The sequence below is a fragment of the Thalassospira sp. UBA4513 genome (genome assembly GCF_002388495.1).
Classification (GTDB): Bacteria; Pseudomonadota; Alphaproteobacteria; order Rhodospirillales; family Thalassospiraceae; genus Thalassospira; species Thalassospira tepidiphila.
In genome coordinates this window covers 384-57657 of record NZ_DGMR01000002.1, presented here as the reverse complement: position 1 = coordinate 57657, position 57274 = coordinate 384, and the positions used below count along the sequence as shown (strand labels likewise).

Below are 57274 nucleotides of genomic sequence, written 5' to 3'. Positions count from 1 at the left end.
CAATATCCGGAAGAACGCGAAAAGGCCTATATGGACTTCATCAAGTCCGAACTGGCCCCGCGCTATGCCGAGTTTATCGGGGCGGAAATCCAAAAGGCGTATCTGGAAAGCTATTCCGATTACGGTCAGAACCTGTTTGATCGTTACGTTGCCTATGCCGATGCCTGGATCGAGGATCAGGACTTCAAGGATCCCGATACCGGTCAGCTTCTGGACCGCAAGATCATTGATCAGGAACTGTCGAAAATCGAAAAACCGGCGGGTATCGCCAATCCCAAGGATTTCCGTAACGAGGTCGTTAAGTTCGCCCTGCGTGCACGTGCCAATAACAAGGGAAAGAACCCGTCCTGGACGTCCTATGAGAAACTGCGCGATGTGATCGAGAAACGCATGTTCAGTCAGGTCGAGGACCTGCTGCCGGTGATTTCGTTCGGCTCGAAGAAAGACAGCGAGACCGAGAAGAAACACAACGAGTTCGTCAAACGCATGATCGATCGCAAATATACCGAACGCCAGACGCGTCGTCTGGTCGAATGGTACATGCGCGTCAATAAGGCCGGTTAAGCTCCCCCCTGTCTTTCCCGGCCCAACCGGGCGGCTTCGTCCCTTGTCCGCCCGGTTACCTCTTCGCCGCAGGATGTGGCCACGGCCCGTTTTATCCGGGTCACATCCTGCGGAACTTCAAGGCGCAAGCGACCTGCACAACGCGCTTTTGAACCGTGCAAGGATGTGACTGCCCATGCTTTATATCGTTGACCGCCGCAAGAACCCGACCGGCAAAAGCCTTGGCAACCGGCAACGTTTCATGCGTCGCGCAAAGGCCCAGATCAAAAAGGCGGTTGAAAGCACCATCCGGTCGCGTGGCATTACCGACATCTCCAGCGGCGACCAGATCACCATTCCCGGCAAAACGTTAAAGGAGCCGGGCTTTCACCACATGGGACGTGGTGGCAACCGCAATTATGTCCTGCCCGGCAACAAGAAATTCGTTCAGGGTGATCGCATTGCCCGCCCGCAAGGCGGCGATAGTGGTTCTGGCGGATCACAAGCCAGCCCCGATGGCGAGGGCGAAGACGAATTCCAGTTCACCCTGACCCGCGACGAGTTCCTTGATATCTTCTTTGAAGATCTTGAACTGCCGGACCTTTTGAAAAAAAGCCTGAAGCAAACCACCGCATTTCGAAATGCGCGTGCGGGCTTTTCGGTTGAAGGCACGCCATCAAACCTTAGCCTTGTGCGCACCATGCGCAATTCACTGGCCCGGCGCATCGGGCTGCGTCGCCCGAAAACGGCCGAAGTCCGCGAACTTGAAGAAAAGATCTCAGCCCTTCAGGCCAAGGCGGAAAAACGCCCGAATGGCAAACTGACCAAAACTGACGAGGATACGCTTCATACCCTGCTGGCTGATCTTGAAGAAGCCAAACGGCGGATGAAGGCGATCCCGTTCATTGATCCGATTGATACCCGGTTTAACCAGTTTCAACAGATCCCCGATCCCAATACACAGGCAGTGATGTTCTGTTTGATGGATGTGTCGGGATCGATGTCCGAACAGATGAAGGAACTGGCCAAGCGGTTCTTCATGTTGCTTCACCTGTTCCTGCACCGCAAATACGAACATGTCGAGGTGGTTTTTATCCGCCATACATCGCGCGCAGCCGAGGTGGACGAGGAAACCTTTTTCTATTCACGTGAAACCGGCGGCACGATTGTTTCCACCGCACTCGAGGAAATGAAAAAGGTGCTGGTGGATCGTTATCCCACTGATCAATGGAACATCTATGCCGCACAGGCTTCCGATGGCGACAACTATTCCAATGACGGGGCAAAGTGCACCGCCCTTCTGGCCCAGGATCTTTTGCCCAAGTGCCAGTATTACGCCTATATCGAAATCACTGACGAGCGCGAGGCCGAGATTTTTGCCGCCGCCGAAGGCGAAACCGCCCTTTGGAAATCCTACGCCCCGCTTGCCAGAGACAATCCGCGCTTTGCGCTTAAACGGGTAACCAAGGCAGCTGACATCTTCCCGGTATTCCGGGAACTGTTTGCCAAAAACCGTGCGGAGGCAGGCCGATGAGCTCCAAGACCAAATCCGCAGACAAATTGCTTTTCACCAGTGCCGACTGGGACTTCGAGACGTTAAAAGCCACCTATGACGCGATTGAGGATATCGCGCTGAATGAGCTTAAGCTTGATGTCTATCCCAATCAGGTCGAGGTGATCACGTCCGAGCAGATGCTGGATGCCTATTCATCGATCGGCATGCCGTTGATGTATCACCACTGGTCGTTTGGCAAACGCTTCGTGCGCGATGATGTCATGTATCGCAAGGGTTATCAGGGGCTGGCCTATGAGATCGTGATCAATTCCAACCCGTGCATTTCCTATGTGATGGAAGAAAACACCATCGTCATGCAGGCGCTGGTGATCGCGCATGCGGCGTTTGGCCATAACCATTTCTTCAAGAACAACTATCTGTTCAAGCAATGGACGGATGCCGACGGCATTCTGGATTATCTGCAATTTGCCAAAAGCTATATCGCCAAGTGTGAAGATCGATACGGCTTTGACGCGGTTGAACGCATTCTCGATGCGGCGCACGCCCTGATGGATCAGGGGGTGAACCGTTATTCCCGGCCGGAAAAACCCAACTTGGCGGCCGAGTTAAAGCGTGAACGTGAACGCGCCAAGTATGAAGACGAGACCTACAACGATCTGTGGCGCACCCTGCCCCAGCCTGATCAGGGTGATCAGGACATGGACGAGCTTAAACGCAAGATGCGGGTCGAGGAACGCCGCGCCCAATTCGGCTTGCCGGAAGAAAACCTGCTTTATTTCCTCGAAAAGAATGCCCCGACATTGCAAGCGTGGGAGCGTGAGATTTTGCGCATTGTGCGCAATATCGGGCAGTATTTCTATCCGCAGAAACAGACCAAGATGATGAATGAAGGCTGCGCGTGCTATGTGCATTACGCCATCATGAATAGTCTGTATGACAAGGGCGTGATTTCCGAAGGCGCTATGATGGAATTCATCGATTACCATTCGCGCGTCGTGTTTCAGGCCGAATATGACGATCAACGCTATTCGGGTTTCAACCCCTATGCGCTTGGCTTTGCGATGATGCAGGACATCCACCGCATCTGCGTGGATCCGACCGAGGAAGACCATAAATGGTTCCCCGATATTGCCGGGAACAATGAGCCGGTCGAGACCCTTAAGGAAGCGTGGGCGCATTACCGGGATGAAAGCTTTATCCTGCAATTCCTGTCGCCCAAGGTCATGCGCGATATGCGGATGTTCATGATCGATGATCTCAGTTCATCACCACACCTCGAAGTCGCGGCCATCCATGATGATAATGGGTATCGCAAGGTGCGCCGGTCCTTGGCCCGCATGCATGACATTTCTGTGCGCGAGCCCGACATGCAGGTGGTCGATGTCGATATCCGTGGCAACCGTCAGCTTTACATTCAGCATACCGAACATGAAGGCATCCGCCTTGAAAAGTCGGAAGCGGAAATGACGCTGGGCTATATCGGGCAGCTGTGGGGCTATGGCGTTACCTTGCAGGCCGTCGACTATGAAAGCGGCGAAATCCTGCATGAGGTGAATTACACACCGGATGATCTGGTCGGCAACTAGCCACGACCTTCCGACACAAAACAAAACCTTTGAAATCCGCGCCCCAAATGGGTGCGGATTTTTTATTTCGTGTTTGGAAAAAGCCGAACCGATCAGGCGAGGGATAATGATTTCATTAAGTTGCCTGTTATTCCCTCCGCCCGGACTTCCGTCTTCATCGAACCATCATGCATTATCGAGCAACTCCGAATTGATAGATCGGTCAATTGCGGTACAATAGCATCACGGGAGTTTGAAAGAATAATCGTTCCAAATCAGGCGTCTGTGACGGTTGGCACATCGCTTTGGCGGCCAAGCTTTTATCTTTCCGATGTAATCAGCCCCACCCTAATGGGGTACAAGAATAATACTGAGCATCTGCCGCGCCGGGGGACCGCATTCCGGCACGTTGAGGGAGACCACATTATGATCACGCGTCGCGGACTCTTGAAAGGGTCGGCTGCAGCGACCGTTGCTGCAGGCATTGCGCCAATGCCCTGGCTTGTTTCGCCATCGAATGCGATGGAAACAATCGCAAGCCAATCCCCCATCGGCATCACAGACGATTTGCCCAACCCGATGGAAATCCATTCGGTTGATGGGCGCCTGAAAGCCGATTTCTTCATGGATGCCAGCGACTATTCGCTGCCAAGCGGGCCGGCCAAGCTTCGCATTTTCAACGCATCCATTCCCGGCCCGACCATTCGCATGAAACCCGGCGACACATTGGAACTGGCATTTGAAAACCGCATGCCGCCCAACAAGGATGCCGGCGAGGACGTGGTCACGAATGTGCCCAACCGGTTTAACACCACCAATGTCCATTATCACGGCTTCCATGTCAGCCCGCGCGGCAACAGCGATAACGTCTATTTGCAGATAGAACCGGGGCAGAGCTTTAACTATGTCGTGAAGTTGCCGGTTGATCACCCGGCGGGCAATTACTGGTATCACCCGCATCGCCACGGATCGGTTTCGGCACAGGTCGCATCGGGTGCGGCAGGCATGGCGATCATTGGTGGCACGCTTGACGAAGTACCAGAAATCGCTGCTGCACTTGAACGCGTTCTTGTGCTTCAGGCACCGATCCCGGGCATTGACGGATTGCTTGAAAGTGAAAAGCCGATCTGGCCGCTGGATGCCTAACGCGACTTCCTTGTGAATGGTCAATACCGCCCGAAAATCTATATCCGCGAGGGCGAAGTTCAGCATTGGCGATTACTGAACGCGGGCGACGCGCAGTTCATTCCGTTGCGCGCAGATGGCATGGAAATGCATCTGATTGGTCTGGATGGCAACCCGTTGCCCAAGGCCGAGGAAACCGAAGAATTCCTGCTGGCACCGGGCAACCGCGCGAACCTTTTGATCAAGGGTGTTAAAACCGGCACCTATGCGTTGCGCCGCCCAGCCTTCATGCAGGGCAAGGCCAGCCTGCCCGAAGAACATCTTGCCGATATCATCGTGATTGCGGCCGATGATCCGCGTGTTGGCAAGGATGTCAAATTCGGCAAATCAATTCCGACGGGGGATTTGCCCAAGAACGAGATTCTGACCGACATCACCGATGACGAAGTCACCAACAGGCGCAAGTTCGTTCTGGGTGTGAAGGATGTGTCAGGCTTCTTTGACGACACCGAATTTACCATCAACGGTCAGGGATTTGATCCAAGGCGTGATGACGTTGTCGCCAAACTGGGCGCGGTCGAGGAATGGACGCTGATCAACACCACCCCCTTCCCCCATCCATTGCATATCCACGTGAACCCGTTTCAGGTCGTCTCGATCAATGGCGAACCGGATGAACGCAAACCCTGGATGGACACCATTGCCGTTCCGGCGGCGGGAACCGTGACGTTCCGCACCCGCTTTGTCGATTTTACCGGCCGCTACGTTATGCATTGCCACATCCTGCCGCATGAAGACACCGGCATGATGATCAACGTCAATATCGAGGTATGATGATGCGATCCTTTGCACACACCGCCAGCTTCACCGCGGCCATCATGATCGCATGGTCCGCCTTTTCCGTGACAGATGCCAAGGCCGATGATGCCAAACCCGATGCGATGCCAACCGCGGCTTCGCAATGCCTTTCGTGTCACGGCACCAACGGCAACCCGGCCCTTAAGGATGTTCCGATCTTGTTGGGTCAACAGCCGCTTTATCTTGAAAACGCCATTCGCGCCTATCAGGAAGGTCGCCGCACCGGCGGCCAGGCGCTTGTCATGCATGAAATCGTCAAAGACCTGAGCAATGCGGACATCAAAGCCATCGCCACCTGGTTCGGAGGAACACAATAATGAAACGTCTTATGCTTCCTGCACTTGCCGGTCTGATGATGGCCGCCCCGATGATGCACGCATCGGCAGATGAGTTGATTTATCTGACCGATGACAAGGGCACCGAGATTTTCATGGATGCCGAATTTACCGGCCCCTATTTCGAACTGGCGAGCTACCTTGAAAGCGAACACATCCTGACGTTCTGTGGCCCGGCCAGTATTGCCGCGACCATGAACAGTCTGGGTGTCGAACGCCCACAGCCCTATCGCCTGTATCCGTGGGGCCTGTTTACCCAGGAAACGGTGTTCACCCCGGAAAACCAGAAGGTCAAATCCTATGCCATGGTGGAGCATGATGGCCTGATCCTGAGCCAGATTGCCACCTTCTTTGAAAATCTGGGTGTGAAGGCAAAATACCATCACGCCAACAACTTTGATGAAGCATGGCTGCGCGACACCATCAAGGCCGCACTTGCCGACCCGAACATGCGACTGGTGGCGAACTATTCGCGTAAGCCGATCGGCCAGGTCGGTGACGGGCACGTTTCGCCGATTGCCGCCTATGACGAGGATACCGACCGCGTACTCGTTCTTGATGTTGCCAAATACAAATACCCGCCGGTCTGGATGACCATCGAAGACCTGCGCACCGCCATGGCAACGATTGATAGCGGATCGAACAAGGCGCGCGGCCTTGTCGTGGTAAGCAAATGAAGATTTCACGACGCGCCCTTTTAGGGTCAATCTCGTTGTTGCCACTGGCCCCCGCTGCCACCCGTGCACAGGCACTGGGCAGCAATGCGGTGTTCTATGACATTGTGCGTCAGATTGGCGGCATTCCCGATATTTCGGATCATCTTCTTGATGCTGCCAATGACGAGTTCATTACGACTTACGGTGCTGCGGCCCAGCGTGAATTCGTTTATGCGCTGCGTACCGGTGCGATTGCCGAACGCATCAAACAAGCCAGCCCGGAAATTCAGGAACAGGCAGCCTTCGTTGCCCGTCTGCTTTATACCGGCGAAGTGATGCGCGATGGCGCCTATAAGGCGATCTATTACCCCTGGTGCCTTGGTTGGAAATCCCTGACCTTTGCCACCGCACCGGGAACCTGTGGCGGCCCGGCCTTTGGTCATTGGGCGCACCATCCGGTCACGGGGGATATGTGATGGAAGCAACCGTTGTCATTATCGGATCGGGCATGGCCGGATCGCATCTGGCCTATAGCCTTGTGCAAAAGGGCATCGATGTCATCATGCTCGAAGCAGGACCGAAACGCTCCCGCGCCGAGAACCTGAAAACCTTCTATGAAAACCCGGTCAAGGGACCGCAGTCGCCGTATCCGTCAGAGCCCTATGCACCGCATCCCGAAGACGGGAAGTATAACGACTTCTACGTTCAGGGCGGCCCAGATCAGTTTATCGGTGCCTATCTGCGTTTGTTTGGCGGCACGACCTGGCACTGGACCGGCTTTGCCGACCGGTTGCGTCCGCATGACTTTACCATGAAGTCGACCTATGGCGTGTCACGCGATTGGCCGATCAATTACGACCTGCTGGTTCCCTATTACATCGAAGCTGAAAAACGCTGGGGTGTTGCGGGGGATCCGAATTATCCGTGGGGCGCCCCGCGCGATGGCGCCCCTTATCAGATGCCACCAATCCCGATGAGCTATATGGACCAGAAGGTCACCGAGGCACTGGATAAACTGGGCCTGCATTCTGCACCGTTTTCCCATGCCCGCAATTCCGAGATTTATGACAAACGCCCGGTTTGTTGCGGCAACAATACCTGTGTGCCGATCTGCCCGATTGGCGCGAAATATGATGCATCGGTTCACGCCCAAAAGGCCGAGGACCTTGGTGTCCGGGTTGAGACCGAAGCACTGGTCACCTTTGTCGAGGTTGGTGACGATCAAAAGATCAGCCGTGTGAAGGTCCGCAAACCTGACGGGTCGGAATTCTGGGTAACGGGGAAATACTTTGCCGTTTGCTGTCATGCGATTGAAAACCCGCGTCTTCTTTTGAACTCGGCACAGGACAACGCCCCCAAGGGTGTTGCCAACAGTTCCGATGCGGTCGGACGTAATCTTTTGACGCAAGCCAACCAGGACAGCTGGGGCATGCTTGATGAGCAAATCTTCCCCTATCGCGGTCCACAACAGACCGGTGGTCTGGTGGAACTGCGCGATGGTGAATTCCGATCCGATTATGCAGCCGTGGGCACCAGCTTCATGAATGATGGATGGTCGGGCAATTCCGATGCCACCAATCTGGCAAAGGATCTGATTAAAAAGGGTATGGTTGGTCAGGAACTGGCCAATGCAATCAATGATCAGATTTCCCGGCATCTGCGGTTAAACAGCTCGGCCGAGGTTTTGGCGAACTGGAACAACCGGGTCGAGCTTGCCGATGAAAAGGACAGCTCGGGCATTCCGCGCCCGAAGGTGACCTTTACCCTTGATGACTACACCAAAAAGGGATTGGCAAATGCGCTCGAGGTCAATCGCAAGATCTTTGCCACCCTTGGTGTGGCCGACATGCAGACCGATAAACCGTATCTGTCGAATGCGATTATTGGTGGAACCACCATCATGGGCTCGGACCCGAAAACATCGGTCGTGAATGCGGATCTTGTCGCGCATGATCACAGCAATCTTTATATTCTGGGATCAAGTTCGCATGTAACAACACCGGTCAATGCCCCGTCCTTGACCATTGCCGCACTGGCGATCCGTGCGGCTGATCATATGGCCGATGCATTGACCAAATGAATACACCACTCAAACAACTGATCCTGATCGAAACAGGGCTTCTTGCCCTGTTCGTTCTTCTGGGCAACGGAATGCGATCTGTCGCAACCATGACCGTTTCCGTCTCCCAGGGTGAGTTTGCAAGCTTCCTGAACATTTCGGTCGAACGCACCGATATCCTGATTGAAGTCCTGATTGGCGGTGCTGTCATGGCACTCGCCATCGCGCCCTTTGTGATCAACAGTCACACGGCGCGCAAGGTCTGCCTTGCCACCGCCATCCTTGCCAGTGCCAGCTATGCCGCTGTCGGGCTGACCATGCACTGGGACCCGGCTCTTTCCGTGCGCGAGATCATCGTTCTGGCCAGTTTCTGCATGGGTGGCTTTGCGATTTCGTTCTTTGCCCCGCTGGCACAGCTTGCGATTAGCCAGGCCAAGACGGATCGCGAAAAATCGATGCTGACGACGGTGTGGACCGCCGCCCAGCCGATGGCGTTTCTGATTGCGCCACAACTGGTTAAATATGTCGCCTTTGATGTCGGCACCGGGAATTACTTCCTGATCCTGGCCGTGATGCCGATCCTGTTCTTGTTGATCATGCCGATGGTGATGGGCACCGCCGATGGGGCTGCCGCGTCAACAACCACTGGCAATAGCGGCACAAAACAGGCGCCGAACTGGAAACTGATCGGTCTGTTTCTTTCGGTTGTCATCATTTTTGAAGCATGGACAACCGCCAACAGCTTCCTTGGCGTGGAAAGCCTGACAGGGCTTGGCCTGATGTCGGTTTTCCTGGTTCTGTCGGCCGTTTTGTATTTCAGTGTGAAATCGGCACTGCCGCACGACACCAAATTGCCGTCTGATGCGATTTTCCTGTTGGTGGTGTTATTCATCCTCGAAATCCCGACCACCGGTGTTTACGACACCGCATATCTTGTGCGGCATCTGTGCTCGTCAGAATTGATTGATGATCGCGCGACCCTTGGCGCGGCCAGCCAGGTGATCATGGTGTTTGCCGCCGGGGCCCTGATTGCACGTAATCCGATCTGGCGCGAACGACTTTGGCTGCTTGCCATTCCGTGTCTGATCGTTGCATCGGTTGCGACGATATTTTACCCCTACCCCGCAACGGATGCCGCCCTGTTCTATTGGACCAAGATGCTTTCAAGCATCGGGATCGGGATTGCCACGACAATTGTGGTTAGTGCTGTGATCGCATCGGCCAATGGTAACAAGCTGATCACCCTGGCCCCGGCCTTCGTCATCATGTTTGGTACAGAAGTCGGGATCGAGATCCTTGAAATCACGTTCCAGATTTCAAAATTGGCGGGGCTTGGCGTCACAGCCGCCTATCAGATGGTTTTTGTCGTGCAGGTAAGTGCTGTGTTGTTGGCCACCACGCTCATGGCGTGGCGCTGGCTTGCACCGAAAACACAAAAAACTTCTGCCGCCTGACGCAGGGATTCCATCGTCATTGCTACGCGTGACGCCCGATAACGTACTTGCCGGGAATTCAGCCATTACAAAACTTTGCTAATTGAAGCCAAGCCCGAGTTTGTTCGCAATCCGGCACCCGTGACCCTTTCAAAGGCATCGGCAAGACACAATATCAATTGATGGTCGCCATGCTTATTTCTCCGGGGGCTCTAGGAGCAACAGATTGCAAAACCGCTTTTGGGTATTGCTGATATCTGCCGTCATGTTTTCATTTACCGCCCCACCCGCAAGGGGCGAAGAAATCGTGCGCATGGCCTTCCCGACCGGTGCGGTTGAGTTTTTCAAATACGAGTTCGGTGTTATCGAGCTTGCCCTTGACCATGCCGACGGCGATTTTCGGCTTGTGATCGAAGAATTCGAGGGCATGACGCAGGCGCGCATCGGCTCGATGATGCAAGAGGAAAAGGTGGATGTGATGTTCACCGGTTACAGCCTCGAGCGAGAAGCAATGTTCTTGCAAGTTGACGTTCCGATGACGCGAGGCTTGCTGGGATATCGTGCTTTCATCACGCATAAGGAAAACATCCCGGCTCTTAGTCAGGCAGCTTCTCTGGAACAATTGAAAAAATTCTGCATTGGCACCGGGTCAGATTGGCCGGATGCCAGCATCATGGAAAAAAGCGGCTTTTGCGTTGATCGCGCACCACGTGATCAGCTTTGGCCGATGGTCGCCAATAAAAGATTTGATCTTCTCAGCCGTGCGGTGCACGAGGGCTATCGCGAAATTGATGTTATCAGCCGGGAATATCCCAACGTCGTTCTCAGCCCGTCACCGGTTCTGGCGTATCCGTTTGATCTGTTCATTTACGTGAACCGCAATAATGAACGACTGCATGCGATTTTGACGCAGGGACTTTCGCGGGCCTATAGCACTGGCGACTTCATGCGACACTTTTTGTCGAACCCGCATATTCGTCAGGCGCTCGAAACACTGAAGGATCCTGACACCCAGATTATCCAGATTGAAAATCCGGATATGAGCCAAAAGTCGCGCGACATTGACCCCGCACTTTGGGAAAATATCGTGCGCCGCAATTATGATGATGACTTTGGCTATGAACCCAGAGATGAGATGTAAATCCGATATTTATCAATACGATATCTGATTTACTGCATATGCAGATTTTTCGTTCTCAAAACGGAATAATCTTATTTGGATCAGGCAATGATCCTTAATTGGCTTAATGTTCCAGCCAGTATCGGTGAATGTCGGCGCTGTTATTCTCTGTCATTTCCGGGTTACCAAGATCAATTATCCGCAAATCTGGATGGTCTTGCAGGAACCGGGTTGCATAGGCAATTCCGGGATGTGCCTGAAAATATTTGTCGATCGCGCCGTTTTCTGTCGCCGCCTGAAACCCTTGTTCGATCAGGTCATGAAGGGGTTTGCTGTCGCGGCGAACATAAAAATAGAAATCATACGGATAGCGCACCAACAGGTTCTGATAAACCATCAGGCCATGTTGACTGAGCAAGTTCATGACGCTCTCTGTTCTGAGCTCATGAAGTGCCAAGTGCATGACATCGAACCGCCCGTTTTCAAGCATGGTATAAAGATTGTGCCCCGGCCCACCAACCACACACAGACCAGCATGTTCGAGAATGAGGGTATCAACCCAGGAGTTCCCGGACCCGATGCAGACACTTTTCAAATCATCATGGCTTGCCACGTCATCAAGCGTTTCAAATGTGTCCTCACGAGTGATGAATAACCGATATCCTTGCAAACCCTTGGTGAGCGGATAATCGATTTGCAGCAAATCAGCCTCGGCTTCGCGGCTATACCCGGCAAGGAGAACATTAACCTGACCATCATCAAGCATGTTGAACATCCGCTTTTGCGACAGACCTTCCAGGGAAATAATTTCAAGGCTGTGATCACCGGGCGCGTATTGCAATGCCAGTTCAAGCAAACCGGACTCAAAGGCAAAATGCGTTTCGCGACCAGCCGGCAAGGGCAGTGTAAGTGTTTCGGCGGCAACGGGCCGAAACAGCATCACGGGAAGGACAACCAACCCGCACAAACATCTGAAAAATGAAACCATTCCGCCTACAACTATTCCCCGAAGTATCAGAAGCTTACCCTTGTTGTTTCAGGTGGGGATTGCTGCGTCTGGAAACACCCCTTCTGGTATGGAAACACCTGAATCAGAATTGAGTTTCATAGAAACCGCTGATCAGCAGCGTTCATTTTGTCGGTCCCGGTCGTTTCCTCTTGACGATTTGTTATGTTATATCATAACAACACATATCGAATATCAAACCCATTGCAAACCGGATCACCCACATGCCTTCCTTGCGCCGAGCCCTCCGTCACGTTCTTTTTGCCGCCCCGATCCTTGTTGCCGCCCCGCTGACCGCGGCCGCCCATGGCGACGATGCCCCGAAAGTCGTGACCTCGATCAAGCCGATCCACGGCATCACGAGTGCTATCATGAAAGACATCGGGGAGCCGGTTTTGCTGATCGATGGCGCATCTTCACCACATACCTATTCTTTGCGGCCGAGTGAGGCGCGTGCGCTAAACGATGCCGATCTGGTGATCTATGTTTCGCATGCGCTGGAAGGCTTCCTTGAAAAGCCGCTTGAAAGTCTTTCGGGCCATAGCCATCAGCTTGAACTGGTTTCCCTGTCGCAACTGTCACTGCGCAATATGCGCGAAGGCGGCACGTGGGAAGGTCACATGCATGATCATGAGGAGCATGACAATCACGACGACCATGCCCGAGATGATGACCATGATCACGACCACGAAGCCGAACACGATCAGGCGGCACATGATGATCATGATCACGACCATGTGGCCGAACATGAAAAACATGACGATGACGACCACCATGATGGCGTCGAACATCATGAACATGACGGTATCGACACGCATATCTGGATGGATCCGGCCAATGGCGCGGCCATCGCGATTGCCATCGCCGATGAACTGGCCGAGATTGACCCCGAACATGCCGACGACTATCGCGCAAACCTGCAGACACTACTTGCAAGCCTGACCAACCTTGGTAATGATCTCCGGGCAAAAGTTGCACCGGTCCAGGACAAGCCCTATGTGGTATTCCATGATGCCTACCAGTATCTCGAAGCCGGCCTTGGCCTGAACGCGGTCGGATCGATTACAGTTTCGCCAGATCAAAAGCCCGGAGCCAAACGCCTTCATGAAATCGAAGACAAAATCCATGATACCGGCGCTGTCTGCATATTTGCCGAACCGCAATTCCGCCCGGCAATCGTTCAGGCCGTCGTGTCTGACACTGGCATCCGGACCGGCACGCTTGACCCGCTTGGCTTTGACATTGCTGCGGGACCGACTGCCTATCAGGAAATTCTCGCACAAAATGTCGACGCACTTATCGATTGCCTTGGCGACGCTTCGTAAGCGCACCGCAATGATTTTGGTTGCCGGCATGACGATGCTGGCAACCGCCCCTTCGGCATTTGCGCATCCACATGTCTGGATCGACGCGAATGCCGAATTCGTTTTTGAGAACGACAAGATTACCGCCATTCGCGTGCGCTGGCTGTTTGACGATCTGTTTAGCATGACCATGATCGACGAGTTCGACAAAAACCACGACACCCGGTTCTTTGACGAAGAAAACACCGCTGTGCATGACAATGCCTTTGCAGCCCTTTCCGAGTTTTCCTGGCTGACCCATCTGCGCAAGGACGAAGAACTGGTATCCTTTGCCGGTGCGACTGATTTTGTTGCCGATATCACCGATGACCGCCGGGTCAGCTATGACTTCAAGCTGATGCTCGAAACACCACTTGATCCGATCAAGGATGCCATCAGCCTGTCGGTCTATGATGCCGAATACTATATCGATGTCGCCTACACACAGGTCGATCCCGTCCTGTTTGCAGGGGCCAAAAACCTGTCCTGCCATTTCGAGATGAGCGAAGATGAAAAGAACCGCATCTATTTTGACCTGGTCGCGCCAATCCGTGCCGATGTTGTTTGCGCGGCCAAGGTGGCAGATGGCAGCAGTTCTGGCGGCCTTGCTCCTGGCGATTTCGTTCTCGTCGAATAATCCGGCAGCCGCACAATCATCAAACCTTCTGGGTCGCGGGGCAGCTGATAACCCCCAAAGCAGTCCTGCTCCCAATCCCGATGCCGACAACGTCGAAGACAGCCTGATTGCCCTGCCCGACTGGCTTTCAGACCTTATTGGCCAAACGGTGATCATTCAGACCAAACTCAATCGTGAAATCACCGCGACGCTGCGCGAAGCCAAGGACGGTGACAGCTTCTGGCCGGGCCTTGTCATTATTGCCCTGTCGTTTGGCTATGGCGTCTTTCACGCGGCGGGCCCCGGTCATGGCAAGATGATCACCACCACCTATTTCCTGTCGCGCGATGCGGGATGGAAACAGGGTGTGGCGATGGGTAGCCTGATTGCCGCCGTTCAGGCAGTTTCGGCCATCGTCATGGTCGGGGGACTGACCCTGATCCTTAACCTCGGCCCGGCAGCGGTCACCAAGAACGGCCTGATCATGGAGGCAGTTTCATACGCCCTGATTGCCGCGTTGGGCGCAGTGATGGCGCTTCGTATCCTGCAAGGCCGTGATGATTGTTGCGATCACCACGGACCGGGCGAGCATCATCACCATCATGTACATTATCATAGTCACGACCATGACCACAGCCACCACCTCACCCATCACGATGCCCCGGCTGTTCAATCCAACTGGCAGATGATCTCAACCGGTGTTGTCGCAGGATTGCGCCCCTGTACCGGATCGATCCTTGTTCTGCTGTTTACCTTGGCCAATGGCATGTTTCTGATTGGTATCGGGGCTGCCTTTGCCATGGCGCTTGGGGTTGCGATTACCATCAGCCTGATCGGACTGGCCGCCATCGGCATTCGCACAGGCACTCAGTATCTGTTCAGCGTTTCGGAAACATCGTCGGGTATCATTCGCCGCACGGTCGGCTTTACCGGGGCTGCAATCATTACCCTGTTTGGTGTGATGCTGTTGCTGGCGTCGGCCCGCCAACTGGGCTGGTTGTAATCAGGATTTATAGGCCGCCGGGATGCTGTCTGACGCCTTGATCAGGGCATCCATCACCATGCGGACACCGGGCGAACGCCGCATATCAGGATGCACCACCAACCAGACCGGCTTGCTGAGTTCGGCCAGGCTGTCATCCGCCACCACTTCCAGTCGGTCATCTTCATCTGCCATATATCTCGGCAACAAACCCAGTCCGTGACCGGCGGCAACAAAGGCCTGCACCGTTGCGGTATCATCGGCCTTTATGCGTACTGGCAATTCTTTATCCAGCGTATCCCAAACCCAGCCTTGCTGATAATCACCGAATGTGTTGCGACCATCAGCACAAAATTCCCATTTTTCCTTGGGGACACGCTCTGTATAGCCCTTTGCCGCGTAAACCGCATAACGTAACTCGACCAGCTTTCTGACAATCAGGCCACTTTGATCAGGACGTACCATGCGCACAGCAACGTCCGCTTCACGCCGGGCCAGATTGGCAACGACGCTTGATCCCAGGATTTCATATTCAAGATTTTTCTGATCGCGCAGCAGTTCTGCCAAGCGCGGGGCAAACAGCAATCGTCCGGCACTTGGCGGGACCGCGATCTTGACAACACCATGAGCGGTTTCATCGCCGTGCGCCTGACGTTCGAACACCAAAACATCGTCTTCGATCCGCAACGCGGCAGGCATAAGATTTTCGCCAGCCTCGGTCAGTTTCCAGCCTGTTGCCAGCCGATCAAAAAGATGTGCACCAAGATCTGCTTCAAGGGCCTCGATCCTTCGCGAAACCGTTGTGTGGTCCTTGCCAAGACACCTTGCCGCACCGGACAAGGTTCCTTCCTTTGCCACCGCAACAAAGAAACGCAAATCATTCCAGTTCATTGGCTCCATCCCGGCACGGCTTTTAGAAATAGATAGCCTGCGCAACGCCGAAAACGATGCTTCGCCATTGCGCAAATCTGCACAACTGTAGCGCATTTTATCGGAATTCATTTGTGTTTTTGCGCATGGCAACCTTGTCGACATCACAAAGCCCACACGATCAAGGAGCATCAAAATGGCTGTCTTAAACCATATCAAATGTCATCCCGTCGTTGGTCCCCTGTCGAACACGTCATCGTCGGAGATACGCGCACAAAACCCCAGTTTCCCTGCCTCGCGCCGCCACACCACAGAGGGTTTGCATGCGATCATCCCGACGATCCTCGATACACTGATTACCGCATACAAGCACTATCAGGGTCGGAATGCGCTAAATAAGCTCAGCGATGATCAACTGCGTGACATCGGTCTTGAACGCACACGTGACGGATACGCAACACGCGACTGGTATTGATTTTCTTCAATACCGCCCCCCGAACATCAAAGCGGCCCCGGCTCCAAACAGAACCGTTGGCAATCGACACGCTTTGATGCTGCTAACTTGGGAATACGACTATTGCCAAGTTGGTCAATGCCTCCCTCAAGGCAGACAAAGGCCCCTGCAATGCGGGGGCCTTTTGTTCATAGTTCGAAATTGCTCGGACTTGAGTTTGTCGATAACGGTATTAGCTGTTTCTGCCAATAGGACGCCGGACATGAAAACAGCCCGCAAGGGGACACTTGCGGGCTGAAAACGATCTCGTCTATTTGGGCAAGATGGTCGTCTCTGCCCTACTGAGCAGATACAACTTTCATCACCAGTTTTCCGTCCTGCTTGATCGGGCCGTCTTCCTTGGCGCCCAGGGTGTATTCGAAGACGCCCGTTTTCATGCCACCGGCTTCGGAATGCACCATCAGCATCAACATTTCGCCGGACTTTACCGGTTCCTGCAGGATGGCGGATACATCCGTGTTTTCACCCTTTTTAAGCGGTGCATAGCCAACGACCGGTCCCGGCTTCATATCGCTGTTGGTGCGATGGACAACCAGCCAGCCGTTTTCGCCAGCCATGATTTTCGATGCGGTTACCACACCAGCCGAAACATCCTGATCCATGGCTTCGACCATCGGACCCATTGCGTTTGCCGCACCCGCACCACCGAATACAAAGCCGGCACTCAGCATCATTGCCGTGATTACGCCGGTTGCTTTTGCGGTTGCTTTGACTTTGAAGGTCATGTGAAGTCTCCTTTGCTTTTGATCTGGAACGCGCTGTTTTCTGCGCTCGCTCATGTCGTGCGTTTCATCGCACACACAGAAGCTACGCAGCCAAATCAATCGGGTTTCAGCAAAGGTGATTTTTTTTACTGAGCAACGGAAATAAGGCGCCCATGGATCGCAGGACCGGTTGGCTGACCAGTTGGTGAACCGCCTTCGGGCTCAAGGCTGATGCCAAACGTTGCATTGCGCAACATGGCCGGATCAAACCCGCCAAGCTGCTTGGTTGTCGGATTGGCGATGTTTTCAAGCAGGCCAAGCGATTTCGGTTTCGGCCCGGTTTCCTCGGTCACAATCCAGAGCTGATAGGTCTTGCCTTCGGGTACGGTCGCCTCGACCGGTCGAATGGTGACTTCGCGGGTTTCAAGATCAACACTCATGACAAAGGCCGGTTGGGTGTCATCCCGGTGGAAGACGGCAACAAACTGCCCGTTCTGGACCGGGGAATTCAGATCACTTGAAAGCACAACCACAATCAGACTGGCCGCAATCGCCGCAGCCCCCAGCGCACCGGCACGCCAAACGGCCAGTCGACGTTTGAGTTTGGCGAATTCCACCACACCCGGCACGTGCTGGCTGGCGGCTTGGCGCGTGGCCTGTGCGGCACCTTCGATCCGGGCACGAATACCGGCAAACAGATCGCGCGACGGGGAAACCGCATCATAATGGGCATTCAACGGCGACAGGCGCGCTTCCCAGTCGGAAATCGCGCGATCAAGTTCGGGTTCCTGGCTGCGACGTGTTTCAACGGATTGGCGTTGTGCGGGCTCAAGAGTCCCCAACACATATTCCGCCGCCAACATGTCAATATCATCCCGGTCCGTCATGTTCCCAGGCATTCCTTTAATTGTCTCAGGCTGCGATGCAGCCATGTCTTGATCGTTCCGACCGGTTGGGCAAAGCGCTCTGCCAGTTCGGCGCGCGACCAGCCTTCGAGATAGGCCAGCTTTACAATTTGCTGGCGGTCGTCTTCGAGATCGTTCAGGCAATGGTCAAGCTGACGCATCTCGTCTGCAACCGCCATCTGGTCAAATGCAGAGTCCGACGATATCAGCGTTTCAATATCTGCATCCTCGATATCGGCTTCCGGGCGTTGCCGCCGGACGATATCAATCGCCCGGTTGCGGGCAATGGTTGCCATCCATGTGATGATCGAGGCACGACCGGGTTCGAAATCCCCCGCCTTTTGCCAGATACGCACATAGATGTCCTGAAGGGCGTCCTCGCTCTCGGCGCGATTTCTCAAGATACGCAGGACGATGCCGAAAAGTTTCGCTGATGTTGCATTATAAAGCTGTTCGAAGGCATCCGTATTGCCTTCGATCGACTGCCTCAGCAGGTTTTCCAAATCCCGGGTCGATGTCATACCCACCGCCACATGCATACAGCCCGCCAGACGTGCCGCTGTATGAAAGAAACAAATACGGGATCGCGCATGATCCCGAGCCATAAGTCATTACGCAGCCAAGTAGCAACCTGATCAATTTTATTTCAAAGAAAACAACGCGTAGGGTTGCCTTCCGGCATGTCAGGTTTGCCGCTCAGACCTGATATTCCTCGGCGATATTGTTAGCCGCCTTGATCAGGGCATCCATCACAAGACGCACGCCCGGCGATCGGCGCATATCCGGGTGCACCACCATCCACACACTTTCACGGCTGCGGCCTTCGACATCTGCGTGGATCAGTTCGAGTTCATCATCCCGATCACCAAAATAGCGCGGCAAAACGCCGACACCATGCCCGGCCGCAATGAACTGACGCACGGTTTCGGTGTCATCAGCGCGGAACCGACAGGGCAATTCACGATCAAGCACCGTGCGTACCCATTCCCGTTTGGACGCGCCATATGTGGTGTCCTCATAACCACAGAATTCCCAATCCATTTCCGGCACGCGATCCTTGTAACCAACCCCGCCATACAGCCCCACGCCCAGCTCAACCAGTTTGCGGGTTATCAGGCCCGGTTCACGCGGCGTGATCATGCGTACGGCGACATCGGCTTCGCGTCGCGCCAGATTGACGATATTGGCCGCGCCAATGATTTCGAATTCGAGTCCCTTATGCGCCTTGAGCAATCGGGCAAGGCGCGGCGCGAACAATACGCGCCCGGCAACCGGGGGCACGGAAATGCGCACAACCCCGTGGGCGGCTTCATCGCCCTTTGCCTGTCGCTCGAATGTCAGGGCTTCTTCTTCGACTCGTTCGGCCACAGGAACAAGGTTTCGACCCGCTGATGTCAGCTGCCACCCACGTGGCAATCGGTCAAAAAGTTTTGTGCCAAGATCACTTTCGAGCGCCTCGATCCGTCTCGCAACGGTGGTATGTTCTTTACGCAAACGTCGCGCTGCACCGGACAGGCTATTTTCTTCCGCAAGAACAAGGAAGTAGCGTAAATCATTCCAATTCATAGGCGTTATTTGGTCCCTTGGAATCTGTCAAAATCGTCGTGCATTTTTGCACAGTAGCTATGCAAAACAAAGTAGTTCCCGTTTTATTTCGCATATGACATTTTCCGCCCATCGAAAGGCAAATCAACCGTAGATCACAGGAGGCCATCATGGCACACACGGTTTCCGCTGCACCGCAATTCAATGCTGCTACCGACCCGTTCGCGAAACGCATGCCGTTCGGATCGCTTCTGAGCAAGATCGCCAACAAGATCGGTAAGGCACGTGCACCCAAAGCCGCGAGCTACGGTTGGGATTCACTGAGCCATGCTGAACTTGCCGACCTTGGTCTGCAGCGCAAATTCAACGGTTCGACCTGGTATGTTGACCGCATTTCGCGCTAAGGCGTGATCGGGCGCGGCACCGGTATCGCCGCATGGACGACCCTGATAGAAAAAGGGACCCAACCGGGTCCCTTTTTCGCATTTCGGCTTTGGCTACTGAGCCCAAAAATCTCAGCCGCGCAGCGCCTTGACCTTATCGGTGGCTTCCTGCGCAAGTTTGGTGATCTTGCCCCAGTCGCCTGCCTTGACCGCATCCTTGGGCGCAATCCACGAACCACCGACGGTGATGATGTTTGGCAGGGCCAGATAGTCGGCCAGATTGGACAGCGACACACCACCGGTCGGACAGAATGATACCTGCGGGATCGGACCGGAAATTGCTTTGAGCATCGAAACACCACCCTGCTGTTCAGCCGGGAAGAATTTCAGTGTGTCATAACCGTGATCAATCAGGTTCATGATTTCCGACGGCGTTCCGGCACCTGGAAGCAACGGGCACCCGGTATCCTTGGCCGCTTTCAGCAAACCTTCGGTATGGCCGGGCGACACGGCGAAGGCACAGCCGATCTCGGCCATGCGTTCCATCTGTTTGGCATTGATCACAGTGCCGGCACCGGTAATCGCATCGGGCACCTCGGCGATGATGCGCTTGATGCTTTCTTCGGCTGCGGACGAGCGCAGGGTGATTTCAAGTACCGGCAGACCGCCAGCGACAAGCGCCTTGGCCAGCGGCACGGCATCGTTGGCGTCTTCGATCACCAGAACCGGAACGACCGGTGCCTTGGACAGAATTTCACGCGATGAAAGGCTCATTAACTTTCCTCCAGGTTTCGATTACGCCGTTAAAATCTTGGCGCAACCGATCAGGGCCGGGTACTTCGCCGTCATCAGGCGCACCGGCACATCATTCATCAAATCACGGAACCGCCCCTTGGCGATCATGCGCTCCTTAAGCGCGCTTTTCTTCATGTAATCGGTAATGCGCGGGCCAATGCCGCCACCGATAAACACCCCGTCGAAGGCCCCAAGCGTCAAAACCAGATCCCCGGCGACACCGCCAAGGAACATGCAAAACCGTTCCAGCACCTTAAGACACAGGGCATCCCCATCCTTAAGGGCACCATCAACAACCTCGGCCGCTGTTTTGGGTGCGACTTCAAGCCCCTCAATCGCGGCAAGCGCCCGATAGAGGTTTTCAAGCCCCATGCCCGAAAGCACACGTTCGGCAGATACACGATCAAGTTCGCGGCCCAGGAATTTGACGATCTCGTAATCCAGATCATCAATCGCGGGCAGCGACACATGCCCGCCTTCACCCTGTATGGGCAACCATTTGCCTTCGTGTGGTAGCAGCCCCGATACACCAAGCCCGGTCCCTGCCCCGACCACAGCCAATGGCAAACCCGGACGCCCCGGACCATCAAACAGCGTGATCAGGTCTTCCTCGCCCAGATAGGGCACAGACATGGCAAGACCGGTAAAGTCATTGACCACCACCAGCCGATCGAGATTGAATTCGGCCTTGAGTGCCTCCTTGGAGAACACCCACGGATTATTGGTGAACTTGACCGTATCGGCCATGGCGGGGCATGCCACCGCCACAGCAAATTCACGCAAATCCGTGCAGTCGGTTTTCGCCATGAAGTCCCGCATGGCATCGCCGATGGTGGCATAGTCACGCACCGGCAATGTCATGGGTGTATAGGGATCGCCAGCCTCATCCAGCCAGGCAAAGCGGGCATTGGTCCCGCCAATATCACCAACCAGCTGCATTACGCGACTTCAGCCTCCCCCGGGAAGGCCGCAGAGGCGCCAAGTTCAGCCAGACCAACATGTTCGCGGAAGACACCAAACATCTCGCGGCCAAAGCCATCCTGATGTTCGGCCTTATGATCAAAGGTCGCAAAGTCACGCTTGGCCAATTCGGCGTCGGTGACATTGAGCAACAGCTCGCCAGTTTCGGCATCAAGACGGATGATATCGCCATCCTGAACCTTGGCGATCGGGCCGTTCATCATACCTTCCGGCGTCACGTGAATGGCGGCCGGGACCTTGCCCGATGCACCCGACATACGGCCATCGGTGACAAGGGCAACCTTGTAGCCAAGGTCTTGCAGAACACCTAGTGGCGGGGTCAGTTTGTGCAGTTCCGGCATGCCGTTGGCTTTCGGGCCCTGGAAGCGGACAACGCAAACCACATCACGATGCAGTTTGCCTTCCTTGAAGGCATCCATCATTTCTTCCTGCGATGTAAACACCGCCGCCGGTGCTTCGATCACGCGGTTTTCCGGCTTAACAGCCGAAACCTTGATCACGGAACGGCCAAGGTTGCCCGAAAGCATACGCAAACCACCATCGGCACTGAATGCCTTTTCGGTCGGACGCAGGATTTCTTCGTCATGGCTGGTTTCCGGCGCATCACGCCAGGAAAGCTTGCCATTATCCAGATACGGCTCGGTGCCATAGGCCGCCATGCCACCGGTATGAATCGTTTCAAGATCCGGGTGCAAAATACCGTTCTTGAGCAAATCGGAAATCACAAAGCCCATGCCGCCAGCCGCATGGAAGTGGTTCACATCGGCCTGCCCGTTCGGATAAACGCGGCAAAGCAACGGCACAATGCGCGACAGTTCATCGAAATCATCCCAGCGAAGCTCAATCCCAGCCGCACGTGCCATGGCTGGCAGATGCAGGGTATGGTTGGTCGAGCCACCGGTGGCGAGCAAGCCAACAATCCCGTTCACAAACGCCTTTTCATCAAGGATTTTGCCAATCGGGCGATAGTCATTGCCAAGCTTGGTGATGGCAAGCGCACGACGTGCGGCTTCTTCGGTCAGCGCATCGCGCAGATCGGTGTTCGGGTTAACGAACGCCGCCCCCGGAAGATGCAAGCCCATGACTTCCATCAGCATCTGATTGGAGTTTGCCGTGCCATAGAAGGTGCAGGTCCCCGGGCTGTGATAGGACGCGGTTTCGGCTTCAAGCAGTTCCTTGCGGCCAACTTTGCCCTGGGCATAAAGCTGACGGATGCGCGCCTTTTCATTATTCGGCAAGCCTGATGGCATCGGCCCGGCCGGGACAAACACCGCCGGGATATGGCCATAGGAAAGCGCGCCCATGACAAGACCCGGAACGATTTTATCGCAAACACCAAGGTAAAGGGCCGCATCAAACACATCATGCGACAGCGACACGGCTGTGGACATGGCAATGACATCGCGTGAGAAAAGCGACAGCTCCATACCCGGACGGCCTTGCGTCACGCCATCACACATGGCTGGAACACCGCCAGCAACCTGTGCGGTACCACCGGCCTCAAACACGGCCTTTTTGATACGGTCGGGATAAACACCCAACGGCTGATGGGCCGACAGCATATCGTTATAGGACGTGACGATACCAAGGTTCGCGCCGTCTTCGCCGTTAATGCGCTGCTTTTCCGCAGCCCCGCAACCGGCCGAGGCATGGGCAAGGTTGCCACATGACAGGGCGGAGCGATGCGGACGATCAGAGGCCGCTGCCTCGATCTTGGCAAGGTAGGCTTCGCGGGTTGGTTTGGAACGCTCGATAATGCGTTTTGTAATCTGTTCTATTTCACGTTTCATGGGGTTCAGCCTTTCGGGTTCTCGGCGCTCCACCACAGATCGACGGGGACATCGTTCTGTTGCAAGATTGCGCGAACCGGCATCTCTTCGATTTCCGTGCCGTTTTTCGCGGTTTCATAGGTCGACCATTTGGATTGTCCGGTAATATGGATGGCAATGTACCGGGAATTCAGGATGGCGGGCAAAGTCATGCTGATGCGCGGGACCGGGGATACGGTCGGGCGGGCAGCGGCGACCAGTTCGCCATGCTTGGGATAAAGCCCATTACCCAGGGCTTCGGGGGTTGAGGACGGGAAAAGCGATGCAGTATGACCATCATCCCCCATCCCCAAAAATACGATATCAAGCGGCCAGTGCATTTCCGTTCGCAAACGCGCGCTGACGGTTTCAACCGCGTCTTCCGGGCTGTTATCAGATGTCTTCAGCGACACAAAGCGGGCGTTCTGCGCTTCGTTGATAAACAGGTTATCGCGCACCAGCTTCTCATTGGACTGATCATCATCAAGCCCGACCCAGCGATCATCGCCAAGGGTGACAATCACCTTTGACCAGTCAAGGCGCGCCTGTGAAAGGGTTTGAAACAGCGGCTTTGGAAAGCGCCCACCGGCAACCGCAATGCTGGCGTGGCCGCGGGTTGCGATGGCAAATTCCAGACGATCAACGGTTTCCTTGACCATTGCCGCAAGCATTTCATCGCCGCTTTTGAATGTGCGTTCGTTTGTCATGTCTTCTTCCCGAAGTTGGGGTCATGGCGAGTTTGCGCAAGGCCCCGGCACATAAGTACCGGGGTGCACAATGCTAGAACCCGGCCTCTTCGTTCCAGGTCCGGCCATCGCGTTCGATCAGGGCGATGGCAGCAGACGGGCCCCACGTTCCGGCGGTGTATCCCTTGGGCGTGACATGATTGTTCTGCCACGCATCCTGAATGGCGTCGACCCACTGCCAGGCAATATCCTGTTCATCGCGGCGGACAAACAGGGTGTTGTTGCCATCAATCGCATCCAGCAAAAGACGCTCATAGGCATCCGGGCTGCGGCCGCCAAAGGCCTCGGCAAAGGACAGGTTCAATGCCGTCGGGCGCAGACGGACAAGCCCCGGCCCCGGGTTCTTGTTATTGAGCACAAGATGGATACCGTCATCCGGCTGCAGGCGCAGGACCAACTTGTTGGCCTGATAGTTGGTCATGGATTTTGCCAACGGGAAAATCTGGTGCGGGACGTCACGGAACTGAATGACGATTTCCGAATGACGTTTGGGCAACCGTTTGCCCGTACGCAGATAGAACGGAACGCCAGACCAGCGCCAGTTATCAAGTTCGGCCCGGATCGCAACAAAGGTTTCCGTGGTGCTGTCGGTGTTGGCACCTTCCTCTTCGAGGTAACCCGGCACTTCCTTGCCACCCACAGCGCCCTTGCGGTACTGGCCGCGCACGGTGGAGCTATCGATGTTGCTATCATTGATCGGCTGAAGCGCTTTGAGCACTTTGACCTTTTCATCGCGGACCGCGTCCTGATCAAGGACATAGGGCGGTTCCATCGCGACAAGGCACAAAAGCTGCAACATATGGTTCTGCACCATATCGCGCATGGCACCGGCATCGTCATAATAGGACCAGCGCCCCTCAACCCCGACTTCCTCGCCGACCGTGATCTGGACGTGATCGATATGCGCGCTGTTCCACAGCGGCTCGAACATCGCATTGGCAAAGCGCAGGATCATCAGGTTCTGCACCGTTTCCTTGCCAAGATAGTGGTCGATACGGAAAATCTGGTTTTCCTCGAACACTTCACCGATCTGGCCGTTGATTTCGCGGCAACTGTCAAGATCATGACCCAGCGGCTTTTCAAGCACGACACGGGAATTCGGCGTTACCAGACCGGCCTTTTTCAGATTAAAGGCCATGTCGGCAAACAGCGACGGACTGGTCGAGAAATAAAAGACGCGGTCGCGATCAGGCTGATCGGACAGCTTTTCATACAGGACCTTGAACCCGCTTTCATCACCGGCAGAAACCTGCACATAGGCGATGCGGCTGGCGAACTTCGCCCAGGTCTCGGGTTCGAATTCGCCTTTGGGAATGAATTTCTTCCCGGCTTCTTCCAGCTTGGCCCGGAAATCTTCGTCGCTATGTTCGCTGCGCGATGCGCCAAAGATGCGGGTCTCATCATCGAAACGCCCGGTGCGTTCCATTTCATACAGTGCGGGAAAAAGTTTACGTAACGCCAGATCTCCGGTCCCACCGAAAATCACGATATCCGCGATACGATGCTTAAGCCTTTGCCTTTGTTTCATTATGCCCTTAGCCTTCCAACGTTTCCTTCCCGTCGCCAAGGTGGGACCCTGGATCTTGCGATCCTGGCAGACAATCGGGGCACGGCCGATGCCGTGATGCAGAACCGGATTTTCCGATCCCGCCTGTTATTTGTCACCTGACAGGAATATGACACCCGTCTTGATGACCGATGGTCTGTCGCCAAACACCTGACGACCGGAGCATGACGTCCGGCCCTGCTGTGTCCTGATCAGCAAGGCTAATTCGCCACGATCCTTACGCGCACTGTTACACGATCCATGGGGGCAAGACCACTGCGATCACGCGCGATAGAAGACGTTTTACCGAAATCCGGTTTAACCGTAACAGTTTGTTGCAAAACCACTGCAATTACAGCCGGATTTCCTGCATTTTAGGACAGTTGAAACATCGTGCAACAATTTGATTCTGCCGACGCACCCGCCCGCACGATTGAAACAGTTTGGACGATTTGCATTTGGCGCACGGTTTGTTCCAAAAAACGATCTCTTGGACCGGTCCAATCGGCGTTTAATTCCCATCAACCAACGGGAACACAAAAGAACATTGAAACAAGACTCGCGCGGAATCGCTGTTTTCTGCGCCTTTGCGATCTCATTGGCACAAGAAAACCCGTTCTCGTTCCTGTTCTTACCACAACAATGAGAACATTTGTGAACGACATTTAATTTATATATATCATATACTTAATCTAAATTATCCTCGTTTGTTCCAATTTTGTTCTTGCGAGAACAAAATCAGAACAGTATGGTTTCCTCAGACAGATTGAGGAGGACACACCATGCTGAAACTGATCGAGAACCCGACCCGCTTAAACGAGCTTTGCAGCACAGTCGCTGTTGTCGGCAGCACAGGATTTTTCCTGTTTGTGATCGGACTTGGCATGGCACAGACCCTTCGCGGTCTTGTCTAGGAATTCCCAACACACGTTATTTGTGTTTCTGAGGCCCGGACCATAAGCCACCCAGCTTTTGTCCATCACGGGCGTCTGACCGGCAGGCAACCCCGCACCCAAACCCTGTCCCGCCTGTCGGTCAGACCTTCCCTACGCCCGGTCTTCCCCATGGGGCCTCATGGACCGCAATAATGCTTTCCGCATACTCCGCCTACTGGCGCCGCTATTTCCCCAATAGCGGCGCTTTTTTTGATTTGCCCGTACCCGGTACCAGATTTACCCCAACAGAAAACATGAGCCTTCCTCACATTCACTCCATCAGTCGCCCGCCAAGATCCAACGATACATGTCAAAAACTTTTTATTGCATCGCAACAGTTTACGCTGCATTGCAAAATTTCACTCGACAAACCGGCAAAATTTCGTTTGAATCAGGGTGAAAAAAGATAATTCGTCATTTCCTCATACTTTATGGCTATTGCTTGTCGGCGGAACTCAAGTAGGCTTTGAAGCAACAATTGGATTTCAGAACGCTGATCCCCAGATATTGAGCAACGGGCGTCAGTTCGGCCAACGGAAATTATTCGTCCCGACCGGAATTCTGAAAAAAGCCAGATTACGCGCGCGGGTACGCTGTGCGCGGATAAAACAGGGTGAAATGCCGTAAACCAGGTCGGTGACCACTTAAACCTTTGTCGGTCACCCGGGAGTGAGAATAAATGCTGTATCACCTTTATGAATTGCAGCACGCCACAATAAGCCCGCTTCGCATGGCCGCTGATGCCAGCAAGAAGTGGCTGCGCAATCCGGCCAATCCAATGTCCTATACCCATCAGGGTCGGGCAGCGGCCGCGGCGTGTGACGTGTTCACGCATATTACCCATCGTTACGGCAAACCGGAATTCGGTCTGGACACGACGGTGATCAACGGTGAAACCGTGCCGGTCACCGAAGAAATCGTCCACAGCGAAGCTTTTTGCAACCTGTTGCATTTCAAGCGCGAAACCGACCATCTGAAAACGCAGCCCGATGACCCGCGCCTGTTGATTGTGGCACCGCTTTCCGGGCACTTTTCAACGCTTCTGCGCGGCACGGTCGAAGCACTTCTGCCCGATCATGATGTCTATATCACCGACTGGATTGACGCCCGCCTGGTGCCTGTCCATCTCGGCCACTTCGATCTGGATAGCTATATCGATTATCTGATGCGCTTCCTGCGCAAGCTTGGCCCGAACACGCATATGATGGCCGTTTGCCAGCCATCTGTTCCGGTGGTTGCCGCGGCGTCCCTGATGGCAGCCGGCAACGAAGCCTGCCAGCCGGCATCGATGACGCTGATGGGGGGCCCGATTGATACCCGCGAAAACCCGACCGAGGTCAACAAGTTCGCCAAGCAGCATACCCTTGACTGGTTTGAGCAGCATGTGATTTCCCATGTTCCCCTACCGCATGCGGGTGTGATGCGCCGGGTGTACCCGGGCTTTATGCAGCTTGCAGGCTTTATGAGCATGAACTGGGACCGTCACGTTTCCGCCCATCACGACATGTTCAATCACCTTGTCGAAGGTGACGGCGAAAGTGCCGATGCCAAGCGTCATTTCTATCAGGAATATCTGGCGGTAATGGATATGACAGCCGAGTTTTATCTGCAGACGCTTAAGGTCGTGTTCCACGAACACAGCCTGCCCGAAGGTACGATGCGCTGGCAGGGTGTTCCGGTTGATCCATCCACCATCACCAAAACGGCCCTTCTGACCGTTGAAGGTGAACGCGATGACATTACCGGCATGGGACAGACCCGTGCGGCCCACAAACTGACCACCAATCTGCCTGACAATATGCGCATGCATCACCTTCAGCAGGGTGTCGGCCATTACGGCGTCTTTAACGGGCGCCGCTGGCGTGAACAGATCAGCCCGCGGATCAAGGAATTCATCCGCCGACACGATCACGAAGGCAAAGGTGCGCGAAGCGCCCCCAACGTCACGCACATCAACGCGGCCGAATAACACCTAACCGCAACCATATCAAAAGCCGCCTGCATAAAAACAGGCGGCTTTTTTGGTTTGATCGCAGTACTGCCAACAACAAAAAGACACAGGTGAACCGCCCTTCACGGCAACGCGTAAAGTTTTAAACAGCGAAACAACGACTGAGCCCACCACCATGACCAGCTTGACGACATTTGACACTTTTCCAAAAGACAGCCTTGCCGTCGTCTGTGGCGCAACAGGCGGCATCGGAAAGGCCTTTGTCGATCATTTGCAGGCCAGCGGCCAGTTTTCCGGGGTGATCGGGCTTTCGCGATCCAGCAGCCCTGCCCTTGATTTTGATCGCCCGGAAACCGTCGCCGAATGCGCGGATTATGTCAAAACGCTTGGTGGCGAAGTGCGCCTGATCATTGATGCCACCGGCTATTTGCACGATGAAACCTTCCAGCCGGAAAAATCCCTGCGCCACATTGATGCCGACTACATGGCCAAGCAGTTTCAGACCAACGCGATTGGCCCGGCGCTTTTGATGAAGCATTTCTGCCCGTTGTTACCGCGTTCAGGCAAATCGGTGTTTGCCACCCTGTCGGCCAAGGTTGGCAGTATCGGGGATAATCGCATGGGGGGCTGGTACGGATACCGTGCGGCGAAGGCAGCGCTAAATCAGCTTGTAAAATGCACCGCGATTGAAATCGGGCGGAACAAACGCGATTGCGTTTGCGTGGCCCTTCATCCCGGCACGGTCGATACCGGACTTTCCGGCCCGTTTGCCAAATCCGGACTGAAAGTACAAAGCCCGGACGAGGCGACGGCCAATATGCTGAACGTCATTGATCAGCTTGATGCACAGCAATCGGGCGGGTTCTTTGCCTATGACGGTACGGAACTGCCTTGGTGAGGCGGGCTTAATCAAACAGCTTGGTCAGAAGGGCGTGCTGTAACAGGATCACGGTCTTGGCATCGCGGATACGACCATCAGCCATCATCGGAATGATGTCGTCGAAGCCGATCTCAAGCACATGGATATCCTCGCCCTCTTCATGCAGGCCGCCACCATCGCCTTCGCGGTGATCGCGGGTGACTTCGGCAATGAACAAATGCAGACGTTCGGTGACGGATCCCGGGCTCATGAACAGATCAAAGACCTGACGCGGCTTTCCGATCTTATAGCCGGTTTCTTCTTCGACCTCGGCAATGACGGCCGACGCCGGATCACGATCATCAAGCACACCTGCCGGGACTTCGATCAACATGCCGTCTTCGTTGCCATTGACAAAGCTTGGCAGGCGAAACTGCCGGGTCAGGACAACAGTACGGTCCGCACGGTTATAAAGCAGGATGCCCGCGCCATTGCCACGTTCATAAGCTTCGCGCGTCTGGCTTTGCCATGATCCATCTGATCGCTTCAGATCAAAGCTGACGCGATAAAGCCGATACCAGTTATCCGACAGGCAATCGATATCACTGACACGGACGTGATCCTGATCGGGAAGAGACCAACCTTTGGGCAGATCGAACATCATGAAGTCACCGGACTAGCGTTTCAGGAAGGCAGACAGGGTCAAAAGCACGGCATCGGGTTTCTCGGCATGGACCCAGTGGCCAGCGCCCTTGATGCTGGTAAAGGCCGCCTTGGGGAAAAGGGATTTGATGTGATCGCGGTCCTTGGGATCGACATAGTGCGAGTTAGCACCCGAAATAAACAGGACATCGCCATCATACTGATCGGCAAGCCCGTCCGTTGGCCAGCCGATGATATCGTCAAGATGATTGGCCATGGCATCGATATTGACCTGCCATGACATAGCGCCCGTTTCCTTGTCGGTTGCGACATTCTGGGCAAGGAATTGACGCACGCCTTTTTCCGATACGCCAGAAGACAGGGCATCTTCGACCTCGGCGCGGCGCGAAATGGTGGAAAAGTCGACATCGCGCATGGCGCTGATATAGCCGCTATAATCATGGTCATAGGAAACCGGGGCAATATCGACCACGACCAGATCGGCAACCAAACCGGCATCAGCCGACAGGGCAAGCACCATTGATGCCTTGCCGCCCATCGAATGCCCGACCAGATGCACCGGCTTATCGGATACCTCGCCGATCAGTTCGGCCAGATCCGCCGCCATGGCCGGATAGGTCATTTCCGCGTCCCAGTCAGAGCGTCCGTGATTTCGCAAATCAGCAGTGACAACGTGATACTTTTCCGCCAGTCGCCGTGCGATGGCCGTCCAGTTGCGGGCCTGACCAAACAGGCCATGGACAATCACGATGGTGCCGTTGTCACGGTTTTCTTCGCCAAAGGCGTAATGGGCTAGTTTCATAAAGGCCAACTTCTGCGCAATTCGAACGGGGTCGATCCCCCTTAATAGCGGTGCAAACTGCGAAGGTGAAGTGCCTAGGCTCAGAACCCAAACAAAAACACCTCCGCAACAACGAGATGCGGAGGCGTTTTTAAGCGTACCGATTGAACGGTCGCAGGGTGTGGTTGGCTGCGCAATTACGCGCCAGCAGCAACACCACCGTGGGGTTTGTTGTGTGCGCCAAACAGGGCACCAACTTTGCGTACCAGTGCAACAAGCATCTGACGCATAGCCTGTGCACGGAGATGTTCAGCTTCGCGCTGCAGGGCAACCAGGTCATAATCACGATACATTTTCATGTCCGTTTCCTCTTAAAAGCATCCGGCGTTGTTCCCGCCGGGGTTTCGCTGTGTGTTTCGTTAAACCCGGTGTACGCCTGTTTGATCATACCGACGAGAAGAGTTTTATCACCCCAAACATGCATTCAACGCATACCTATGGCTGGCAATGAGATAATTTCGTCATGCATATTTCACATATTTGTATCATGACAAATAAGGCGTTCGTTTTGCTCACATTTTCAGGTCTGGAAACCCTCAACATCCCACCAAATCGATGATGATCCTAATATGAAGATGCTCTGCCCGACGGTATTTCAAGTCCTGCGCAGAAGAAAACTCATCGAAAAATACTTGGTGCAGATCGATTTTTCGCCAAATGCGGTCAAAATTGCGGATGTTTTCGCCAGAGTCACACCGCACAATTTTGCATAGCTCATCCAAAAGCAGAAAACGGCAATACCCGATCAGGATATTGCCGTTTTACGATCCGCCTATATGGGGGTTCTTTACACGCCGTCAGTTGCCCGACTTAAGGGCGTAATTGAGGTATTTGGGTTCAAGATATTCCTCAAGCCCCCAATGACCACCTTCGCGACCCTGACCACTTTCCTTGACGCCGCCAAACGGCGCACCTTCGTGGCTGGTGGTGCCATCATTGATGCCGACCACCCCGACTTCCAGACGATCGGCAAGCCGTTGGATACGGCCGATATCGCGACTGTAGATATAAGAAGACAGTCCGGTGCGCACCCGATTGGCAAGTGTGATCACGTCATCTTCGGTGCCAAACCGATAGATCGGCGCCACCGGTGCAAACAGTTCCTCGTCAAAGCAATCTGCATCATCGGGCACATCGGTCATCACAAGTGGCCGGGTGAAAAAGCCTTCGTCGGGCAAGTCCGCGCCATAAATCAGGTTTGCACCGCGTTTTTTGGCATCAGCGACAAGGCGTTCGACCTTCGCCACCGCCTGGCGGTTGATCAGTGGCCCCAATTCCGTGCCGGGCACAAATCCATTGCCGATGGTCTGTGCCTTGCTGGCCGCAACGAACTTTTCGACAAAGGCATCATAAACCCCGTCTTGGACGAAAATGCGGTTGGCACAAACGCAGGTCTGGCCGCTGTTGCGGAACTTTGAAATCATCGCGCCCGCAACGGCCGCATCAAGATCGGCGTCATCCATGACGATAAAGGGTGCGTTGCCGCCAAGTTCCAGCGAGAGCTTTTTCATCGTCGGCGCGCACTGTTCCATCAACCGTTTGCCCACCGAGGTTGAACCGGTGAAGGACAACATCCGAACACGCTGATCACCTGTCAGGGCCTCGCCTATAGGGTGGGGCAAACCGGTCACGACGTTAAACACACCGGGCGGAAAACCGGCCTGTTCGGCCAGCTTGGCGGCTGCCAAGGCCGAAAGCGGGGTATCCTCGGCCGGTTTGACAATCACGGTACAGCCTGCCGCCAATGCCGGCGCACATTTGCGCACCACCATGGTCAGCGGGAAGTTCCAGGGCGTAATCGCTGCGACCACACCTACGGGGTGTTTTTGCACAACAACGCGACGATCGCGCTGGGTTGCGGGCATGGTTTGGCCATAGGCGCGCTTGGCTTCTTCGCCATACCATTCGGCATAGGCAATCGCACCGACCACTTCGCGAAGCGCCTGATCAAGCGGCTTGCCCTGCTCAAGGGTAATCAGGGCAGCCAAGTCTTCTTGATGGGTTTCAAGCAAGTCACGCCAGCGGCGCAAGATATCTGCCCGTTCGCGTGCCAGCATACGCGACCATGCCGGAAAGGCCGCGTGGGCCGCATCAATCGCCTGACGCGCCTCGGATGTGCGCATAAATGGCACTGTGCCAATCACGTCCCCCTTGGCCGGATCGATCACGTCCAGCGTTTCACGACTGTCGGCCGCCCGCCATTCCCCGTTGATATAGGCATGTTTGAGGTTCCAGTCGCGGATAAGGGCGCGTGCACGCGCGCGTCCCTCGCGAATGAGGGTGTCATTGGCCTGCGGATCCGGGGCGGATGATGCGGAGGGTGAATTATTCCGGGTGGCAGCGGACATGGGCGGGACTTCCTTGGCACACGATAACAAAAACTTTGGTGATCACGCGCTTGTGATTACAGTTTCGGGGGCACTGCTGGGACACTAAGCCTTGCGGCGGGCTAATGGCAATAACGTGCTTACATCTCAATATAAAAAACTAAACTGAACGCTGCACCCAGAGAGACACTTTAACGCGTTTTGGAGAGAGAACCCAAGATGAAGAAGCTCCTTTTTGCCGGTCTCCTCGGCACGATCATAACTGCAGGTACCGCATTCCCGATGATGGCACAGGCCGATGAAGCATCCGACAACGCCGCGGTTGAAAACCGCAAGATGCTGATGGATGGCATCGGCGGCGCGATGGGTACACTTGGCTGCTATATGAAGGGTGAATGCACCCTGCCCGATCCGGTGCTGGCCAACCTGGCCAAGGGCATTGCGTTTTCGGCGGGCGCTGCCCCGGCGGCGTTTGAGCCGCAAACCCCGGATGCATCCGTCAAGACCACGGCAAGTGCCGATATCTGGACCAACTGGGATGATTTCTCTGGTCGCTTCCCGGAAATGCAGCAGGCAGCGCTTGCGCTGGCCGACGCGGTTGGCGACAAGGGTGCGATGGGCGCTGCGATGGGTAATCTTGGCAAATCCTGCAAAGGTTGCCACGACGAGTTCCGCACCAAGTAAAATTTGATCTTGCGGCCCTGCACAATCATGGGGTTTGCAGGCAATTCAAAAAGGCCAACGTTCCATCAAGGGAACGTTGGCCTTTGTTATTATTATCTGCTGCGCCGAACTAACCGCGCGCCAGCGTCACACCGCCCCACACCACAAGCGCACAGACAATCAGGATCACAAACCCCAGCACGGGTGAAGCAAACCGGATATTTGCAAAGCGCCCTGCCAGTTCGGCCGGCACGCGGCGGGTGCCAATCACAATCGCCCGGATGAGGTTTTCGCGCTTTACGACCAGATAAAACAGCGCGGCAAACACGTGCAGCCCGACGGCCCCATAGATCAGGTTGATGTTGGTGTGATGGATCCAGTTCATGGTGCTGGCAAAATCGGAACTTACATAGGCAACCAACGGCCCGTCAAAGAACAGGAAGGTATCCTCGCTGGCGAACAGGCCAGATACCGCTTGCACCCCGACCAGCAAGATCATGACCAAAACCATCCAGCCCCCGGCCGGGTTATGCCCGGTATATGTCAGTTCAGAGGTCGAACCCTTGGGCAATTTTCCGAGATAACCGATCACATGGCGTGGACCGGTCAGGAAATCAGCAAAGCGGGCGTTTGAGCTGCCAACAAAGCCCCAGATGATGCGAAAGATCACAAGCGCCAGCACGCTGTAACCGGCGATGGCATGGATATCAATCATCACCTGTCGATTGGTCCACCAAGCCGTCACAATGGCAACGACAAGAGCCCAATGAAACAGGCGAACCGGGAAATCCCAAAGTTTGACTTTCTTTTCGTCTGCGGACGGGGTGCTCATCGGGTCTCTCTCTTTGCACGAATAGGGGTTATTCAATTGCGGAAAATATCGCACAGCAGTTTCCGTCAAGAAACTTAAAGACAGATCAATTTTCCATACCAGTACAAATTGCCCGCGGATGCTGGGTCAACCAACGGTTATCACATTACCGAAACCTAAAACTTTGCGAATTGCCAATTCTTTAATTGAAAATCATTCTCACAAGCAGTATCAATTGGCGGAAGCAAAGTGATCAGGGTCACAGTTCCTGTGCGCGTTCAGTTTTTGAGCGTGACGGATTTTCACCTTGATCGAAGGGGCTTTTGCCCTTGGCTCACCATTCAGGGATAGATGGGAACTCCTATGAAGATCGCAAAGATTCTGGGTACGGCCGCACTGGTCACTACCCTTGGCGCACAGGCATATGCCGCACCGGCCGCCAAAGACGTGCTGACCACTTATGCCGATATCGCGCATGCCGGTTACGAAGATTCACTGATCACCGCCAAGGAACTGCAGGCGGCGATTGATGAACTGGTTGCAAATCCGTCGGCTTCGACCTTTGATGCCGCGAAATCCGCATGGCTGGCGTCGCGCGCCCCCTATCAGCAGACCGAAGTTTATCGTTTCGGCAACGCGATTGTTGATGACTGGGAAGGCAAGGTTAATGCATGGCCGCTTGATGAAGGTCTGATCGACTATGTCGAAACCGGCCTTTACGGCGAAGAAAGCGAAGAAAACCCGGCATACACCGCCAATGTGATTGCCAACCCGACCCTGACCATTTCGGGCGAAACCATTGATGCCTCGACCATTGATGCAGCTTTGCTTGAAAGCCTGCATGAAATCGATGACGTCGAAGCAAACGTTGCTACCGGCTACCACGCGATTGAATTCCTTCTTTGGGGGCAGGACCTCAATGGGACCGATGCCGGTGCCGGTGAACGTAAATGGACCGACTATGCATCCGGTGATGCCTGCACCAATGGTAATTGTGACCGTCGCGGTGAATACCTTCAGGCGGCAGTAGACCTGATGGTTTCCGATCTTGAATGGATGACCGCGCAGTGGGCCGAAGGCGGCGAAGCACGTGAAACCGTTCTTGAAGGTGACGGCGTTTCGGGCCTGACCGCGATTGTGACCGGCATGGGTTCGCTTTCTTATGGTGAACTGGGCGGCGAGCGTACCAAACTTGGCCTGCTGCTGCATGATCCGGAAGAAGAGCATGACTGCTTCTCGGACAACACCCACAACAGCCACTTCTATGACGCGCTGGGCATCCAGAACGTTTACCTTGGCCGTTACATCCGTGTTGATGGTTCGGTCGTTGAAGGTCCGTCGCTTTCTGATCTGGTTGCGGCCAATGACGCGGCACTGGACACCGAACTGCGTGCCAAGCTGGCGGCGTCGGTTGTTGCCGGTAAAGTCATGGTGACCCGTGCACAGGGCGGCGAAGCCTTTGATCAGCTGATTGCTATGGGCAACAAAGATGGCAATGCCGTCGTTCAGTCCTTTGTGGATGCGCTTGTCGATCAGACCAAATCAATCGAACAGATCATTGCCGCGGTCGGCATTGATGGTATCGAGTTCGAAGGTTCCGACAGCCTCGACAACCCGGCTGCTGTCAACTAATCCTGATCATCAGGCACCTGCCTGACGACTGTGAACGGCGGGGGATGATGTCTCCCGCCGTTTTGCTTTGACCCCGAACTAGAAGACTTCCATGAACCGTCCCGCACCAAGATCTTCGTTTTCACCTGCATTCTGCTTGGCGGCAATTGGCTTTCTCCTTGCGCCGATCGCCGTTAATGCACAGACCATCGGTGACCCGGCCCTGCCCGGCGGTGAAACAAGTTGGACCGGGGCGACGGGCCGCAATGCCTTCATGCACCAGTCAGCCAACATGAGCTTTGAAAAGCGGCTTGATTTCAAGCTGGGTGAAGCCCTTTTTCAAAGATTGTGGGTCACCGCCCCGACCCGAACCAAGGCGGCAGACGGTTTGGGGCCGCTGTTTAATTCGCGCGCCTGCAGCGGATGCCATATCCGCAATGGCCGCGGCCACCCGGTTGATGAAAATGATAGCGAGGCCGGGGCAACATCGATGTTGCTGCGCCTGTCCATCCCGCCACAGACCGCCGATCAACTCCGCGATCATCTGGATGGCAAACTGGCCACCCTTCCCGACCCGGTTTACGGCGGCCAGTTTCAGGATTTCTCGATCCCGGGCATTCAGGCCGAGGGACGGGTCAAGGTGACCTATACAACAACCGACGTTCTTTTGGCAGGCGGTGAGACGGTTACCTTGCGCAACCCAACGTATGAGATGACCGATCTGGCCTATGGGCCGCTGCATCCCGATATCATGGTGTCCCCGCGCCTTGCCCCGCCGATGATCGGGCTTGGGTTGCTGGAAGCCATTCCTGACAGCACCCTGATCGCGGCCAGCGATCCGCAGGATAAAGATGGCGACGGCATATCCGGGCGGCTTAATCAGGTTTGGGACATTGCCAAATCAGAAATGGCAATTGGTCGATTTGGCTGGAAGGCCGGCATGCCGACCCTGGATCAGCAAAACCAGAATGCGTTTCAGTTTGATATCGGCCTTTCCACCCCGCTTTATCCAAATGCCAGCGGTGACTGTACGACTGCACAAACAGATTGCATTACAGCACCCGATGGCAATGACGAAGAATTCGAGGGGCTGGAAGTCCATTCGGTGATGACCGATCTCGTGCTGTATTACGCGCGCAACATCGCCCCGCCGGCACGCCCGAACGCCAATGATGCCGACGTTTTGGCGGGCGAAAAGATCTTTGCGGCAATCGGCTGTGCATCGTGCCATACGCCGCGCTATGACTTGCCCGAACGTGCCGACATGCCAGAACAATCCGGGCAGGTGATCTGGCCTTACACGGATCTGTTGTTACACGACATGGGCGACGGCCTTGCCGATCATCGGCCAGAGGCACAGGCATCGGGCACTGAATGGCGCACGCCATCGCTTTGGGGGATTGGCCGCGCGCAAGAGATTGATCCACGTGCCCGCTTCCTGCATGACGGGCGGGCTAGAACCATTCTTGAAGCGATCCTGTGGCATGGGGGCGAGGCCGAAAACGCCCGCGATGCAGTCACAAAGCTGCCACCATCGGAACGCAGTCAATTGTTGGCATTTCTAAAGTCATTGTGACGCGGTATATGTCGCAAGACCGAATACCAAACCAGATACCAAATCACGTGAATATCGGGATAAGTCATATGTTCTGCAAACCGAGCTGGCGTACCTTGTTGCTTTCGACCACCACCGTTCTTGCTGTTGGTGTGATCAGCCCCGATGCCCGTGCCGATATTCCCGATGAAAACTATCAGCCGGTTCTGGCGCACTTGCTGGGCACAGTGATGCCGCCGAGGCTTGATGACTTCCACGCGGCTACGGAAAATCTGACCAGCGAGTTCAAGGATTTCTGCTCAGATCCGGATAAGAGCGGACTTGAAGGCACCCAAGCGGCCTTTCACGCGGCGATGGATATCTGGCAGGAAATACAGCCCTGGCGCATGGGGCCGCTGGTTGCCAATGGGCGTGATCAGCATATCGAATACTGGCCAGACAAACATGGCACGGCGGCGCGCCAGTTCCGCAAGCTGATGTTTGATAAACCGGCCGCCTATACCGATCCCGAAAAGCTTTCTGGCGCCAGTGCAGCACTTCAAGGCTTTCCGGCACTCGAAGAAGTCCTGTTTGCCGATGATCATGGTGATCGGATGATTGCGGCCAATGAAGATGGCGTATTCCTGTGCCAGTACGGCACGGCAATTGCCACCAACCTTGGTACGCTTTCGGGCGAATTGCTGGCCGAATGGCCGGAATTTGCCACGGCAATGGAAAATGCCGGACCGGACAGCATGGATTATCCCACTGCCAAGTTTGCCGCGACCGATCTGTATCGTGCCTTGCATGAAGGGCTTTTGATCATCTCAAGCCAGAAGCTTGCCCGTCCGCTTGGCGATGGCGCCGAGGACGCCAGTGCAGGCCGTGCGGAAAGCCCGATATCGGAACGATCGCTTCGTAATATCGAACATAACCTGATTGGTCTGTTTGCCATCTATGACGGCACTTGGGGTGATGTCGGTGAAGAAGGCAAAGGCCTTGCCGCCCTGATTGACAACAGCCTGCTGGATCGGTCGTTTAAGCTTAACTGGCAGACTGTTGGCGACACAGTGGCAGAGCTACCGCCCTCTGTTGCCGAGGTACTGGAACAGCCCGATGGTTATGCCGTGCTGACAGACCTTAAGGGGCAGATTGATTTCCTGACCACGCTTGTTGAGAACGATGTCGGCGGCAATACCCAGCTTGGTGGCGGCTTTAACGCGCTTGATGGTGACTAGGGCCCAGACGGCAGGAGATCAAAGATGGCATATCAACGTCGCAGCTTCCTGAAACTCATGGGTGTTGGCGGGGCCTTTACCCTGTTGCCGGTGGGTCTTGCCCGTGCGGCAACCACGCCAAGCCCCGAAGACCGCGCGGTTTATATCTCGGCCAGTGCCGGAGATGATGGCGATTATTATGTCAGCGCGTTTAATGCGTCGGGTAAAATCCTGTTTGAGCAGCCCCTGCCCGGCCGTGGCCATGATATCGGCCTGCGCCCCAACCATGTTGATGTCGCAGCCGTCGAACGCCGTCCGGGGCTTTATGGCCTGATCCTTGATCGCCATACGGGGGATGTCCGCGCCAAACTGCATTGCCCGGAAGACCGCCGGTTTTATGGCCATGCCATCTATTCCAATGATGGCCGATATCTTTACATCACCGAAAACGACTTCGATCATGCCCGCGGCGTTGTTTCCGTCTGGGATGCCGAAGATGGCTATCGCCGGGTGGCGGAGTTCGACAGCTTTGGCACCGGTCCGCATGAATTGCATCTGATGCCGGATGGCGAACATCTGGTGATTGCCAATGGCGGATTGCACACCCATCCCGATCAGGACGGGCGTACGCCACTTAATATCAGCTCGATGCAACCCAACCTGTCGATCATTGATTGCCGGACGGGCAAGCTTGTTCATCAGGCGGCACTCAAACATGACTGGCACAAACTTTCGATCCGCCATCTTGATGTCGCATTGAATGGCACGATCGCCGCAGGCTTCCAGTATCAGGGCGATCTGACCGATCAGGTGCCACTGGTCGGTATCTGGCAACCGGGATCAGACATCCGGCCGATTGAGGCCCCGGATACAGTTCAGTACCGCATGCGGCAATATTGCGGGTCGGTGCGATTTGATACGTCGGGCCAGGTATTTGGCATTTCCTGTCCGCGTGGCGGGCTTGTGACCTTCTGGGATGCGCAAACCAATGACTTCCTGACCCATATCGCCGCGCCAGATGGATGCGGACTTGCCGCGACGGATCGGGCCGGTGAGTTTGTTGGCACCAGTGGCCTTGGCAATGGCTGGCGGATGGATGCGATTCGTCGCAAACGGGTGGAACTGCCCGACGATTCTTTGAAATCGCAGCATTGGGACAACCATTTACGGCGCATCATTGCCTGAACAAACCCGACGATAAAACCATTCAAAACCCGCACAAACACTGCGGGTTTTTCTATTTCCAACATCTGAATATCGCGGAAATCCGAGCATAAACACCCCGCTTAACCAACTGTTTTTGTCGGGATATTTATATCAGAAAGGCATCAACCAAAAGCTTTTCGCAAATGAGAACGATTTTCACTTGCGTCGGTGTTTTTTCTTACCTATAACGGGTCTCGACACAGCCCGCGAATGAAACCCATTCGCACTTGTCCCCAAGCGGCTTGTCTCTCAGACCTATGGGTCCTCTCTCCCCATAGGCCTCTCAAGGTGGAAAAGCGGTGGTTATCGATGCGGGAAACGATAGCCGCCGCTTTCTCTTTTCGGGCAAAGTTCCGCGACAACACCAAGACGCAAAAACAAAAACACCCGGACGATTGATCCGGGTGATGTGTTTATTGACCGGTGCCCTATTGGATCAGACGGTTTTGGAAAGCTTGTCGCCCGCTGTCTGAAGCACGTTTTTATAGAGATCATAGTTCTTACGTGCGTCGTCCTTGGGGGCGACGATACACAGTGTCGCCGAACAGATACCGCTTTGATTATAAACCGGTGCGGCAAAGCAATGGGTGAAGGTATCCACAATGCTGTCGAACGAGAAAAAGCGTTCGTCATGCGCACGGCGGATTTCGGCGATATAGGCATCAATATCCATTTGACGCCCGTCGGGCAGGATAAAGTCCTCAGCCGGGATCAGATCGCGGATTTCCTGATCACTCAGGTGCCCCAGCAAAAGCCGGCCAGACGCCGTCCACGGGATGGCAGTCCGTTCCCCAACATCAGCAGAAATGCGAAACGGGCGGCTGCCTTCGCGTTGCAGGGCGACGGTGTATTTGTTGCCATCAAGCATACAAAACTGGGAAGTTTCCTTGGTGCTTGCGGTGATTTCATCAAGCACGCCGGCCGCCTGCCGAGTCAGATCGAAATAATCACGATAAGCAAGGCCTAGGAAATAAACCCGCCGACCCAGAAAGACCGAGCCATTGGCATCGGTGACTTCGAGCATGCCATGCTCAATCAGCGTGCCAATCAGATCATAAACCGTCGAGGTCGGCGCCCCCAAAGCCTGGGCAATCTCGGCAGGACGCTGAGAGGTTCTGACATCGCGCAGATGGTCCAGAATATCGAACGCACGATCAATGCCGCGCGCGCGCTTTCGTATCTGCTGTTCTGCCATAAACCCCTCGCTTAACGTCTTAGCGCAATAATTGCAGACTGTTATGCCTTACGAAAGGCGATGCAGTCGACTTCTACTTTGCAGTCGACAACCATCGAGGACTGCACGCAGGCACGTGCCGGGGGATTTTCACCGAAATATTCCTCGAACACGCCATTGAACGACCAGAAATCGCGCGCATCATCAAGCCAGACACCGATACGCATGATGTCAACAGTGCTGTAACCGGCATCTTCAACAATCTTGATCATGTTTTCGATCGCAATGCGGGACTGTTCGACAATGCCGTTGCCGACAACTTCACCGTCACGCATAGGGGTCTGACCGGACACATAAAGCCAGCCATCGGCTTCGGTGGCCTTGGCAAATGGCAATGCCTTCTGACCGTTGCCCTTACCTTCGCCAACACCGTGTCTTTTAATGCTCATAAAAATATCTCCTGGTTCTTAAAATTCAGAATTTGCAAGGAAACCCTGCAAACGTTCAGTTTTCGGCGCACCGAAAATTTGTTCGGGCGTGCCTTCTTCGTGGATACGCCCCTGATGCATGAACACGACCTTGCTTGAAACATCGCGCGCAAACCGCATCTCGTGCGTCACAAGCAACATGGTCATGCCCTCATTCGCCAGATCACGAACAACTGCCAGCACCTCGGCCACCAGTTCGGGATCAAGTGCGGAAGTCACTTCGTCAAACAGCATGATTTGCGGGTTCATCGCGATGGCGCGCGCGATAGCTACGCGCTGTTGCTGGCCACCGGAAAGCTGGCCGGGATAGTGATCGCGACGCTGGCCCATACCGACGCGCTCAAGCCATTTTTCGGCAATCGCCCGTGCTTCGTCCTTCGGCATTTTCTTGGTCTTGATTAGGCCAAGCATCACGTTGCGTACGGCCGTCATGTGCGGGAAAAGATTGAACTGCTGAAAGGCCATGCCGGTCATGGCACGTTGACGGGCAATTTCACGTTCCGACAGCCGGCGACGCTGTCCGCCGTCCTGTTTATAGCCGATAGACTGACCTGCCAGTTCAATCGAGCCCTGCTCAAAATCTTCCAGAAGGTTCACACAGCGCAGAAGCGTGGTCTTGCCCGAACCGGACGATCCGATCAGCGAAACCACATCGCCCTGCTGCATGGTCAGGTCGATGCCCTTAAGCACTTCGACCTTGCCAAAGCTTTTATGAAGGCCGGAAATAGTCAAAATTGGGGACATGATTGCCTCTTTATGGGATCGAAATGCGGCGTTCGACGGCACGACCAGCCTGCTCGATCACGAAGTTCAAAAGGAAATAGACAAAGCCCGCAAAGAGATAGAACTCAAGGCTGAGATAGGTGCGCGAGATAACCTGCTGGGTGGCAAGCAGAAGCTCCACCACGCCAATGATCGAAAGCAGCGTCGATGCCTTGACGATCTCGGTCGCGGTATTGACCCAGGTTGGCAGGATCTGGCGTAAAGCCTGGGGCAGTAGCACATAAACAAAGGTTTGCCCGAATGTCAGGCCGACCGATTTGGCGGCTTCGGTCTGGCCTTGCGGAATGGCGGACAAAGCCCCGCGGACGATTTCGCCAACATGGGATGAACAAAACAGCGTCAGTGCCAAAACACCGGCCTGAAACGCCGTCAGGTCAAGACCGACAACCGAAAGGATGTAGAAGCAGGCCAAAATCAGAACGAAGACCGGAGTTCCGCGCAGAAAGTCGATATACAGCCGGACAACAAAGCGAAGCCACTTCGCGCCATATGTCATCGCCAAACCAACGAACACACCAAGGACTGATCCCAGAATAACCGAGGCAACCGAAATCAGGATTGTGTCACCCAGTCCCGAAAGCAGGCTTAGCCGCGCGTTCCACAATTCTGTCAGGAAAAGAGAGAAATTCATCTGATACCCCTTTAGCGTGGAACTGCAAGGCGCAGTTCAAGACGGCGCAGCAGAGCCGCAATCACATAACAGGCAACCACATAGATCATTGACGCGACCATCCACGTTTCAATCACACGGAAGCTCTCGACATTGATCTTGCGCGCATAAAAGGTCAGTTCCGGCACCGCGATGGCGGCGGCAAGGGAGGTGTCCTTGAACAGCGAAATGAAGTTGTTTGAAAGTGACGGCAGGACATTTCGAAACATCACCGGAATGATGATGTTGGTCTTGATCTTGAATTCCGTCAGACCAATCGCAAGGCCGGCTTCGCGCAGTCCCTTGGGCAACGCAACCAGACCGGATCGGAATACTTCGGCCAAATAGGCCCCGGCATAGATCGACAGCGTAAAGACAAAGGACGATATTTTGTCCAACGCGATACCCAGTTGCGGAAGCGCGAAATAGCAAAACAGAATAAGAACAAGGATCGGGGTATTGCGGATCGCGGAGACATAAGCCACCGCGATCCAGCGCAAGGTTCTGTGGCGCGAAAGCATCCCGAACGCCGCCAGAAGGCCGATCCCGCATCCAATCGCAATCGAGACAATGGCCAGAAACAGACCCAGCCCAAGCCCCTCTGCGAGGAGATCCCAGTTACGCCAGATGACGTCAAAGTTGAAATCGTAATTCAAAGCGGAATTCCCGAATGCTTGCGTTGATTACTTGTACTCGACAGGGAAGCCGATTTTCGGCGTTTCGAGCTCTTCACCAAACCAGGTTTTGAAGCTTTCAGCATAGAACGGGAATTCAACACCGGTCATGCCTTCATGCAGGACGGTATTGACGAAGTTCAACCAACGCTGATCGCCCGGTTTTACACCGCACGAATAGCTTTGCGGGTTCCAGGCATAGCCAGCATCCGTGTAACGATCCGGGTTCTGAACCATGAACCAACGAAGTGCAGACTGATCGGTTGCGGCGGCTTCGGCACGACCGGAATTAAGCGCCTGATACATCAGATCAACGCTGTCATACTGATCAACTTCCGCTTCTGGCAGGGCCGCGTGTACCATTTCTTCGGCATAGACGTTCTGCAGAACTGCGACGGTGACATCATCACCACCTTCTTTCAGCGCGTCATAATCGGCGTAGTCACCATTGGCCATCAGCAACAGACCAACACCTTCGCGATAGTAGGGAATGGTGAATTCGATCTGCTGGGCACGTTCAGCCGTGACCGTCATGAACTGGCAGGCCATATCGACCTTGTCGGTGACGAGGTTCGGAATACGAGCGTCGCCCGACTGCTGGACATACTCGATCTTGTCCGGGTCGCCAAACAGGGCCTTGGCCACAAGGCGGCCCATATCAACGTCAAAACCTTTGAGCTTGTTGTCTGAATCAACAAAGTGCCACGGCGGGTTGGTCGACCCGGTCCCAAGGACCAGATAGCCGCGATCAAGGACCTGCTGAAGTTTGCTTGTTTCCTGGGCGGATGCAGTGCCGAGTGCCGAAGCCGCCGTCGCGGTCATGACAGTTGCGACCGCCAGAGTTTTAAGAAATGCCATTTTTGTCTCCACTTTCAAATGAGCCACACATTCCTGGATCGTTTTTTGCTTTTCCGTTATAGCGGAATTAATACCGTTATTTCGGATTTACCCTAGCAGCGGCGTTCAAGATATGTCAATTTCGTTTTGCAAAAAGCTGAGAGCGCCAACCTCAAACCAATCAGGAACCAGCATGTTTGATACCCCTTGCCTTGTGATTGACCTCCCCGTCGTTGACGAAAACATTGCGCGTTTCCAAAACCTTGCCGATGCGGCGGGCCTTAAAACACGCCCGCATATCAAGACGCACAAACTGCCGTTTTTTGCCAAACGACAGATTGAGGCCGGGGCGATCGGCATCACCTGCCAGAAGACTGGTGAGGCCGAGGTTATGGTTGAGGGCGGACTCCGCGATATATTGCTGACCTACAACGTCATCGGTGATGCCAAACTTGATCGTCTGGCGGCACTGGCGCGCAAATGCACCCTGTCGGTCACCTGTGACAATCTGACCGTTGCCAAGGGGCTATCGGCGCGCTTTGCGGATGAAGAAACCGAGTTGACCGTTCTTGTGGAATGCGACACGGGTGCTGGACGGTGTGGCGTGCAAAGCCCAACTGCCGCCGCAGAACTGGCATCAAGGATTAACGAACTGCCCGGACTGCGATTTGGCGGGCTGATGACCTATCCGCCAATGGATCACGCAGGCAACGTCGACAAATGGCTGAGTGATGCCAAACAACGCCTTGAGGACGCAGGCCTCCCCTGCCCGGTTGTTTCGACCGGTGGCACGCCAAATCTGGACGCCCTGCCCGCGTTCAATCATGCAACTGAACACCGCGCCGGGACCTACATTTACAATGACCGTTCCCTGATTGCGCGTGGTGCATGTGGCGTTGAAAACTGTGCCGCGGTTGTTAAGACCACCGTGGTTTCCCGCCCGACGAAAACCCGCGCCATCATCGATGCAGGATCAAAGGCGCTGAGTTCCGACCTGCTGGGCCTGGAGGGCTTTGGCATGGTCCGGGAGGCACCGGATGCGTCGATTGTCGGCCTGTCCGAAGAACACGGCATCATTGAGCTTGGTGACAGCGATTGGGACCCGGCAGTCGGTGACGTGATTTCGATTATCCCCAATCACATCTGCGTCGTGACCAACCTGTTTCCAACCGTCTGGATCAAGGATCAGAACGGCGAAATGACAGAAATGCCGGTCGCCGCACGCGGCATGCTGCGTTAATCCGCATCAGGGAGTTTTGTGATGTCTGTTGATGTCATTTGCATTGGCGAAGCCATGGGCGAGATTTCGTTCGACCCGGCAGGAAACGCCAGCGTCAAGGTTGGCGGTGATACGTTTAATACTGCGGTCTATCTTGGTCGCCTTGGGATCAAGTGCGCCTTTGCCTCTGCTGTCGGCGAAGACCCGTTTGGTGAGCAGATCCGGTCCGTGCTGAAAGACAACCGCGTCAGCGATGCGTTCCTGATCACTACGGATCAGGCAAATACCGGACTTTATTCGATCACCAACCGGGCGGATGGCGAACGCTTTTTCCATTACTGGCGCAATCAGTCGGCCGCACGCCAAACGATTTCACTGGCGAGCCCGGCCTACCTAGAAGCGCTTGAAGATGCGCCGTGGCTGTATCTTTCAGGGATCAGCCTGCATGTGCTGGAAGATGACACGACGCCTCTGTTCCAGACCCTTCAGTCCCACAAAGACAAGGGTGGCAAGATTGCCTTTGATGGCAATTTCCGGCCCAAACTTTGGTCAGGCAAGGAAGATCAGGCACGCGAGACATACGCCCGCATCACCGCACTTGCGGATGTTATGATGCCGACATTTGATGACGAACAACTTCTTTGGGGTGATAAAACGGCGCAAGACACCGTAAGCCGGATTGCCAAGCTGAGCCCTGCCCTGATTGTCGTGAAACAGGGGGAGCAAGGTTGCTTGCTTTATGACGGTGAGCAAACCCGGCATATTCCGATCCCGGAACCGGTCACCCCGATTGATACGACGGCCGCCGGTGACAGCTTTAACGCAGGCTTTATGGCAGTCTTGCTTAAGGGACAGGACGGCGTGACAGCAACCCTTGCCGGACACAAGCTTGCCGGCAAGGTCATCACCCATCGCGGGGCGATTATACCAGCCGAGATGATGGTGGACCTTTAAGCGCCGGAACAAACCATTATTACAGCAAAAAGCCCGGCATCACGCCGGGCTTTGTTCATTATGGCCGATGTTCACCCTGTTCTATGCCTTGCGCAGGGCGATCAACAATCTCAACGAATTGATCGTCACCAGAACCGTCGCCCCGGTGTCAGCCAGAACCGCAAGCCAGAGCCCGGTCAGCCCGGTGATGGATGTCACCAGAAAGACCGCCTTAAGCCCCAATGCAATCGTGATGTTTTCACGGATCACCCGGCGTGCCGCACGCGACAGCTTCACCAGATTAACAACATCACCCAGCCGGTCCTTGACCGCCACCGCATCGGCGGCCTCAAGGGCGATATCCGTACCCCCGCCAATCGCGATACCAACATCGGCGGATTTCAATGCCGGGGCATCGTTGATGCCATCCCCGACCATCGCCACCGGACCGGACCGTTTCAGATCATCCCGCAGTTCCGCCAAGGCATTCAATTTGTCTTCGGGCATCAGTTCGGCGCGATACTCCATGCCAAGCTCTGCGGCCATGCGCTTGGCAACCCGATCCGCATCGCCTGTTAACATCACAGGCGTGATGTTAAGCCTGTTAAGTTCGCCAAGTGCGTTCTTCGCGTCACTGCGCGCAATGTCACGCAAGGCCAACGCACCGATCACCCGCCCGTCTTTCAGGACAACAACCGCAGTACTGCCGTCATCTTCTTGCGCGGTCAGCCAATCGCCAATTTCGCCATCCGGCATACCGTTCAGACGTTTGGCCGCACCCACCTGATACAGTGCCCCGTCAATTCGGCCTTCGACACCGGCACCGGCAATGGTTCGGGCCTGTTCAACCACTGGCAGATCAAGATTGCGGTTTTCAGCGGCCGTAACGACAGCACGCGCAAGCGGGTGCGATGTGACGGCCTCAAGGGCTGCGGCAATCGTCAGAATACCATTCTCGCCATAACCATCGGCTGTTTTGATTGCGCTTAGTTTCGGTTTGCCTTCGGTCAGCGTACCGGTCTTGTCAAACGCCATGGTGCGCACAGCGCCGATCAGCTCCAGCGCAGCCCCACCCTTGACCAGAAGACCGATCCTGGTTGCGCGTGCCAGGGCCGAGGTGACCGCCGCCGGTGTCGAGATCACCAAGGCACAAGGGCAACCAATCAGAAGCAGGGCCAGACCGCGATAAATCCATTCTTCCCACGCCTGCCCGAACAGGAGCGGCGGGATCACGACGGTGGCAAGTGCGAGGCCCATGATGATCGGGGTGTAGATGCGGGCAAACTTGGCAACAAAGCGTTCCACAGGTGCCTTGTGCTTTTCGCTTTGCTCGACCAGCTCAATCACGCGGTCCAGCATGGTTTGGCCGGCCGCACGGGTCACGCGGATGCGGACCGGACTGTCGGTGACAATCGCACCGGCAAAAACATCTGTGCCGGCGTCGCTATAGACCGGCACCGATTCACCCGTCAGGTGGCTGTTGTCAATCTCGGCCACACCACTTTCAATCACGCCATCAGATGGCACCCGTTCGCCCGGACGGACTTCGATGATGTCATCAACAACAAGATCACGCGGGGTCACGGTCTCAAAACCGGCATCGACAACACGCCGTGCCTGCTCCGGGGTAAGCTTCATCAGCGCATTTACGCCGCTTCTTGCACGCCCGGCAGCAACCCCTTCAAGTCGCTCGCCAATGGCAAACAGCAAGACCACCATCCCGGCCTCAAGGCTTTCACCAATCGCCACCGCACCGATCACGGCAACCGACATCAAAAGCTCGATCGAGAAGATCGCACCGCTTTGCGCCAACCGCGCAGCCTTTTTCATCACAGGCAGAGCTGCCAAAAGGGACGCCACCGACATGGCATAAGGCAACGTCACCGGGAAGATCGCACCAACCAGCCCGCCGAGTGCAAGGCAAATGGCGGCAAAGGCGATTTCATCATTTTCCGAGGACCATGGCGCAAAACGGCGCAGAAGGCTTTGTTTGGGTGCATTTTGCGCGTCATCTGCGGAATTCGATGCCCCGTCATTGGCAGTACCCGAACCGCGACTGCTATTGGCACAGCAAGACGATCCGCTTGCCTTTGCAGCCCCCGGGGCGTTCTTTTCCTGTGCCGGATATCCGAGCTTATTGAGGGTTTTGGTGATGTCTGAGCGGGTTTCATCGTGGGCAGCATCAATGCCAAGCGTCACGGTTTCGCGCATCATCGATACATCGATGCATGAAACCCCCTCAAACTTGCCAAGGGCGGTTTCGATCTTGGCAACACATGACCCACAATCCATGCCAGTGACATGCCATTGGTAATGAACAATGTCCGTTTCATGGTTCTTGAGGATTTCCTGAAAGATGGAGGCATCATCTCCTTCGAGTGGCATCGGGGTAGAAATGCCTTGACCGTCATCGGAAAAACTTTGATGTGGTATTGCCTTAGCAAGAGCATTGACTAACGCTTCCCGGCATTGAGCACAGGAACCTACCGTCGGCATATCCGCCCATTTCGCGATGAAAGACATCCACAATCCCAAACAATCAAATTTCTATTCATATGTTAAGGTAAACGTATTTTGCAGGGTTGTCTCTGTCAAGAACATTCAAACAGGAATTTGAATGTTCTTGTTTCCAAACATCATATATTGAGGTCGTCAGGCATAGTCGTGGCGTGCCATCCATGCCTTCAGGTCTTCGGATATTGCGGCCTGTATATCACGATCACTCTCAGAGCGCCCGATATGCGCGGCATCACTCTTGACAAGCTGCGAATTGAATTCATTGGAAACATTGAGAAATTCGGCAAGCGTTTCCAGAGTTTTTTCTGGTTGCTCCACCAAATCCTCCATCCGCACCGTCAAGGTCAAATGCTCAGGCAAAGCCTCCATCAGCTTTTCAGCTGCCAGCAAGTTGGAACAGATATACTGCTCAGCTAATTTGACATCATTTGGGAACCAGACTTGCTTTACATAGGAGCTGATCGTATCGGCCGGTGACCGGATCATGTTGACAAACCGCATTTCCGGGAACAGTTCGGCAAGGAAATCTACCGCCAGAGAGTTCGATGGCGTATCATCGACCCAGCGCAGTTGCGATATAGTGCCGTAAAGATCGCACAGGAAGCCCCGTGCAATATCCAACAATTCTGCTCGCTCAAACTGCTTCGTCACAAAAAACGGTTTCAGTAGTCCATCTGTATCAACAATCCCGTTCTGATCGATATGCACAGCCAGTTTTTTGACGAGCTCGTTCACGCACTTGTCATAGTTGTTAATCCCAAAGCCCTGCGCTATCGCATGGACGGACCCACTTGCCTGAGGATTTTGTCGTTGCACATACTCAAACGCCTGATGAAATGATGCACCATGCTCGTTCATACGGTTTTGCACCTGCTGGTTTAACGCTACGTCGCGAAAAGCCAGATTACGAAGCTTTTGGGCCCGCGCGTAAAAATGCAGGATTGCGAAATGACGCCTCATCAAATCGGGTATGCCGGACAGGTCACGTATAAGATCGCGCAATCCCGCACGTTCGACAATGAGCTTGTTCTCGTGGACAGGCAGATTAAATGCGGGATGCGACCCGACTAAATCCCCCATGAGCGAGGTACCACTTCTACCGCTACCACCAACGAAAACAGGCAACGTCAATTGACTTTGGCTCATAATTTTCCTGCATGCTTGTTTTGAGGTGGCGCGAGACAAGAGTCATAGCATCCTCAATCATGTGTGACATGGGCAAAGGTATCGCGTACTACCCGCGAAATATGATCATCATCAATCTGATAAAGGATATGTCGCCCTCTACGCTCGGACGCGAGAATACGTTGGTCGCGCAAATGTCGCAAATGATGACTGCAAAGCGATTGCGACATATTCGTTGCCGCAGCCAACTCCGAAACAGTCTGGGGCTTTTCCATGCAGCGCAGGACAAGCTGAAGCCGCCCGGCATCCCCCAATAGGGAAAAGATTTTCGCTGCCGCCTCGACATCAGGCAAAGCCAAATCCGCGCCAACGGCCCGCGATGCGTCGCGTGTGACGGCCTCGCCCTGTTCCGTGCTCAGACCAAGTCGGGCAGCTGCATCACATTCCTGGCAATCATCAGGATCAGTTGCGGGAACGGGCGTGCGGGGTTTGGTTTTGCTTTCTGACATGGGGACTATTTTCCACGCCTGCCCGCACAAGGCAAGCGACACATAAAAATTCGCCTAAATCGCCGTCGCTCTCGGCAGGCCAGAAACAAACCGGATTGACTCATTTCGATAAATTATTCATGTTTTACATGAATTTTATAACTTGATTCGGAATTCCCCTATTCAGGAGCCCCACAGATGTCCTCCACCCAACACACTGATACGCTTAAGAATGTGCGCACCATCAGCACCCTTCTTTACTGGGCCTGCGCGATTGCCATCATTTTTCAGATCCTGGTCGTGCCACTGGTCTGGTACGCGCCAGGCTGGGTTGAAGCCAGCACAAGTCAAATGACCGTCAGCCTTGCCGATCTGCACGCGCTCTCGGGTTGGCAGAAATACGTCACCATGGCGGTGATGATGATCCCGTCACTTGTTTTGGCCTATGGCCTGTATCGCTTGCGCAAGATGTTTGGTGCCTTCGCTCATAACGCCATTTTCCAGACGGGCCCGATCCGCCACCTCAAGGCATTTGGTATTGCCCTTCTGGCGCAAACCCTGATCAAACCGCTAACCGGTGCTGCCACCTCGGTCCTTGCGACTTTCCACCGTCCGGCCGGTGAACGGGTTCTGTCGATCGGGTTGAGCAATGCCGAGGCCAGCACGCTGTTTCTCGGCGGGCTGATCATTGTCATTGCCTGGGTGCTTGGCGAAGCCGCCCGCATTCATGACGAAAATCGGAGTTTCGTCTGATGACCATTATCGTTCGGCTGGACGTCATGCTGGCCACCCGCAAGATGAAGTCCAAAGACCTCGCCGCCCGGATCGGGATTAGCGAACAAAACCTCTCGCTTTTGAAGTCCGGCAAAGTGCGAGGCGTGCGGTTTGAAACGCTATCGGCCATTTGCAAGGAGCTTGATTGTCAACCCGGCGACCTTTTGGAATTTCAACCCGATTAGTGACCGGCCAATGCAAGCGAGCAGAGCACGAGAACCATGGCATTTCGCCCGCTTTTACGACTTCATCCGATCCCCGGACGGGTCGCAGAACGGGTGTAGAGACGCCTGAGCACCAACCACTGTTCCAGCGACATCAATGCTGTAACTTGATGCCAGAATGTCGCCGGACGTCTCACCCGCGCATCCGATATAGCCCATCCCGACAGCAGCACCAAGATGATGGCCATAGGCCCCCGATGTCAGATGACCGACGATCTTGCCATCGCGCAGGATCGGTTCGTTATGGAACAAGAGTGGTTCCGGATCATTCAGGCGGAATTGCACTATCCGACGCGTCAAACCACTTTCACGCTTGGCAAGCACGGCATCCCGGCCAAAGAAATCCGACTTGTCGGTTTTAACAGCAAAACCAAGCCCGGCCTCAAGCACATGATCCTCACAGGTGATGTCATGACCAAAGTGACGAAAGCCCTTTTCGATCCGGCACCCATCCATCATATGCAAGCCACATAATTTCAGGCCATGGCCTTCGCCAGCCGCTAGCAGCGTTTCAAACACATGGGCAGCCATGTCGGTACTGACATAGATTTCCCAGCCCAGTTCCCCGACATAGGAAACACGATGGGCACGCGCGATCCCCATGCCGATTTCGATTTCCTGTGCCGTGCCAAACGGATTGGCCGCGTTTGAGAAATCGTTGGGCGATACGGAAGCCAACAGATCACGCGACTTCGGCCCCATAACGGCCAGAACCGCCTCACCCGCCGTGACATCAGTGATGACAACCATATGATCGTCAACATGGCGACGCATCCATGTCTCATCGGCCAGCCGCGTTGCCGCCGGTGTCACCACCAGATAAGCAAGCTCCGAAAGGCGTGTAATGGTTACGTCCGCCTCGATCCCGCCCCGCGCATTGAGGAACTGGGTATAGACGATCTTGCCAACCGGCACGTCCATCTCCCCACCGCTGACATGGTTCAGGAAGGCCGTCGCATCCGGGCCTTCAACCCGGATTTTGCCAAAGGACGACATGTCATAAAGGCCCACACCGGTTCGGATTGCCAGATGCTCTGCCTTGGCATTGTCAAACCAGTTGGGGCGTTTCCAGCTATATTCATATTCCGGTTTCTGACCGTCATTGGCGAACCAGTTTGCACGCTCCCAGCCTGCGAGCTCACCGAACACGGCGCCGTTCCTCGCCAGATGTTCATGCAGGGGCGAGCGACGAATGCCGCGTGATGTTGCTTTTTGCCGGAACGGATAATGATCGGCATACAGCAAGCCCAATGTTTCTGAAACACGTTCCGTCAGATAGGTCTTGTTGCCCTGAAATGGCTGCATGCGTGCGATATCGACATCGCCAAGATCGAACGGCTTTTCGCCGTCTTCCATCCATTGCGCCAACGCCATCCCGGCCCCACCGGCCGATTGAATACCGATGGAATTGAACCCGGCCGCGACCCAAACATTATCCATACCAGGCGCCAGACCAAGGTGATAGGCGTCATCGGGCGTAAAGCTTTCCGGGCCATTGAAAAAGGTATGAATACCGGTTTGGCCCAAAAGTGGCAGGCGATTGATCGCCATTTCAAGGATCGGTTCGAAATGCTCGAAATCGGGTGGCAGCTCATCAAACTCGAAGCTGTCGGGAATGCCCTCCATGCCCCATGGCTTGGCCTTGGGCTCGAACATTCCCAATAGGATCTTACCGGCATCTTCCTTGTAATAGGCGCACTCATCAGGCACGCGCAGAACCGGCAAATCACCCAGCTGTGGCACACTATCGGTGACGATATAATAATGCTCACAAGCATGTAACGGCACATTCACACCGGCCATCTTGCCAACATCGCGCGCCCACATGCCCGCACAGTTGACCACCATATCGCAGGCAATTTCGCCTTGATCACCATCCTCGGATTGCCAGGAAACGGCTGTAATACGCGATCCCTGTTTGCGCATACCGGTGACTTTGGTGCGGCTATGGATTTTCGCACCACGTTTGGTTGCACCGCGCGCCAGCGAAAGCGCGATATTCCCCGGATCACCCTGCCCATCCTTGGGCAAATACACGCCTGCTGTCACGCCATCCAGATTGACATGCGGATAGCGTTCCCCGATCTCGGCAGGTGAGATTTCTTCGATCTCCACCCCGAAGGCACGTGCCATCGCGGATTGGCGGAACAATTCTTCCTTCCGATCCTCCGTCAGGGCGACGGTGATGGCACCAACGCGCTTGAAACCTGTGGCGACCCCGGTTTCATCTTCAAGCGTGCCGTATAGTTCCTGGGAGTACTTGGCAAGACGGGTCATGTTGGCGGTTGCGCGCAACTGGGCAATCAGACCCGCCGCATGCCATGTCGTGCCGGATGTCAGTTCCTTGCGTTCGAGCAAGACAACATCTTTCCAGCCCAATTTGGTCAGATGATAGGCGACCGAACAGCCAATCACGCCACCGCCGATAATGACTACACGGGCCTTGTCCTGAATGTTTGCCAACGCCATAGCCCCTTATTCGAAATGCACTGAACTTCCCGGGACGGTCTCCTGATATGGTGGCATACCTGCTTACAACAACTGGATGCTCATATTGTTGTGCTGACGCTAGACAACAAGCTTGACGGCGACAAGGGGAGATGGAGCCAAAAGGTACTTTGGCTCCATAAAATCATACGATCTGGCACCACGAAATCGTTTACCACTCAGGGCTTAAAGGTCACCATGAATGATCTATTGCCTGTCCATAGAACGTAGATCATATAGTCCCATCAGACATCCGGTTTCCCAATGACTTACGAATTAACCATTCTGGTTCTCAACGCGCTGCTCTGCCTGGCTTTCCCATGGGCCTATAATTATGCCTACGCCAAGCAGCCCGGTGTTGGGGACAAACGCCTCATGGGCAACCGCGACGCCCTGCCCGAACGGACCGGCATGGCCGCACGCGGGGTACGCGCCCATCAGAACCATCTGGAAAACCTTGTTCCCTTTGCGATTATCGTACTGACTGCACATGTCATCGGTGTGTCCAATAGTGTGACCGTTGCCTGTGCGACCATTTTTCTCGCGGCGCGCATTGCACATGGCGGGCTTTATCTTGCGGGCATCACGCGCGTTCCGGGGATCAATGGCGTCCGCTCGATCGCCTATTTCGTCAGCCTGTTTTCGATGCTGGTTTACGCGTCCCAACTGTTTTTGGCCTAGGTCTAAGCGATGATTTACATCCTTGATTGATCGTGTGCTTGCCGGGCGCTGTGAGTTTTGCCTTAATGAACGCCAATAATGCCGCGCATAAAGCAGCGGCAACAGGGAATGGTTCAGGAAAGGACGTTTTACATGACGCAGAAAGTCGCACTGGTCACCGGGGCCGCACGCGGGATCGGACTTGCCACCACCAAACTGTTTATCGATCAGGGCTGGAAGGTTGCCATGATTGATCGCGACGGCCCCGAACTAAGCGCTGCGTCAAAAACCGTGTCGGATGCGGCCTCGGCCTTTGAGTATGACGTCTCCGACCCCGCACAGGTTGACCAGATGGTCGATGCGGTGCTTTCGGCCTTTGGTCGGTTAGATGCTGTTGTCAACAATGCCGGTGTTGCCGACTTCCTGCCGGTCGAGGAAACCAGCTTCGCCACCTGGCGCCGCATCATGGAAACCAATCTTGATGGTGTCTTCCTTGTATCCCAAGCGACCATACCAGCACTCAAGAAAACCAAGGGTGCTATTGTCAATATCGGCTCGATCTCCGGCCTTCGTGCATCGACGCTGCGCGTGGCCTATGGCACGTCAAAGGCGGCCGTCATTCACATGACAAAACAACAGGCCGCAGAACTGGGCGAATATGGCATTCGTGCTAATTGTGTTTGCCCAGGCCCGGTCAAAACCAAACTCGCCATGGCCGTCCACTCACCCGAAATCATCTCGGCCTATCTCGACGCCATGCCACTGGGCCGTTATGGCACAGAAAATGAAATTGCCGAAGTGATACACTTCCTGTGCTCGGACAAGGCAAGCTTCGTCACCGGCCAGATCGTTGCCGCCGATGGCGGGTTCGAAACAACCGGCGTTGGCCTACCCGCCCTTCGCAGAGAGTAAAGGCAATGATCCCATGCGCCCGCTTCGCCTGATCATCGCATTGACCGCCATATTGGCCCTGTCGTCCTGCCTGACCTTTAACTGGCAGCGTAGCGTGCAGCAGGCCTTGTCAAATGCGTGTAATTCCACAGGCGACTGCGGGTCGGAAGGGCCGGGCTCGAACTAGCTCAAAAGCAAAACGGCGCGCCCATTGGACGCGCCGTTTGTTGTTTCCGGTATCGGAAAACTTATTCCCACTCAATCGTTCCGGGTGGTTTCGAAGTGAAGTCATAGGTGACACGGTTAATGCCGTTAACTTCATTGATGATCCGGTTGGCGATGCGGCCGAGCAGTTCCGGCGGGAACGGGAAGAAGTCGGCCGTCATGCCGTCGGTTGAGGTTACCGCACGCAAGGCGCACGCGTAATCGTAGGTACGACCATCACCCATCACACCCACGGTGCGCACCGGCAACAGAACGGCGAATGCCTGCCAGATGGCGTCATAAAGACCGGCATTACGGATTTCTTCGAGATAGATCGCATCAGCCTTGCGAAGCACATCAAGCTTTTCACGCGTGATCGGCTGGCCCGGGATCCGGATGGCAAGACCCGGTCCAGGGAACGGGTGACGGCCAACAAAGCTGTCAGGTAGGCCGAGTTCACGGCCAAGGTCACGGACTTCGTCCTTGAACAGTTCACGAAGCGGCTCGACCAGCTTCATGTTCATGCGTTCCGGAAGGCCGCCGACGTTATGGTGCGACTTGATGGTGACCGACGG

Annotated in this window: 57 protein-coding genes and 1 pseudogene (1 of these 58 running past the window's edge); 31 read left to right on the top strand and 27 right to left on the bottom strand. The window is 54.8% G+C overall.

Annotated elements, in window-relative coordinates; genetic code table 11:
• The 11 genes from B2T33_RS00735 to B2T33_RS00685 all read left to right on the top strand — a co-directional run.
• A protein-coding gene (locus tag B2T33_RS00735) for a PrkA family serine protein kinase (RefSeq protein ID WP_008892111.1) crosses the window boundary here: on the top strand, positions 1–564 show its final stretch. 1380 nt of this gene lie to the left of the window's left edge; 564 of the gene's 1944 nt are visible here — the last part of the coding sequence; its start codon lies off the left edge, out of view; the stop codon is at positions 562–564.
• 175 nt (positions 565–739) lie between these two features.
• Positions 740–2077 carry a YeaH/YhbH family protein gene (locus B2T33_RS00730; RefSeq protein ID WP_008892112.1) on the top strand — a complete coding sequence of 446 codons (1338 nt, stop codon included), beginning with the start codon at positions 740–742 and terminating at the stop codon, positions 2075–2077.
• Positions 2074–3645, top strand: coding sequence for a SpoVR family protein (locus tag B2T33_RS00725; protein WP_286790912.1), 1572 nt, complete (start codon positions 2074–2076; stop codon positions 3643–3645). The genes B2T33_RS00730 and B2T33_RS00725 overlap by 4 nt, the downstream gene beginning before the upstream one ends.
• A gap of 330 nt (positions 3646–3975) precedes the next feature.
• Positions 3976–4770 (top strand): multicopper oxidase domain-containing protein, encoded by a 795-nt coding sequence (locus B2T33_RS00720; protein WP_349678216.1) that lies wholly within the window; start codon positions 3976–3978, stop codon positions 4768–4770.
• Positions 4771–4782: 12 nt separating this feature from the next.
• Positions 4783–5583, top strand: a complete 801-nt coding sequence (locus B2T33_RS00715; protein ID WP_286790910.1) for a multicopper oxidase family protein — start codon at positions 4783–4785, stop codon at positions 5581–5583.
• A gap of 2 nt (positions 5584–5585) precedes the next feature.
• Positions 5586–5924 carry a c-type cytochrome gene (locus B2T33_RS00710; protein WP_286790909.1) on the top strand — a complete coding sequence of 113 codons (339 nt, stop codon included), beginning with the start codon at positions 5586–5588 and terminating at the stop codon, positions 5922–5924.
• Positions 5924–6619 carry a phytochelatin synthase family protein gene (locus B2T33_RS00705; RefSeq protein WP_008892116.1) on the top strand — a complete coding sequence of 232 codons (696 nt, stop codon included), beginning with the start codon at positions 5924–5926 and terminating at the stop codon, positions 6617–6619. Before B2T33_RS00710 ends, B2T33_RS00705 begins: the two co-directional genes overlap by 1 nt.
• Positions 6616–7074 (top strand): hypothetical protein, encoded by a 459-nt coding sequence (locus B2T33_RS00700; RefSeq protein WP_286790908.1) that lies wholly within the window; start codon positions 6616–6618, stop codon positions 7072–7074. The genes B2T33_RS00705 and B2T33_RS00700 overlap by 4 nt, the downstream gene beginning before the upstream one ends.
• Positions 7074–8678, top strand: coding sequence for a GMC oxidoreductase (locus B2T33_RS00695; RefSeq protein ID WP_120225224.1), 1605 nt, complete (start codon positions 7074–7076; stop codon positions 8676–8678). Before B2T33_RS00700 ends, B2T33_RS00695 begins: the two co-directional genes overlap by 1 nt.
• Entirely contained in the window at positions 8675–10111 is a 1437-nt protein-coding gene (locus B2T33_RS00690) for a hypothetical protein (RefSeq protein WP_286790907.1), read from the top strand. Before B2T33_RS00695 ends, B2T33_RS00690 begins: the two co-directional genes overlap by 4 nt.
• A gap of 244 nt (positions 10112–10355) precedes the next feature.
• Positions 10356–11231, top strand: coding sequence for a hypothetical protein (locus B2T33_RS00685; RefSeq protein WP_286790906.1), 876 nt, complete (start codon positions 10356–10358; stop codon positions 11229–11231).
• 103 nt (positions 11232–11334) lie between these two features.
• On the opposite strand, the gene B2T33_RS00680 is transcribed toward B2T33_RS00685, so the two are convergent.
• A complete protein-coding gene (locus B2T33_RS00680; protein ID WP_197145353.1) occupies positions 11335–12150 on the bottom strand; it encodes a hypothetical protein in 816 nt (271 codons plus the stop codon).
• 290 nt (positions 12151–12440) lie between these two features.
• Here B2T33_RS00680 and B2T33_RS00675 point away from each other — a divergent pair, with 290 nt between their 5' ends.
• From B2T33_RS00675 to B2T33_RS00665, 3 genes are read left to right on the top strand one after another with little or no spacing between them, the layout of a single operon-like run.
• On the top strand, positions 12441–13541 hold the full coding sequence (locus B2T33_RS00675) for a zinc ABC transporter substrate-binding protein (protein ID WP_286790905.1): 1101 nt from the start codon (positions 12441–12443) through the stop codon (positions 13539–13541).
• Positions 13501–14196 (top strand): DUF1007 family protein, encoded by a 696-nt coding sequence (locus B2T33_RS00670; protein WP_064782264.1) that lies wholly within the window; start codon positions 13501–13503, stop codon positions 14194–14196. Before B2T33_RS00675 ends, B2T33_RS00670 begins: the two co-directional genes overlap by 41 nt.
• Positions 14144–15178: a nickel/cobalt transporter gene (locus tag B2T33_RS00665; protein WP_245228000.1), complete on the top strand. Its 1035-nt coding sequence runs from the start codon at positions 14144–14146 to the stop codon at positions 15176–15178. Before B2T33_RS00670 ends, B2T33_RS00665 begins: the two co-directional genes overlap by 53 nt.
• On the opposite strand, the gene B2T33_RS00660 is transcribed toward B2T33_RS00665, so the two are convergent.
• Positions 15179–16048: a LysR family transcriptional regulator gene (locus B2T33_RS00660; RefSeq protein WP_064782265.1), complete on the bottom strand. Its 870-nt coding sequence runs from the start codon at positions 16046–16048 to the stop codon at positions 15179–15181.
• 175 nt (positions 16049–16223) lie between these two features.
• Here B2T33_RS00660 and B2T33_RS00655 point away from each other — a divergent pair, with 175 nt between their 5' ends.
• Positions 16224–16502 carry a DUF1127 domain-containing protein gene (locus B2T33_RS00655; RefSeq protein WP_083997185.1) on the top strand — a complete coding sequence of 93 codons (279 nt, stop codon included), beginning with the start codon at positions 16224–16226 and terminating at the stop codon, positions 16500–16502.
• 317 nt (positions 16503–16819) lie between these two features.
• Here the strand turns inward: B2T33_RS00655 and B2T33_RS00650 are convergent, their stop codons facing one another.
• The 4 genes from B2T33_RS00650 to B2T33_RS00635 form a co-directional block, all read right to left on the bottom strand.
• Positions 16820–17266: a DUF7282 domain-containing protein gene (locus tag B2T33_RS00650; RefSeq protein ID WP_286790904.1), complete on the bottom strand. Its 447-nt coding sequence runs from the start codon at positions 17264–17266 to the stop codon at positions 16820–16822.
• Between the two features lie 125 nt (positions 17267–17391).
• On the bottom strand, positions 17392–18132 hold the full coding sequence (locus B2T33_RS00645) for an anti-sigma factor (RefSeq protein WP_197145357.1): 741 nt from the start codon (positions 18130–18132) through the stop codon (positions 17392–17394).
• Complete coding sequence (locus tag B2T33_RS00640) at positions 18129–18671, bottom strand: sigma-70 family RNA polymerase sigma factor (RefSeq protein WP_252723942.1); 543 nt, start codon at positions 18669–18671, stop codon at positions 18129–18131. Before B2T33_RS00640 ends, B2T33_RS00645 begins: the two co-directional genes overlap by 4 nt.
• Positions 18672–18846: 175 nt before the next feature.
• A complete protein-coding gene (locus B2T33_RS00635) occupies positions 18847–19716 on the bottom strand; it encodes a LysR family transcriptional regulator (protein WP_008892128.1) in 870 nt (289 codons plus the stop codon).
• A gap of 149 nt (positions 19717–19865) precedes the next feature.
• On the opposite strand from B2T33_RS00635, the gene B2T33_RS00630 reads away from it, so the two are divergent.
• A complete protein-coding gene (locus B2T33_RS00630; RefSeq protein WP_063090204.1) occupies positions 19866–20099 on the top strand; it encodes a hypothetical protein in 234 nt (77 codons plus the stop codon).
• Positions 20100–20210: 111 nt separating this feature from the next.
• Here the strand turns inward: B2T33_RS00630 and B2T33_RS00625 are convergent, their stop codons facing one another.
• From B2T33_RS00625 to zwf, 5 genes are all read right to left on the bottom strand, one after another.
• Entirely contained in the window at positions 20211–20852 is a 642-nt protein-coding gene (locus tag B2T33_RS00625; RefSeq protein WP_120225233.1) for a bifunctional 4-hydroxy-2-oxoglutarate aldolase/2-dehydro-3-deoxy-phosphogluconate aldolase, read from the bottom strand.
• Positions 20853–20873: 21 nt separating this feature from the next.
• Complete coding sequence (glk, locus tag B2T33_RS00620) at positions 20874–21812, bottom strand: glucokinase (RefSeq protein WP_197145359.1); 939 nt, start codon at positions 21810–21812, stop codon at positions 20874–20876.
• A complete protein-coding gene (gene edd, locus B2T33_RS00615) occupies positions 21812–23644 on the bottom strand; it encodes a phosphogluconate dehydratase (protein ID WP_008892135.1) in 1833 nt (610 codons plus the stop codon). The genes glk and edd overlap by 1 nt, the downstream gene beginning before the upstream one ends.
• A 5-nt stretch (positions 23645–23649) precedes the next feature.
• A complete protein-coding gene (gene pgl, locus B2T33_RS00610; RefSeq protein WP_197145360.1) occupies positions 23650–24369 on the bottom strand; it encodes a 6-phosphogluconolactonase in 720 nt (239 codons plus the stop codon).
• A gap of 73 nt (positions 24370–24442) precedes the next feature.
• Positions 24443–25936 (bottom strand): glucose-6-phosphate dehydrogenase, encoded by a 1494-nt coding sequence (gene zwf, locus B2T33_RS00605; protein ID WP_063090213.1) that lies wholly within the window; start codon positions 25934–25936, stop codon positions 24443–24445.
• 800 nt (positions 25937–26736) lie between these two features.
• Here zwf and B2T33_RS00600 point away from each other — a divergent pair.
• From B2T33_RS00600 to B2T33_RS00590, 3 genes are all read left to right on the top strand, one after another.
• A complete protein-coding gene (locus tag B2T33_RS00600; protein WP_255356223.1) occupies positions 26737–26868 on the top strand; it encodes a hypothetical protein in 132 nt (43 codons plus the stop codon).
• A gap of 700 nt (positions 26869–27568) precedes the next feature.
• Positions 27569–28858, top strand: a complete 1290-nt coding sequence (locus B2T33_RS00595; protein WP_286790903.1) for a polyhydroxyalkanoate depolymerase — start codon at positions 27569–27571, stop codon at positions 28856–28858.
• A 157-nt stretch (positions 28859–29015) separates the two neighbouring features.
• The gene (locus B2T33_RS00590; RefSeq protein ID WP_286790902.1) at positions 29016–29738 is read left to right on the top strand and encodes an SDR family oxidoreductase; all 723 of its coding nucleotides are present in this window, start codon (positions 29016–29018) and stop codon (positions 29736–29738) included.
• Positions 29739–29745: 7 nt separating this feature from the next.
• On the opposite strand, the gene B2T33_RS00585 is transcribed toward B2T33_RS00590, so the two are convergent.
• The 4 genes from B2T33_RS00585 to B2T33_RS00570 all read right to left on the bottom strand — a co-directional run bounded on the left by B2T33_RS00585 (position 29746) and on the right by B2T33_RS00570 (position 33551).
• Positions 29746–30363: an NUDIX domain-containing protein gene (locus B2T33_RS00585; protein ID WP_286790901.1), complete on the bottom strand. Its 618-nt coding sequence runs from the start codon at positions 30361–30363 to the stop codon at positions 29746–29748.
• Between the two features lie 12 nt (positions 30364–30375).
• Positions 30376–31164, bottom strand: coding sequence for an alpha/beta fold hydrolase (locus B2T33_RS00580; RefSeq protein WP_063090230.1), 789 nt, complete (start codon positions 31162–31164; stop codon positions 30376–30378).
• Between the two features lie 176 nt (positions 31165–31340).
• Entirely contained in the window at positions 31341–31502 is a 162-nt protein-coding gene (locus B2T33_RS00575; RefSeq protein WP_157088485.1) for an RSP_7527 family protein, read from the bottom strand.
• 498 nt (positions 31503–32000) lie between these two features.
• Positions 32001–33551 (bottom strand): NAD-dependent succinate-semialdehyde dehydrogenase, encoded by a 1551-nt coding sequence (locus tag B2T33_RS00570; protein WP_286790900.1) that lies wholly within the window; start codon positions 33549–33551, stop codon positions 32001–32003.
• A gap of 198 nt (positions 33552–33749) precedes the next feature.
• Here B2T33_RS00570 and B2T33_RS00565 point away from each other — a divergent pair, with 198 nt between their 5' ends.
• Positions 33750–34214, top strand: coding sequence for a c-type cytochrome (locus tag B2T33_RS00565; protein WP_286790899.1), 465 nt, complete (start codon positions 33750–33752; stop codon positions 34212–34214).
• A gap of 109 nt (positions 34215–34323) precedes the next feature.
• Here the strand turns inward: B2T33_RS00565 and B2T33_RS00560 are convergent, their stop codons facing one another.
• Complete coding sequence (locus B2T33_RS00560) at positions 34324–35025, bottom strand: cytochrome b/b6 domain-containing protein (protein WP_286790898.1); 702 nt, start codon at positions 35023–35025, stop codon at positions 34324–34326.
• A 342-nt stretch (positions 35026–35367) separates the two neighbouring features.
• Between B2T33_RS00560 and B2T33_RS00555 the strand changes: the two genes are divergently transcribed.
• From B2T33_RS00555 to B2T33_RS00540, 4 genes are all read left to right on the top strand, one after another.
• On the top strand, positions 35368–36636 hold the full coding sequence (locus tag B2T33_RS00555; RefSeq protein ID WP_286790897.1) for an imelysin family protein: 1269 nt from the start codon (positions 35368–35370) through the stop codon (positions 36634–36636).
• Between the two features lie 91 nt (positions 36637–36727).
• Entirely contained in the window at positions 36728–38191 is a 1464-nt protein-coding gene (locus tag B2T33_RS00550) for a di-heme oxidoredictase family protein (protein WP_286790896.1), read from the top strand.
• Positions 38192–38259: 68 nt separating this feature from the next.
• On the top strand, positions 38260–39387 hold the full coding sequence (locus B2T33_RS00545; protein ID WP_286790895.1) for an imelysin family protein: 1128 nt from the start codon (positions 38260–38262) through the stop codon (positions 39385–39387).
• Between the two features lie 24 nt (positions 39388–39411).
• Positions 39412–40551 carry a DUF1513 domain-containing protein gene (locus tag B2T33_RS00540; RefSeq protein WP_286790894.1) on the top strand — a complete coding sequence of 380 codons (1140 nt, stop codon included), beginning with the start codon at positions 39412–39414 and terminating at the stop codon, positions 40549–40551.
• A 457-nt stretch (positions 40552–41008) separates the two neighbouring features.
• Here B2T33_RS00540 and B2T33_RS00535 read toward each other — a convergent pair whose 3' ends face one another.
• Genes B2T33_RS00535 through B2T33_RS00510 form a run of 6 tightly spaced genes read right to left on the bottom strand, consistent with a single transcriptional unit; the run spans position 41009 to position 45198 of the window.
• Positions 41009–41767 carry an IclR family transcriptional regulator gene (locus B2T33_RS00535; protein WP_286790893.1) on the bottom strand — a complete coding sequence of 253 codons (759 nt, stop codon included), beginning with the start codon at positions 41765–41767 and terminating at the stop codon, positions 41009–41011.
• A gap of 41 nt (positions 41768–41808) precedes the next feature.
• Complete coding sequence (locus B2T33_RS00530) at positions 41809–42195, bottom strand: RidA family protein (RefSeq protein WP_286790892.1); 387 nt, start codon at positions 42193–42195, stop codon at positions 41809–41811.
• A gap of 18 nt (positions 42196–42213) precedes the next feature.
• On the bottom strand, positions 42214–42978 hold the full coding sequence (locus B2T33_RS00525; protein WP_286790891.1) for an amino acid ABC transporter ATP-binding protein: 765 nt from the start codon (positions 42976–42978) through the stop codon (positions 42214–42216).
• A 10-nt stretch (positions 42979–42988) separates the two neighbouring features.
• On the bottom strand, positions 42989–43648 hold the full coding sequence (locus B2T33_RS00520; protein WP_064782281.1) for an amino acid ABC transporter permease: 660 nt from the start codon (positions 43646–43648) through the stop codon (positions 42989–42991).
• An 11-nt stretch (positions 43649–43659) separates the two neighbouring features.
• Complete coding sequence (locus B2T33_RS00515) at positions 43660–44322, bottom strand: amino acid ABC transporter permease (protein WP_064782282.1); 663 nt, start codon at positions 44320–44322, stop codon at positions 43660–43662.
• A 27-nt stretch (positions 44323–44349) separates the two neighbouring features.
• Positions 44350–45198 carry a transporter substrate-binding domain-containing protein gene (locus B2T33_RS00510; RefSeq protein WP_064782283.1) on the bottom strand — a complete coding sequence of 283 codons (849 nt, stop codon included), beginning with the start codon at positions 45196–45198 and terminating at the stop codon, positions 44350–44352.
• Between the two features lie 172 nt (positions 45199–45370).
• Between B2T33_RS00510 and B2T33_RS00505 the strand changes: the two genes are divergently transcribed.
• The gene (locus B2T33_RS00505; protein WP_286790890.1) at positions 45371–46417 is read left to right on the top strand and encodes a D-TA family PLP-dependent enzyme; all 1047 of its coding nucleotides are present in this window, start codon (positions 45371–45373) and stop codon (positions 46415–46417) included.
• A 21-nt stretch (positions 46418–46438) separates the two neighbouring features.
• Entirely contained in the window at positions 46439–47350 is a 912-nt protein-coding gene (locus tag B2T33_RS00500) for a sugar kinase (protein WP_286790889.1), read from the top strand.
• A gap of 81 nt (positions 47351–47431) precedes the next feature.
• Here the strand turns inward: B2T33_RS00500 and B2T33_RS00495 are convergent, their stop codons facing one another.
• The 3 genes from B2T33_RS00495 to B2T33_RS00485 form a co-directional block, all read right to left on the bottom strand.
• Positions 47432–49714: a heavy metal translocating P-type ATPase gene (locus B2T33_RS00495; protein ID WP_286790888.1), complete on the bottom strand. Its 2283-nt coding sequence runs from the start codon at positions 49712–49714 to the stop codon at positions 47432–47434.
• A 267-nt stretch (positions 49715–49981) separates the two neighbouring features.
• Entirely contained in the window at positions 49982–51031 is a 1050-nt protein-coding gene (locus B2T33_RS00490) for a sulfotransferase family protein (protein ID WP_157097799.1), read from the bottom strand.
• 14 nt (positions 51032–51045) lie between these two features.
• Positions 51046–51480 carry an ArsR/SmtB family transcription factor gene (locus B2T33_RS00485; protein ID WP_064782288.1) on the bottom strand — a complete coding sequence of 145 codons (435 nt, stop codon included), beginning with the start codon at positions 51478–51480 and terminating at the stop codon, positions 51046–51048.
• 177 nt (positions 51481–51657) lie between these two features.
• Between B2T33_RS00485 and B2T33_RS00480 the strand changes: the two genes are divergently transcribed.
• Complete coding sequence (locus tag B2T33_RS00480) at positions 51658–52212, top strand: DUF2975 domain-containing protein (protein WP_197145374.1); 555 nt, start codon at positions 51658–51660, stop codon at positions 52210–52212.
• Entirely contained in the window at positions 52212–52418 is a 207-nt protein-coding gene (locus tag B2T33_RS00475; RefSeq protein ID WP_197145375.1) for a helix-turn-helix domain-containing protein, read from the top strand. The genes B2T33_RS00480 and B2T33_RS00475 overlap by 1 nt, the downstream gene beginning before the upstream one ends.
• A gap of 54 nt (positions 52419–52472) precedes the next feature.
• Here the strand turns inward: B2T33_RS00475 and B2T33_RS00470 are convergent, their stop codons facing one another.
• On the bottom strand, positions 52473–54926 hold the full coding sequence (locus B2T33_RS00470) for a GcvT family protein (protein WP_197145376.1): 2454 nt from the start codon (positions 54924–54926) through the stop codon (positions 52473–52475).
• A gap of 282 nt (positions 54927–55208) precedes the next feature.
• On the opposite strand from B2T33_RS00470, the gene B2T33_RS00465 reads away from it, so the two are divergent.
• From B2T33_RS00465 to B2T33_RS00455, 3 genes are all read left to right on the top strand, one after another.
• Complete coding sequence (locus B2T33_RS00465; protein WP_197145377.1) at positions 55209–55625, top strand: MAPEG family protein; 417 nt, start codon at positions 55209–55211, stop codon at positions 55623–55625.
• A 132-nt stretch (positions 55626–55757) separates the two neighbouring features.
• Entirely contained in the window at positions 55758–56516 is a 759-nt protein-coding gene (locus tag B2T33_RS00460; RefSeq protein ID WP_286790887.1) for an SDR family NAD(P)-dependent oxidoreductase, read from the top strand.
• 13 nt (positions 56517–56529) lie between these two features.
• Positions 56530–56682, top strand: coding sequence for a hypothetical protein (locus B2T33_RS00455; protein ID WP_286790886.1), 153 nt, complete (start codon positions 56530–56532; stop codon positions 56680–56682).
• A 61-nt stretch (positions 56683–56743) separates the two neighbouring features.
• Here the strand turns inward: B2T33_RS00455 and B2T33_RS00450 are convergent.
• Positions 56744–57274, bottom strand: a pseudogene (locus B2T33_RS00450) (GMP synthase (glutamine-hydrolyzing)); the annotation flags it as partial.

Excerpts from the sequence above, each read along its gene's own strand:
- B2T33_RS00720 (WP_349678216.1), top strand. The coding sequence starts at position 3,976 with ATGGGGTACAAGAATAATACTGAGCATCTGCCGCGCCGGGGGACCGCA.
- B2T33_RS00465 (WP_197145377.1), top strand. The coding sequence starts at position 55,209 with ATGACTTACGAATTAACCATTCTGGTTCTCAACGCGCTGCTCTGCCTG.
- B2T33_RS00640 (WP_252723942.1), bottom strand. The coding sequence starts at position 18,671 with ATGACATCGACCCGGGATTTGGAAAACCTGCTGAGGCAGTCGATCGAA.
- B2T33_RS00660 (WP_064782265.1), bottom strand. The coding sequence starts at position 16,048 with ATGAACTGGAATGATTTGCGTTTCTTTGTTGCGGTGGCAAAGGAAGGA.
- B2T33_RS00555 (WP_286790897.1), top strand. The coding sequence starts at position 35,368 with ATGAAGATCGCAAAGATTCTGGGTACGGCCGCACTGGTCACTACCCTT.
- B2T33_RS00530 (WP_286790892.1), bottom strand. The coding sequence starts at position 42,195 with ATGAGCATTAAAAGACACGGTGTTGGCGAAGGTAAGGGCAACGGTCAG.
- B2T33_RS00675 (WP_286790905.1), top strand. The coding sequence starts at position 12,441 with ATGCCTTCCTTGCGCCGAGCCCTCCGTCACGTTCTTTTTGCCGCCCCG.
- B2T33_RS00630 (WP_063090204.1), top strand. The coding sequence starts at position 19,866 with ATGGCACACACGGTTTCCGCTGCACCGCAATTCAATGCTGCTACCGAC.
- B2T33_RS00565 (WP_286790899.1), top strand. The coding sequence starts at position 33,750 with ATGAAGAAGCTCCTTTTTGCCGGTCTCCTCGGCACGATCATAACTGCA.
- B2T33_RS00585 (WP_286790901.1), bottom strand. The coding sequence starts at position 30,363 with ATGATGTTCGATCTGCCCAAAGGTTGGTCTCTTCCCGATCAGGATCAC.
- zwf (WP_063090213.1), bottom strand. The coding sequence starts at position 25,936 with ATGAAACAAAGGCAAAGGCTTAAGCATCGTATCGCGGATATCGTGATT.
- B2T33_RS00540 (WP_286790894.1), top strand. The coding sequence starts at position 39,412 with ATGGCATATCAACGTCGCAGCTTCCTGAAACTCATGGGTGTTGGCGGG.
- B2T33_RS00455 (WP_286790886.1), top strand. The coding sequence starts at position 56,530 with ATGCGCCCGCTTCGCCTGATCATCGCATTGACCGCCATATTGGCCCTG.
- B2T33_RS00625 (WP_120225233.1), bottom strand. The coding sequence starts at position 20,852 with ATGAGCCTTTCATCGCGTGAAATTCTGTCCAAGGCACCGGTCGTTCCG.
- B2T33_RS00520 (WP_064782281.1), bottom strand. The coding sequence starts at position 43,648 with ATGAATTTCTCTCTTTTCCTGACAGAATTGTGGAACGCGCGGCTAAGC.
- B2T33_RS00575 (WP_157088485.1), bottom strand. The coding sequence starts at position 31,502 with ATGAAAATGTATCGTGATTATGACCTGGTTGCCCTGCAGCGCGAAGCT.
- B2T33_RS00690 (WP_286790907.1), top strand. The coding sequence starts at position 8,675 with ATGAATACACCACTCAAACAACTGATCCTGATCGAAACAGGGCTTCTT.
- B2T33_RS00495 (WP_286790888.1), bottom strand. The coding sequence starts at position 49,714 with ATGCCACTCGAAGGAGATGATGCCTCCATCTTTCAGGAAATCCTCAAG.
- B2T33_RS00570 (WP_286790900.1), bottom strand. The coding sequence starts at position 33,551 with ATGTCCGCTGCCACCCGGAATAATTCACCCTCCGCATCATCCGCCCCG.
- edd (WP_008892135.1), bottom strand. The coding sequence starts at position 23,644 with ATGAAACGTGAAATAGAACAGATTACAAAACGCATTATCGAGCGTTCC.
- glk (WP_197145359.1), bottom strand. The coding sequence starts at position 21,812 with ATGCAGCTGGTTGGTGATATTGGCGGGACCAATGCCCGCTTTGCCTGG.
- B2T33_RS00705 (WP_008892116.1), top strand. The coding sequence starts at position 5,924 with ATGAAACGTCTTATGCTTCCTGCACTTGCCGGTCTGATGATGGCCGCC.
- B2T33_RS00665 (WP_245228000.1), top strand. The coding sequence starts at position 14,144 with ATGGCAGCAGTTCTGGCGGCCTTGCTCCTGGCGATTTCGTTCTCGTCG.
- B2T33_RS00680 (WP_197145353.1), bottom strand. The coding sequence starts at position 12,150 with ATGCTGTTTCGGCCCGTTGCCGCCGAAACACTTACACTGCCCTTGCCG.
- pgl (WP_197145360.1), bottom strand. The coding sequence starts at position 24,369 with ATGACAAACGAACGCACATTCAAAAGCGGCGATGAAATGCTTGCGGCA.
- B2T33_RS00580 (WP_063090230.1), bottom strand. The coding sequence starts at position 31,164 with ATGAAACTAGCCCATTACGCCTTTGGCGAAGAAAACCGTGACAACGGC.
- B2T33_RS00505 (WP_286790890.1), top strand. The coding sequence starts at position 45,371 with ATGTTTGATACCCCTTGCCTTGTGATTGACCTCCCCGTCGTTGACGAA.
- B2T33_RS00650 (WP_286790904.1), bottom strand. The coding sequence starts at position 17,266 with ATGACCTTCAAAGTCAAAGCAACCGCAAAAGCAACCGGCGTAATCACG.
- B2T33_RS00600 (WP_255356223.1), top strand. The coding sequence starts at position 26,737 with ATGCTGAAACTGATCGAGAACCCGACCCGCTTAAACGAGCTTTGCAGC.
- B2T33_RS00545 (WP_286790895.1), top strand. The coding sequence starts at position 38,260 with ATGTTCTGCAAACCGAGCTGGCGTACCTTGTTGCTTTCGACCACCACC.
- B2T33_RS00590 (WP_286790902.1), top strand. The coding sequence starts at position 29,016 with ATGACCAGCTTGACGACATTTGACACTTTTCCAAAAGACAGCCTTGCC.
- B2T33_RS00670 (WP_064782264.1), top strand. The coding sequence starts at position 13,501 with ATGTCGACGCACTTATCGATTGCCTTGGCGACGCTTCGTAAGCGCACC.
- B2T33_RS00525 (WP_286790891.1), bottom strand. The coding sequence starts at position 42,978 with ATGTCCCCAATTTTGACTATTTCCGGCCTTCATAAAAGCTTTGGCAAG.
- B2T33_RS00475 (WP_197145375.1), top strand. The coding sequence starts at position 52,212 with ATGACCATTATCGTTCGGCTGGACGTCATGCTGGCCACCCGCAAGATG.
- B2T33_RS00550 (WP_286790896.1), top strand. The coding sequence starts at position 36,728 with ATGAACCGTCCCGCACCAAGATCTTCGTTTTCACCTGCATTCTGCTTG.
- B2T33_RS00725 (WP_286790912.1), top strand. The coding sequence starts at position 2,074 with ATGAGCTCCAAGACCAAATCCGCAGACAAATTGCTTTTCACCAGTGCC.
- B2T33_RS00685 (WP_286790906.1), top strand. The coding sequence starts at position 10,356 with ATGTTTTCATTTACCGCCCCACCCGCAAGGGGCGAAGAAATCGTGCGC.
- B2T33_RS00535 (WP_286790893.1), bottom strand. The coding sequence starts at position 41,767 with ATGGCAGAACAGCAGATACGAAAGCGCGCGCGCGGCATTGATCGTGCG.
- B2T33_RS00635 (WP_008892128.1), bottom strand. The coding sequence starts at position 19,716 with ATGAATTGGAATGATTTACGCTACTTCCTTGTTCTTGCGGAAGAAAAT.
- B2T33_RS00485 (WP_064782288.1), bottom strand. The coding sequence starts at position 51,480 with ATGTCAGAAAGCAAAACCAAACCCCGCACGCCCGTTCCCGCAACTGAT.
- B2T33_RS00480 (WP_197145374.1), top strand. The coding sequence starts at position 51,658 with ATGTCCTCCACCCAACACACTGATACGCTTAAGAATGTGCGCACCATC.
- B2T33_RS00470 (WP_197145376.1), bottom strand. The coding sequence starts at position 54,926 with ATGGCGTTGGCAAACATTCAGGACAAGGCCCGTGTAGTCATTATCGGC.
- B2T33_RS00695 (WP_120225224.1), top strand. The coding sequence starts at position 7,074 with ATGGAAGCAACCGTTGTCATTATCGGATCGGGCATGGCCGGATCGCAT.
- B2T33_RS00500 (WP_286790889.1), top strand. The coding sequence starts at position 46,439 with ATGTCTGTTGATGTCATTTGCATTGGCGAAGCCATGGGCGAGATTTCG.
- B2T33_RS00730 (WP_008892112.1), top strand. The coding sequence starts at position 740 with ATGCTTTATATCGTTGACCGCCGCAAGAACCCGACCGGCAAAAGCCTT.
- B2T33_RS00460 (WP_286790887.1), top strand. The coding sequence starts at position 55,758 with ATGACGCAGAAAGTCGCACTGGTCACCGGGGCCGCACGCGGGATCGGA.
- B2T33_RS00560 (WP_286790898.1), bottom strand. The coding sequence starts at position 35,025 with ATGAGCACCCCGTCCGCAGACGAAAAGAAAGTCAAACTTTGGGATTTC.
- B2T33_RS00510 (WP_064782283.1), bottom strand. The coding sequence starts at position 45,198 with ATGGCATTTCTTAAAACTCTGGCGGTCGCAACTGTCATGACCGCGACG.
- B2T33_RS00645 (WP_197145357.1), bottom strand. The coding sequence starts at position 18,132 with ATGACGGACCGGGATGATATTGACATGTTGGCGGCGGAATATGTGTTG.
- B2T33_RS00595 (WP_286790903.1), top strand. The coding sequence starts at position 27,569 with ATGCTGTATCACCTTTATGAATTGCAGCACGCCACAATAAGCCCGCTT.
- B2T33_RS00700 (WP_286790908.1), top strand. The coding sequence starts at position 6,616 with ATGAAGATTTCACGACGCGCCCTTTTAGGGTCAATCTCGTTGTTGCCA.
- B2T33_RS00655 (WP_083997185.1), top strand. The coding sequence starts at position 16,224 with ATGGCTGTCTTAAACCATATCAAATGTCATCCCGTCGTTGGTCCCCTG.
- B2T33_RS00710 (WP_286790909.1), top strand. The coding sequence starts at position 5,586 with ATGCGATCCTTTGCACACACCGCCAGCTTCACCGCGGCCATCATGATC.